Here is a 57,671-nt window from a genome sequence, read left to right as displayed (position 1 = left end):
GTCTGGACTCCAAACGCAAGCGCCCCCAATACTCTTGGGATGAGCGCCTTAACGCCCGTCTCCCCTGGGATCACATCAACACAGGCATTGATAAAGACTGGCTCAAAGCTGACCTACAACGGGCACTAGAAGCCGCTACGGTCCCTGATTGTGCCTTTGAAGGCTGTTCTCAATGTGGCATCTGTGGGGCGGATTTTGGTCAAAATATCGTCATTGAACCCCCACCCATTCCCGCTTTCCAAGGGCATTTTAAGCCCAATCAAGACCGGGTTCAGCGCCTGCGGGTGCGTTTTGGCAAATTAGGGGAAATGCGCCTCCTCAGCCACCTCGACCTAGTGCGACTGTGGGAACGGGTGATCCGCCGCGCTGGGATTCCCATCTCCTTTAATGGGGGATATCATCCCATGCCGCGCATTTCTATCACCTCAGCCCTACCCTTGGGAATGACCAGTTGCGGCGAGTTAGTAGATTTTGAACTGACTCAACGCTATGAGGTGGCGGAGTTTGAACGATTGCTGAAGGAGAAACTTCCCCCGGATATTCCGGTGTATGAAGTCCAAGAGATTGATCTACAAAGTAAGTCGGCCAATCGTTTGTTACAACAAGCGGAATATACCCTAGAGGTGGCCGGAGAGGAGGCCAACTGGGAGGGCTGGATTAACGAGGTGTTGGGGCGTTCTGAGATTTTGTTTGAGAAAACCACCAAGTCCGGGAAACGGCAAATGATTAACCTGCGCGATCGCCTTTTCTCCCTCTCTCTCCTCTCTTCTACCCCCAGTGGGGCGAAACTCCACTATCTGGGCAGTTACACCAACGAGGGCGTGGTTCTCCACCCTGAACATATTCTGTTCATGTTGGAGCAGGTTTCTGGGCAACCCCTTGAGTTATTACACGCCCACCGAGAGCAGTTAGGCCTTGCTGAATAAGTCCGGGAGCAGGGGAGCAGGGGGGCAGGGGAGAGGGGAATTGATAATTGATAATTGACAATTGATAATTATTACCTATTACCTATTCCCTTGTTAAGTCTAGCGTTGGGCTTTTTCAGCAGACCCCATCTAAAAATCGCGCTCAAACCTTAAAACGATTTGAGCGCGATTCAAGAATATTCAGTAAAAAGTTTTAACAAAAAAAATTGAAAAATTTTTGATTTTATCCTCAGACCATCACAACTTGTTAATTAAGAGATTAGGGTTTCTTCTCTGTGGGGGTGAGAGTCAGGGAAAAACTCATCCCGAATCGGCTCCAACGGCTTCAATTCACCCGGTTTTCCATAATGATTGGGCAACGCCAAAGACTGTTCCAACAAGGCAATATCTTCACCCAAAGGAGTCCAGTTAGTATGGGCAAAGGGTTGAACCGCCAGACTACAGGCTTTCCAGCATCCTTTGACCGGAACACCTAGTTGTGCGCAAAGACCACCCCGCCGCCCTTCTGGCTGATAATAGCTACAGAGGCGACAGGTAGACGTGCAAAAACGCTGATTATTCATGGCAACTCTTGGGGGGGGAGAAGGGCTAGAGGGACTGGTTCGGGAAGGCTCACAGGAATGCTATTCGCACTTCATTCTTCCATTTTGAATTCAATTTTTAAAGTCTGTGGGCTTGTGCAATAAATAGATACAAATTTGTTAGACTTTGTTGTTTTATCGGACACTATTGGGAGGATAACCCTCTGAGATCACGGGGATCAACTTGGGGATCAATCTCAATGCCGGACTTTAATCAATGATCAACACGAAAAAAACGCCCCCTACATTTTCAGCGTAACTCAGGCTAAGAAGGGTTAATTTATTTCTTTATGTTTTCTTCATAGTAGAAACGTTATAATCATGCGTTTTTCTCCATAACACCCTGTTGAGTCTAGGAAAACCCTTGATCCCCGTCCTTTAGGTCTTCACCAGTCCCCTAGTCGTTTCCGCAAGATTTGCTCAAAAGACCTGCCAACAGTTCCCATGAGTCCCACTGGGAGAAAAAAGTTCCGCCTCGGCAAACTGGGCGGGGTCTGTGCCAAAATAGACACGGCGACTAGATTCAGGAGTGAAGTTATGGCAAAAAACGGTTCAGGACAATATTCCACCCCATCGGGCATGAGTCCGGTATTAGAAAGCGCCCTCAGTTGCTTAGATGTGCAACTCGAAGAAGAGTTAGCCCGCTACCGTCGCCAACGGACAGCCACCCCTGAACCTACTCCCACTATGCCCCCCCTCACGGAACGAGTGGCGGCTGAGGTGGCTTTTGCTCCCCTCCGTCCAGATACTGAGGCCGCCCCAACTCATGCACTCCCTAGCCCAGAAGCCCCAAAACCGCCCCTTGAACTGGAAAGCCATGTTGCTAACCTCACCCAAAAGGGCAACCCCCCCGTCCCAGACTCCGACCTCCCTCAAGATGATTTAGCGTCCTCAGCCCAACTGCGCCGCAATCTTGCTGAAGGGGAAAAAGAACCCCCGCTCACTCCCCCCCGTAATCGTCTTTTAACGCCCATTGGACTGGGGTCTATGGTGCTGTTAGGCAGTGCCTTAACCCTCACGGCGGTTGCGATTTTAGAGCCGGAACGCCTCAGCGCTCTCTATGACCGCTTGTTCCCTGCCCCGGATGCCCCGGTTGCCACGACTCCCGCGCCGAATCTTCCCCCCCTGACGATTCAAGGCCCTAACCTCGCTCAGGATGAATTTGGGGAGTTAAATTTAGACACCTTAAGCACTATTACGGCGAATCCTAGCCCGACGTTAGAACTGCCTAATATAGAACTCCTCAACCCTTCTCCTAGTCGTCCTTCGGCTCCTCCACCGCCGCCCCCGGAAGAAACCACGGACTTAACTACGGCTCTGTTACAGCCGATTCAACCCTCCCCCAGTCCGGAAGCGTCTCCGAGTCCCTCCCCTGCTCCGAGTCCGGAAGTGTCTCCGAGTCCCTCTCCTGCCTCAGATTTGGCCAATGATCCTGTCGTTGTCAACGCGGCACCGGGTCCAACGACGAGCGATTTCTACTATGTGTTGGTTCCTTATACGGGGCCGTCTTCTTTACAACAGGCTCGTTCTGCGATTCCGGATGCCTATGCGCGGCGCTTTTCTCAAGGGGTACAGTTACAAATGGGGGCGTTTATTCGGGAGTCTGATGCCAAGCAGTTGGTAGAGCGTTTAGAGGATCAGGGGATTACGGCTCAGGTTTATCGACCGTAAACTAATGTATAGGTTTCAAGGGTTCCCATCTGACTGAACCAGCCTTGGATTTGCACTGTTTTGGGGGTGGGTTGGTTGTCGGTTTCTAATTGGTCTAAAAACTGTTGGAGGGCTTGGGTTTGAGCAAAAACAAGGACGGTATCCTGTTCTCCTTCATAATAGGCTTGTAATTGGGGCAGGGGATTGTTTTCTAAGCCAATAAACTCCCGTTGTTGTTGGGCGACGTAAAAGGGCAGACTCGGTAGGTCGAAGTAGTCAGCAAAGATCACTAGGGTTTCGGGGGAGGTGGTTTGGGCGATTTGTTGGGCGACTCGTTGGGTGGCGGAATGGTTGAGGTTGACTAGGGGCATGATGAATCCCCAAATCAGGAAGGTGAGGATTAACCCGTTGCAGGTGGTGAGGGTGATGGCGTTTTCTAGGTTTCCTCGTTGGAGTTGGTGAACGGTTGCGATCGCCCACCCCAACCAAAAGACTCCCACCAACAGGCTCAAAACCCCGCCCCTGATACCCAGTAGCCAAAAGCCAGCCCCTCCTAAACCTACTGTGACGAGGAAGGACAGCAGGAGGAAAAGGCGCACGCCCCAAGGAAAGCTAGGACGGGGAGGGTGAATAATAGTATGGGCGATTAATAGGGCGATCGCACCATAGGCCCCCAAGGCGTAGGAGGGGAGTTTACTGGGAATGAATTCGTAGGCCAACCAGCCCCAAAGTAACCAAGCGGTAATCCCACTATAAAAGGGCTGCTCCCGTTTGCGCCACAGATTACGCCCTAAGTCTCCTAAAGCGGCCGGGAAGAAAATCACCCAGGGCAAAAAGCCGAGACAAAATACAACCAAAAAGTACCCCGGTGGCCCCCACTGTCCAAAGGTAATCCCCCCGCTGGCCCGTTTGAGAATATACCAATCAATCATCCATTGAATATATTCCCCCCCATCGGCCACCCAAGCCATACGCCCCCACAGGAATAGGGGAATCAGGGATAGGGGCAACCCCAGCCAAGGATGGAGGGCGATCAGATGACGGCGCTGGGGGGAAAACAGGGCGAGGGTGACGAGGGAGCCGAGAACTAAAATCAAGATGGGGGGGCCTTTGGTTAAGACTCCCAAACTCACGGCCCCCCATAATAACACTGTCCAAAGCCCTCGCGGTCGCACTAGGGTATTACAGAGGGCTAACAGGGCGATGGTTTGCCAGAGGACTAAGAGGGCATCGGTGAGGGAGACTTTGCCGAAGTTGGGTAGGAAGAGGGAGGAAAAAACAATGATGGTCGCCAGTCGGGCGGTTTTCTCCCCAAAAGCCGACCGCCCCATAGCATAAATAGTGCATCCTGTCAAGAGGACGGCTAAGGCACTGGGGAAACGCAGGGCAAATTCTTGTTCGCCGAAGACTTGAAAGGAAAGTGCGATCGCCCAAAAATGTAGGGGCGGTTTACGGTGGGGGTCAGACCAGAGAAAATCCGGTGTAACCCAGTTGCCTGTACTCAAGATATTATGGGCAAATCCGGCGTAGGCGGCCTCATCTTGGTCCCAGAGTGCGATCGCCCCATTTTGCCAAAACAGATTAAACCCGCCCCACAACAGGGCTACGATGAACAGAAGTTTTAGGGGCGATCGCATTTTAAGCTTCTAGCGATTGGGGGGTACAGGTTGACCCGGCACCGGGAACCCTTGCTGCTGTAACATTTGCTGAGACTCTTGACCCGGGGTGTAAGTGTAACCCGTTCCCCCAAAGCGTTCCGAATCATCCAACACCTGGGGAGTCACCATCACAATCACCTCATTCCGTTGATTCGTGCGATTCGTCCGACGGAACAAGGAGCCAATCAGGGGAATATCGGCCAAAATCGGCACCTTCTGCACCTGTACCCGGTCTTGGTCTTGGATAATCCCCGAGAGAATCAACGTCTGACCATCCCGCATCCGCACCACTCCAGTGGACAAATTCCGACGACTGAGCAAACTAATATTATTGGAAGATCCCCCAATATTAATCGTTTGAACTTCCCCAATGGTACTCACTTGAGGACTCACCTGCATGGTAATAAAACCATTATCATCAATCCGTTCCACATTGACCGCCAAGACTAGACCCACCCCAGCATCACCGCGACTCACCTCCACCGTCACCGTCGAGGTAATAACACCCGCCGCCGCTTGAACATCGGTTTCAATATTCGTCACCACATCCTGGGTTAAATTCACCGCCGCCGTTTGGCCTTCCTGCACAATCAGCGTCGGATCCGTGAGAATTTTAGCGTTATTATTTTGAATCGAGGCTTGAAGCTGCAATAAAAACGCATTGACCATGTTAAAGGAGGGATTGCCTGCTGTCGCCACCGCAGACTGACCGACGGTTTCACTGGTTAGACCAATACTGGGTTGAGTCGGACCAATATTTCCCCGTCCCACTTGGAAAGGTTCGGCTCCAATAAACGTATTGGGGTCCGCAGATCGAGGTTCAATAGAACCCGTAGTGGTTCTCAGGGGAACATTGCGATCGCTAGTTCCAAAATTAATAATCCCAATCCCCGACTGATTAATCACCCCCGTGTCATTAATCCCAAAAGAGAAACTGGTCCCAAACCGTCCAATATTACTCAAGTTGACATCAATAATTTTCACATTGACCGCCACTTGACGACGGCGCGCATCCAACTGTTTTAAAAAATTCGTCGCCATCTGAACCTTGCGCGGTTCTCCGACAATTGTCACCGTATTTAACCGAGAATCCGCCGCCACCGAAGTCCCCACCAACAACAGGGGGCCCAGGGAATTATCCACCTCGGGAGTAATCCGTTCTAAACGGGGAGGCAACTGTCGAGTACCAATTCTTTCCTGAGTTTGAGGGTTAATAATATCCTCCTCCAACTCCACCAACAACTGCACCTCAGCCCCTTGAGTAGCCAAGAAGTTCGCCGCACTTGATGCCGTCACTTGGTTTAAGCGAAACGTGCGCGTCACAATATTTTTAGCCGCTTGGGGCAATTCCGTCCCCACAAACACCGTCCGCCCCCGCCGAGCCGCTTGTAAACCCGCCGCTTGGATCACATAATTAAACACATCCTGCACCGGCTCATCCTGCAAATCCAAGGAAATAGTCGGGCCGCCATCTGCTCCCCCTTCCCCAGTTTCAGCAAAAATCAAGTTCAAATCGGCCGAACGCGCCAACAGACCTAACACCTCACGCACCGGAGCATCCTGTAACACAATATTCGGCACTCGGGCGCTCGTGCCTAAATCGATAATTTCTGGAGAAGAGTCCAGATTCGCCACCGCAATATCACCCACCGGGGGAGCCACCGCCCGAGGTAGAAACGGGGGAGCCGGAGCAATGGGTTGGGCTGGGGCCGCTGGAGTGGCCGGACTGCCCTCAATGGTAATGGCCGGATTCGGCACCAACACCTCAGAGCGGGGGGTTTGGGAAAATAACGAAGGGTCAAACTGGGGTAAATTCCCTTCGGGTTGAGGAATCTGGGGATTGACCGTATTTTCAGGCACCGTAAGCTGAGGGGGAGGGTCTTGGAGAGGAATAGTAGAAGGGAGGGGAGCATTCCCTTGAGGAGGAGGGAGAGGTCGCACCTCATCGGTTTGTCGTTGTGCCGCCACCCGAGGAGTCTCACCGCTAGCCGTTGCTCCCCCCGGTGCAAAACCGAACACTAACTGACCCGACTGTTGGCGCAAAATTTGACCTACGGGGGGGCGGTTTTCTCCCGAGACAATCACCCGCACGGTTTCTGAGTTGACCTGAATCATCTCCACTCGCGCAATACCGGGGACGGGGTTATTTTGTCGGAAGGTGCTGCCCCCTTCCGGTAACGCTAGCTCACTGGCCAAAATCTCAGCCACCAGACTATTCCCTTGCACCACCGTTAACACTTGGGGGATGGTGTCGCTGTCTGCTAGACCGAGAACCAACTGAAAGCCATTATTGTTGGATTGGACTTGAACTTGGGTAATTTGGACTTGAGCCGCCCCCACAGGCTGGGACACCATTAAAACGGCTGCTGCTCCGGTTAAAATCCCGACTTGCCTAAAATTAATACTCACCATTCACTCCTCAACCCATCAAACGAATTGTTATTAAATTAATTTAATTGACCTAGCAACACAATATTAGGACTTTCTTTCCCCCAGACGGGGGGTTTTTCTGCCACGATCTGGGCTTTTAAGATATATGGATAATACCCCATATTCTCTAGGATTGGGAGAAATTCCCTCGCCCAGAAAAAATTCCTAGGGGGTGACAACTCCCTTGAGAACAAGTTAAATCCCGGGTGTTACTCAACCGGAGCTTCCCCTTCAGCCCCTTGTTGACCGCCCATCGTCTCCAGTAATTCTTCCTCCGTGAGTGGCACGAGTAAATCTACATCAAACGTACTGGTGAGGATCGGTTGCCCCTGAATTCCGATATTTCCTTGAGCGTCAATGATCCGGGATTCCTGAGTCGTGACTTCTGTGCGCAGATTGTGGATCACTAACACCGATTGCAACCGTTCTAAACTGCGTAGAATGTCTTGGGTCGCTTGGAAAGTGGCCTCAATTTGTAAACTTAGGGTTTGCCGCTTGAGGAGTCCTTTCACCGTTTCTTCATAGCGTAAATCTTCGGGGGGAATGGCTTCTAAACCCGTGCTAGGGGGAGTATAACGGACAAATTGCCCCCGAGTTCTAATCTGCTGGTTGATCACAAACAGCAAGGTGTCCATAGTATCTTGACCGGAAAAGAGTCCTAGGACTTCCCGTTGATTGTTTTGGGTTTGTTGGAGTTGACTTTGCAGCTGGCTAATCTGCTCCCGTTTCAGTTCAAGTTCCTGTTTGCGGGTTTCGGCGGCATCCACATCAAAGTTCAAACTGTTCAGGGTGTCCCAGTTGGGTTTGACCACGTACCAGCCCAAGGCGATCGCACCAGCCAACCCCAACACCCCCAATAACGCACCCCCAATTGTGGGAGTCATGACAACCCCCATCACATTAGGATAGGGTGATTGTTCCTCTAGTTCACTGCCCTCCATTGGGGCAAAATCATCGGCAAATGTCATGGTTGAAAAACCCCCTTATTCTTCAAGAATCCCCTTATTCTTTAAGGCTTGTAACCGGATTACCGATCCGGCCGCACCTCGGTTGCCATAATAGGCAATTAATTCAGCCGTTGGAATCTCGCTCACATCCTGCATCGCAATTTCTAAGCTATAACGCACCACTTTGATATCATCCAAAGCATCTCCCACTTCAATGGTGACTCCTTCGGCCGGTTCCGGTTTGTGGGGATCATCGACTAATTCCGCTTCGGTGATGCGCGCCGATTCACCATTAAACAAGGGCGATTCTTTGAGATTTAGCAAGAAGATATTCACATTATCATAAGAATCTGCGACCCCAGATATCCGCAGGATAGGCATAGGTCGCCCGCCCCCCTCGACCTCTTGCCCGGTATCTTGAGGGGTAATGGTTTCAATGGCAGAGATTTTTAAACTGCTCGGGGTGACATCGCGAACGGACTGTAAGATGGCCGATGGGGGGATAATATGGGCGAAAACCCCGGCTAATCCTCGGGTTTGCTCTTGGGCAACCGTTAATTGAGCTTCTAACTGGGCAATTTGGGTTTCAATTTGTTCCAACTGGCTAATATCCGCCTGTAAACCACTTAAGGTGTTCTGGGTGCGGGTGGTTTCATAATCAATCCAAAAATAAGCCGCTCCCACTAACCCTAAACACAATACAGCAATACCTCCTCCAATCCCCAGGGGGATTAATTCCTCTTTGGCAATTTGCCGTTTGGGGGTTTTGGCCTGGACAAATCCTGACCCCCCGCCTGTGGGAATGGCGGCTCTATCTTTAAGAAAATTAATGTCTAAACTATACATTTTATGTTAAATCTCCCTTAAACCTAACCCTAAAGCAATGCCCAGACTCGGCCGCACCACTGAGGGAATTTCTTCATCCATTTCTAGGGAAAGTGCGGCCACGGGGTCAATTTGAGCGGTGGGTAAACTGAGACGATTGGTAAAAAATTCATCTAGTTGACCAATTCCCCCCCCCGGTCCGGCGAGCAACAGTTGAGCCACTTCTAATTCCCCACTTTGATTCAAGTAAAAGTCAATGGAACGACGTAACTCATCGGCTAATTCCCCTAGCACCCGTAACAAGGCGGCCATCCCGGGGTTAATTCCCGTTGCTCCTGTGCGTAACCCATCTACGGGGGTGTTGGGAATAGTCATCCCCTGCAACATCTCGGTATCCCGTTTGGTGGGTAAGTTCATGGCACGGGATAGGGCGCTTTGCAGTTGAAAGGTACCAATGGGAACCGTGCGAGAAAATTGAGGGACTCCATCCACTACGATAGCAATTTCTGTACTTTCAAATTCTATATCGACTAAGACGGCGGCTTCTTGGGGACCAAATTGGCGCAGTTGTTCGCGAATGGTACGAATCAGAGCAAAACTATTAATTTCTAGCACATCTACTTCTAGGCCGGCTTGTTGGAAGGTGTCGAGATAGGTGTCTGTGACTTCCCGACGGGTGGCCACGAGCAGGACTTGCACTTTTTCAATGCCGTCCTCGTCTTCAAAAAAGCCCAACTTTTGATAGTCTAAATCCACTTCTTCCCGAGGGTAGGGCAAATAAAGCCCGGCCTCATGATTCAAGACCATATCCCGTAATTCTTGGTCGTCTAGTTCTGCCGGAATGGGAATAATGCGAATGATCGCCTCTCGCATGGGGACGGAGGTGGCCACTTTTTTCACTTTAATGTTATTTTCAGTGAGGAGTTCTTGGATTAGTTCGGCTAGGGCAGGGGAATCTACAATCTGACCTTCTTCAAAGATGCCCTCGGGAACTTCTCGGGTGAGGTAGGTTTCTAGTTTGTAGTTTTGTCCCTGTTTACGCAGTTGAACGATGTTAATGCGTTCTGGCGCTACTTCAATGCCAATCCCTTTGGTTTTTTTGCCAAATAGGTTCTTAACAAACATAGGTGTTTTGGTCGTTGAGCTTGAAGCTGGATGAATGCCTAGAGGGGCTTTTCTCTAATGCTACTCAAATCTAGCCTAGAATGGCTGGACTGGGAAGATTTTTCTCTGGACGGAAGTCAATTGGAAGGCGATTTTATGAATAAATGGTCGAAATGGTTTCGTTTGGGGCTGTTTGCCCTGTTGGGGATTGGGGTCAGTTGGTTAGTGAGTTGTTCCCGTCCGGCGGCTACGTCGGGAACGGAGATTGAGTTCTGGACGATGCAACTCCAACCCCAATTTACGGCCTATTTTGAGGGGTTGATTGAGGAGTTTGAGGCGGAAAATCCGGGGGTTAAGGTGCGCTGGGTGGATGTGCCTTGGGAGGCGATGGAGAGTAAAATTCTCACCTCGGTGGCGGCCAATACGGCTCCGGATGTGGTGAACTTGAATCCCAAGTTTGCCTCTCAGTTGGCGAGTCGTGAGGCTTGGCTGAATTTGGATGAACAATTGTCTGAGGATGACCAACGGCTGTATTTACCGAAGATTTGGCAGGCTAGCACGCTGAATGGGAAGACGTTTGGTCTGCCTTGGTATTTAACGACTCAGGTGACGATTTATAATCGGGCGCTGTTGGAGGCGGCGGGGATTGAGAATCCGCCCCAAACCTATGAGGACTTGGCTAGGGTGGCGCGTCAGGTGAAGGATAGGACGGGTAAGTTTACGCTGTTTGTGACTCTGATTCCTGAAGATTCGGGGGCGGTTTTGGAGTCTTTGGTCAAAATGGGGGTGATGTTGGTGGATGAGTCGGGGAAGGCGGCGTTTAATAGTCCTGAAGGGGTGGCGGCGTTTGAATACTGGGTTAATCTCTATCGGGAGGGATTATTACCGCCGGAAATCTTGACAAGGGGGCATCGTTATGGTATAGACCTGTATCAAACGGGGGAGGCGGCGCTGGTGGCGACGGGACCACAGTTTTTAAATGCGATCGCCACCAATGCGCCGGATATTGCTCAAGTCTCGGGAGTTGCACCGGAAATCACGGGGGAGACGGGCAAGAAGAATGTGGCGGTGATGAATTTAACCATTCCCCGCACCACCCGACACCCGGAAGAAGCGGTTAAGTTTGCTCTGTTTGTCACCAATAGTCAAAACCAGTTAGCGTTTGCCCAAGAGGCGAAGGTGTTGCCCTCGACTCAGGAAGCGGTGGCGGAATTTATTGAGGTATTGGAAAGCTCTAGTGAGTTGTCACCCCAAGAGGAGGCGGTTTTAGTGGGGGCGAAACAGTTACAGGATGCTGAGGTGTTAATCCCCGTCATGGACAATTTGAATGTGTTGCAAAGGGCAATTTATGAAAACTTACAGGCGGCGATGTTAGGGCAAAAAACTGTAGAACAAGCGCTGGCTGATGCTGCTCAACAGTGGGACCAAGCCCAAAGTTAAGGACATATTGGGGGCAAGCGATCTTCACTCGTTTGCTTGTCCCCGGGTCTTTTTCTTAGGGCTTGGTCGTTAATCAGGTTTTGATAAAATTAAGTTCAAAACATTTAACGTCGGAGAGTTTAGTAAGTATTGTTCTGAGAAAGCCTGTTGACGGATTTCTTTCAAACTACAACTGTGAAACACGACAAAAGGAAATTCTTCATACTGATAGCCAATCGGTAAAATATTAGAATCAACGGGATAGATTGACCGGACATATTGAGCTAAAATTTCCCGAAATGAATCTTCTTTTGCTTGTTCTTGCTTTTGCTCAAAAAATTCTCGCAAAATATCACCCACAATAAAGACGAAAAGGGGAATAGCATAATATCGTTCTAAACGTTGACTGAATTGTTGAAATTGTTGGGAGCGTTCCGAGTCTCTCACCGCTTCAATTAACTGGATAGCATTGACTATCTGCTCTTTTAACTCATCTGGATATTGGGGACGGAAACTGACTTTTTTCATCAATTCTAGTAAGTGACCATCTTGATATTTTAGAATGTTATTTAGGCGCAATAAATACGTCTCTTCAAGCCTTTTTTCTGCTAACGGAACAATTAATAAACTACCCGTTAAATAGCTTAATTCGAGATGATTAAACTGGAGTAAATGATCTAAAGTTTTACCCTGCAACGGTTTAAGAAACTGCTGGGTAAAATCTTGATTTAACTGGAGGTACGACAGGGAGTTTTGAGCAATATCATGGGATAAGCTAGGGATCTCATTGTTCTGATGCAGCCTAAAATCAGTTGCCGCCAATAATGGTTCTAACTGCTCTAAAATCTCTTTAAGAACAGTATCCTTGGGATTTTTAGCGGTTTCTTTTTGCAATCTCTGAACTAAACTAGCCAATTGATTAGAAAAGGTTTGTCCGGCTGCACTCATGGATTTTCCCCCAATGGGAATGATTAAAAATTGATCACTACCAATCGGACTCACTCCCTGAATTCGGGTTAAAATCGCAGCTTTGAGTAAGAGTAGAATATTAAACAGGTTTAAAATACTTTTCTGCAAGGAACTTTTTACATCTTCTTTATAATAAACGGCTCGTTCTGTCAGGTAAAATGTTAAAAACTTATCCTGTTGATCAATCTCTCGATCTCCCCGACCTCGATAAATGACTTGGATAATTTCCATCAGGTTTTTTTCAATGGCAAAGCGAGGGATTTCAACTAGAATATGTCTCGCTTTAGGGAAGGATAGACCTCGACTCCCAGAGGATGTCATGAAAATCACGCGGACTTGATTTTTATATTGCTCAAGTTGCTGTTTTTCCCATTCTGAAATGTCGCCATGAACTTCTAAATAGTCTTCTCCTTTGCTAAATTTAGGTAAGCTTTGGGTTAATTGGTCAATCAGGATGGTCAGTTTACTTTTATTTTGGATATAAACAATAATCTGTTCAACTTGGGGATTGGCTAACAAGGTTTGCACATCGGAAAAAATTCGGTCGGTTTCTTGTTTTTCGAGTTGCTTTTCATATTGTCTACGCAAGCTGTCAGACTCCTGAGACGCATAGGATTGAACAAAAACTTTATAGGTGATGGTTAAACGTTTGGCTGGGTAAGCATTGGTATTGATCAGAGTAGCGGGATGATGTTTGAATTGGAAACTTTTTAGGGAAATGGCTTCAGGGGGAGTTTGGCAATGTCTGAAGTAAATTTTATCCGGTTCTGGTTCAATTTTTTCTAAGTGTTTATTAATTACCGAGGCATCGACTAAAGACGCATCGGCAATGATCACTTTGCAGTTAAAGCCATACTGGGGATCGGTTAATTTATATTTACGGATAAATTCTTCAATGCGTTGTAAAAAAGCAACTCCCGTATCATCTCCCGTAATTTCATCAATCATAATAATTAGATGTTTGAGTTTGCGGGAGATATTCTGCATTTTATCGGGCAAAATTTTTCGGTCGCGTTCCTGGTAAGCATTTTTAAAGATTTCCTGCAAATGGTCTAATGTATCCCCTTGACGAGTTTGTTTAAGAGATTGGATGGAAACGGTAGCCACAATTTGATGAGAAATGTTTTCATTGATTAATACAGTTATAGCTTTAGCAACACTCTGCAAGACTCCTGCTGAAGATTTTTCGGCTGGAGTAATGGTCTTTTGATCAAGACGTTCTAGGGGAATTTGACGGTTTCTGCTACTCTCTGGAATCCGACTATCCTTAAAATCAATACCGGATTGTTGAAAATGTTCTTGGTGTGTATTAGACTGATATTGAATGGTAGGGCGGCCAGAGTTGTTTTTAATCAGGTTGGCGTGGGAGTTAAGGGTAAACACCCCATCCTGAAAGAGTTGCTGAGTGTGGCGCTTTTTGAACTTCTCTAGGATATCGAGATTGACCTGTTTCCGAGGACTGGCATAGAGGAATAAAAACCCCTCGTCGGCATGATTTTGTAGGAATTTGGCGATCGCGGTGGTTTTCCCAATTCCCGGATTCCCCGTCAGGAAGAGGAAAGGACGGGAATTGTCGGGAGAAAGCGATCGCATCACTAACTCCTGATGGGCATCTTGTAGATTTATCCCCTCCCCCAATCCCAGTTTCTCCCGCAACTCAGGAGACACCTCCCCCACAGAATTAGCAAATCCTGTAATGATTTCTTGATGTTCTATACAAGTCCTCTGATTCGGAGTAATACTCAGGAGTTGATTAACAAAATCCCTCCCCCCCTCAAAACTGCGCGACACACTCCGTTTAATCTTATTTAACACACGCTCCCGAGTCTCATCAATCCCCTGATCTCTTTCGTATTCTTGATAAATCTTCTGGCAAGTGGCTAAAAATTCCTGACTTTCCTGTTGTTGGGGATTCACGCAAACAGAAGAGAGTCCACGATTGGTATATCCAATAATATTAAAGAGAATTGAGGTTTTCCCATCCTCTGGATTAATAATTTCCCTCTCGCAGAGAAATTGATAAAAACTGTAAGCATATCCCCCAGCTTGAATTAACTTCACCATCTCCTTATCAGAAGAGTAAAACGCATTGAAATAACTGCGCAAAGCCTGTGATAATGAGTAGTCTAAGCAACTGGTATCCAGTCGTAACTGAGCAAACACACTCTTAGAGCGAAAATGATTAATCTCTCGCCACAATAAATTCTTGATAATCCGAATAAAACCTAAATCTTCCCCTTCAGGAGCAAACTGAGCAACAAAAGCAGATAAATCAACACACACCAGTCTATACTTAACCTGTCTCCTATTTAAGCGCAACAATAACAGAGTATCTGCCTTGAGAAACTGTCCTCCTTGTTTGTAGCGTGCAATAATAGAATCCACCGAAGAAAGATTAGGAAACTGTTGCAAAACATCTCGTTCCCAACTGTCCCCCTCCTTGCGATTTTGTCCTAAACTATTGTCTCCCCTAAAACAACATTGCAAATAAACCACCTCCACCCTTGAACTTTCCCCCGGAAAAACAAATTCCAGATACTCTCGCCAAAAATTTAACCCCGCTAAAAAACCTCGTAACAAAAAGAACTGACTCCACTTTTCTAAAACCCTTTTTTCTTGAGGACTGGTGACTTGACTTAATAAGGTTTTCGCCATCTCAGAAAATCGGATATTTTGCAAGTCTTTTTGATACAAATTTCCATAGGAATGTTGTACCTTAGACTGCTTGATGCCCGTTAACAACCCTAAATTAAAGCCAACTTCAAATAAACGGCCTAAATCCGCAGAAATTTCTGATTTCATCATGATTACTGTTTGGTGTGTAAAATTTCTTGAACGCGAGTTAAAAAAGCCAAAACATTGAACTCAACCTTTTCGTTAGCATGGGGAATTAACGCTAACTTACTCACCGACTTATCTCCGATTAAATTCTCATAGGGGTCAAGTTTTAACTGGAGCTTTTTACCCCCTTTCTCATATTTGGCAAAGTGAAACAGTGTTAGATACTGTAAGATATCTTGCTTAAGTTGTCCTGCATCAATTAATCCTTGCCGAATTTTTTGATCTCCTAGAATTCCCTCATAAAAATTCAACAAGGTGCTGTAGGAAATCACTCCTCGATAGGTTCGATTGACTTCTCTTACGGCTTGACCATTAAATAGGTTGAAGAAAACAGCAAACATTTTATTGTCATCTTCAGCTAAACGAGTCAGTTCTGCTGTATCTTCAATATAAAGGGATTGGGCTAGTTTTTCCAAGGGGACTACATAGTATTTGTCGAAAAACATGGGGTAGATATTTAAATCCTGATACTGTCCCTTGAGTAACCGCATGATATCCTTAGACATAAAGAATAAGTCCTCATCATCTTGATTTTGGGTTAAATGTAAGGTGCTGGTGTAGGGTGCTTTGGCAATATAAATAATATGTCGATATCCTTGACGATATAACTTTTGAATAACATCAGCCATGACAATAGGTTGTGTGAATAATGTCTCCCGATCATAATTGGCAGAAAAGGTCTGAATGAGACGATACTTGATTGTATTATTAGGTTCCCGCAGGATGCCTACCACTTCCCCCATAAGGGTAGAATATTTCTGCTTAATCTCCGGTTTCCAACTCCGATCATGTTCACGACTAGAGACAATAATAATTGCCAGTTTATCTAGTTGTGTTAGCTGAGGAAGGGTAAAGGTTTTGGGTAGCACAGAATATAGGGAACTCATGGCATTGAGAACCTTATAAGAGTTGGGAGAACGAACATCAATCCCCTGTGCATTAGAACGATGTTGTTCATTTAATAAATGTGCTAAAACTTTAGAGAAGTTATACATAAACTTCTCGCGCAATCCCGCACTATCACCTTTTTCAATATCTAGACGTAAAAGGGGTAAAAATAAGCGTTCTTTTTTGAGCAAAATACTTAAAGTAGTGAAAGTCAGGAGCGAAAAAGTGAAGTTATAGAAAAAGTTCTCTGTCTCACTGGGTTTTGCTTGTTGATGGGGGAAAACTAAGCAATTCCGTTTGTTGAATTGATTTTCATAGTATTGAGCAGATGCTGGATGATTCTTCACATAGAAAATGATAGGTAACGCTTTAACAGGTTCAATGTCATACTGCATCTTGAAAGATTGCTTGTCTTGAGTTAAAAAATAGTGCAAATCACCAATAATCAGGGTGACAGGAATACTCAAAAAGGTATTTTCTTGAGATCGTGCTTCAGTAACATCTATATATTTCAACGCTAACTTAGGATTACCTGTCACCGATTTATCAAATACTGTTTGTTCGTCAATGATTTCTCGGAGGTTGTCTTTCAGTAGACGGTTTTTTAAGGTCAGATAGGCTGGCTTTTCTTGGGGTTTTGCTAGAGTTTTATAGTCAATTACCTTTTTAAGAAAACCAACAAGTTTATTGATTTTTTCTTCGACTTTATAACCAATCAAACCTTTACGAATTTTCACTAACATAGCGAACATATCCGTTTCAGATATTCGGAAAGCGGGTAAAATATTTGACTCGAATTTTTCAATGGGATTATAGTTTAGATCCTTAATTGGGTGATAATCTGGTTCATTAGGATTGTCACAAGCAAAGACAAAGAAATAAAGCAAAGCAACTTTGAGGATTCTTTGCAAACCAAATCGTTTTTTGAGGGTTTCTTGATGAAGTGAACTATCAGGATTGAACAAATCAAGGTAATACTGAAAAGAAGATTCACCTTCAGATGTGTTAACATCTCCATTGAGCTTAAGTTTTAGACCCAGTGTAAATTCAATGGCTCCATCTAGACGAGATTCCCCTAGATTTCCGACAATCAGGGGGATAACAGGCAATTCCTTAAAGGCATCTTCACGAGCAAATATATCTCGGTAATTAATGCTGCCCTTGGAGTGCGTAATTTCATAATCACCGTCAGCGTAATGCTCTAAATTTATAAATTCATCAATATACTGGAGTCGTCGAATTAAAGTTTGTAAATAAATTGCTCCTTCTTCCTCGGTTTCTTCTTTTCTGTTCTGATAATATTGGTCTAACAAAAACTGGAGATAAAAAATCTGAGTTTTGCGTTTTAATTTACCTAATGTCTCTTGATTAATGATTTTCTTCAGTTTAGAAAAATCATTGTTCGGTTCTTGCCGTTTATTATATAAGTCGTCAACAATCTCCTCTAATTCCTCTTGCTCCTGTGCAGAGTAGTTGTTAAAATTTTGGTCTAAATAGTTGAAAATTCCCTCTTTAACTTGCTCGTCAAAGTTTGTCCCATGATTGACGCGAATGGTTAACTTGTGAAAGCGCAAACATTTTTCTCGGGTGGATTGATTATCAAGAGTTAATCGCTGCTTGTACAGTTGGTTAGGGGTGCTGAAAGGATAGTTAAAATTAGCTGTAGCTTTGCTCTGGTCAAAACTTGACAAATTGACAATTAACTGCTTGATAAATTCTGGAAGAGGAAGGGGTGATTTTCTCTGTTTTTGTAAATATTGTTTGACAGCGTTTTGTAGTAGGTTTTGAAGAAGTTGCTGGATTTGCCTAATCTGGCTGGGAAATTGTTCTTGGCATTCTGCGACTAGGTTAAGGGTTGTTATTTTATGATAACCAATACGACTTAATGGATTGGGGATTGGTTTTTGAGAGACAGTTGTAGCAATTTGATCAATATCTAAAATAAAACGTTGATAGGATTTTTTTTCGGATTGATCGGATGTTCCAGTTTTGTTAGATTTGTTTTCAACTGTTTTTTCAATAATGCTAAAATAGGGTCCTGATGAGGTTTGCAGTGTGTCAATAATCTGTGTCAGTAAGTCCTTATAATCTACGGTAGGCAGATCATTGTTATTTTCTCTGAGTTGATTGACCATGACGCTTAAAGTCTAGTGGGATGGATGAATTTTTCTACTTATCCCTAAGATTGCGTTGGGTTGTCAAGTCAAACTTTATTTTTTGTAATATTTGTGTAATATAGCGAACCTATCTGAGTCGTGCAAAAAAGGCTCGCCTGGAATCGACATAGGACAATAGCCCAGAGTTCACGTCTCATTAGGAATAGCTATATTATAGTTAGGGTTGCGTAGTTTTACTGAAAAGCAAGGGCTTATACAGCTTGGAGATGTTGCTTTATATCTTGGGAGAAAAACCCGATTTCTCACCGATTATTAGTAATCGGTCAGGTGAACGGATGACGAATAACGGTCAAGAAATCGGGTTTCTGGTGCAAGGATTTTTGAACCAGATTAGCGGTTAAAAGTTAAGCGCCTACGGCTTCTTTAGCGGCATAGAACACTTCTAGGCTGATCTCACTTAAACCTCGTTCACGGGCGAATTTTTCTGTATTGCGCTTGACTTTACCGCGTACAAAACCGGGGACTTGATTTAAGGTCGCTTGGGCTTCTTTGGTCCAATTCAAATCAGAATCGGCGGACATTCCTTTAGTGATCACTTCTTTAGTATCATGACCCCCAAAGATTTCTAAGAGATGATCTTCCATGCCCAAGGTAAAGGAATTGTAGACTAAATCGGCGACTTGATTTGTGCCTTCGTAGCCGAGGAAAGGACGGTAGCCAATGGGGAAGTTTTGGATGTGAATGGGGGCGGCAATGACTCCGCAGGGGATGTTTAAACGTTTGCCGATATGACGTTCCATTTGGGTGCCGAAGATGGCGGCAGGCTCCAAACGGGCGATCGCATCCCCAATCGCTCCGTTATCATCACTAATCAGTACCTCGTCACAATATTCGCTCACCTGGGCTTTAAACCAGTCAGCATCATACTTGCAATAAGTCCCCGCTAGGACTACATGAATCCCCATCTCCCGCGCTAAAATCTTGGTCATCGCGGCGGCGTGGGTGTTATCCCCAAACACGACGGCCTTTTTCCCGGTGAGGTTTTGGCAGTCGATGGAACGGGAAAACCAAGCGGCCTGGGAGACATGGCGCGTTTGATGGTCAATATACTCTTCATAGTCTACCCCCGCCCCTTGTGCATTGAGTAGCTGTTGAATTTTGCGAATACACCGGGCTGTTTCTACTACTCCCATCGGGGTAATATCTACACAGGGCATCCCGAACTCTTGTTCTAAGTATTGGGCGGTCATTAAGCCTAATTCCCGATAGGGGACGAGGTTAAACCACGCTTGGGGAAGGTTTTTGAGGTTGTGAACGCTGGCACCTTCGGGGATAACTTCGTTGACTTCAATGCCTAAGTCGGACATGAGGCGTTTTAATTCGGTGCAGTCGTGTTGATTGTGGAATCCGAGGGTGGAAATCCCGATAATATTAACGCTGGGTTTGGCGGTTTTCTCGGTGGGTAAGTCCCCTTTTTTGCGGGCTTTTTCGAGGTAAAACTGGACAATTTGTTGTAGGGTGCGATCGCCTGCTTGCAATTCGTTCACCCGATAATGGTTTACATCCGCTAACAGTACATCCCCCCGCGCATCGAGTTGAGCGCGATCTACAAAGTTTTGTAAATCTTCTTGTAAGATGCTGGAGGTACAAGTGGGGGTGAGAACAATTAAATCTGGTGATTCTTCGCGATCTTTCCGGGTGATGTTATCAACGACCTTTTCTTGAGATCCCCGCGCTAAGACATTCCGATCTACCACACTGGCCGTTACTGGAGTAAAATCGCGCTCTCGTTCCAACATCGAACGCATAACATTAAAATAATCATCCCCTAAAGGGGCGTGCATAATGGCATGAACATTTTTAAAAGAACTTGCAATCCGCAGGGTGCCGATATGGGCTGGTCCCGCATACATCCAATAAGCCAATTTCATAGAATCTCTGCCTCCAGTAGGTTGAATGCGACCCGATTTTTTGGCCTGCATTGCTAAAGCATTTTCTCAGATAGGGGAATTTCCTGTTTCATCCTTCAATGGGCAGAACGAAGGGCTACAAGTGCCTATAATCCCTAGTTTGGCGCGCTTTTAGGGGATAATTTTAACAACATGACAGTTGTTTAAGTGCAATAATTCTTAAATTTTTGCCATAATTATTTGCAGAGTTGAGGAACAGGTCTTGGGCAATCTTGACCAGTTAAGCCTTTTCTCCTCTGGTCAAGGTTAGGGAATAGGGGAGCAGGGGGGCAGGGGAGCAGGGGAGCAGGGGAGGTCAGGAGTCGGGTGTAATGTCATTGACTAACTTTGACTAACTTTAGCCAGAAACCGGGTTGCATTCATTGTCTAGTTTTCTCGATACACCCTAGCAAAAACCCGGTTTCTCATGTCAATTATCAATTATCAATTGCCTATTCCCTGTTCCCTAGCTCCACGAGTAGAGTTATTCAGTAAACCCTAAATAGCGTTGTCAAATTTATTAAACGCTATATCTGGGACTTGACAAAAGGCACACAAGCTTAAGTTGTCAGCCTTGGTTCAAGGGGAAACTCAGCCCTCAGAAGTCAAAAGCCATCTTAAGGCCTCGGTCCCCTCTGCCAAGGGAAGTATCATTAGCTATAAGTCCTTGCTCAAGAATCCCAAGTAAGGTACTTTGCAAATAGGTTCTTACTCACACAGATTCGCTCTTTAGCCTAATGATTTCATCTGCTCAAACTAGCCCGTCGCTTGTTGGTGATATTGAGATTCAATATCTGCATCACAATCAACCCATTTATAACCCTAACTTTGACCCAGAAATTATTGAAGGGTTTAAAAAAATTCCTAAAACCTTGCCTGCTCGTTACTTTTATGATGCCAAAGGTTCTCAACTGTTTGAGCAAATTTGTCAACTCCCGGAATATTATCCCACCCGCACTGAGGCGAGTATTCTACAAAAGTGTGCCAATGAAATTGCTGCTATGACTGGACTTTGTGAAATTGTCGAGTTGGGCAGTGGCAGTTCTACAAAAACCCGTTTGTTGTTAAATGCCTATCAAACGTTGGGGGATTCTGTGCATTATGTTCCCATTGATGTGAGTGCAGAGATTCTAGTGGAAAGTGCCAAACAATTGGTTACAGATTACCCTAATTTAAAAGTTACTGGGTTAGTTGGCACTTATGATGAGGCATTAGAACAATTGATCGAAAATACTCCTCCGGGGCGCTTGGTCATCTTTTTAGGGAGTAGTATTGGTAACTTTACTTCCCAAGATTGCGATCGCTTTTTACAAGAAGTCGCCCAAGGATTACAACCGGGAGACTATTTTTTACTGGGAGTGGATTTACAAAAGTCCCCTGATGTGCTGGAAGCGGCTTACAATGACAGTCAAGGAGTCACGGCCGCTTTTAATCTAAATATGCTCGAACATTTGAACTGGCGCTTTGATGGTAACTTTAACTTGAGTTTGTTTAAACATCGGGCAATTTATAACAGCAAAGACCATCAAATTGAGATGTACTTAGACGCGCAAGCGGACCATAAAGTAAGTTTAAACAGCCTCAATTTAACCCTAGATTTTAAAGCTGGAGAAACTATCCACACGGAAATTTCTCGTAAGTTTAACTGGCAAACGTTACCCGACTATTTAAGTCAACAGGGTTTAAAATCTATTGGGGGATGGGTTGATGAAAAAGAGTGGTTTGGCTTAATGCTTTGTCAAGTCCAAAAGGTTCAATTTTAGTGGCATCCCTAGCTAGGGCTTACTGAATAACTCGGGGAGCGGGGGAGCGGGGGAGAGGGGGAGTCGATAATAATTCTCACTTCTCACTTCTCCCTTCTCACTTCTCACTTCTCAGAGGAGTTTTTGTCTTCCCTGAATCCTCTTCACAGGCCCCAATACTCACCCATTGACTGGAACCGTCTACCCAGTGTTCTTTTTTCCAGATGGGTGCATTGTGCTTTAAGGTATCAATGGCATACTGACAAGCAGCAAAGGCTTCTCCGCGATGGGGACATCCTACGGCGACGAGGACGCTAATTTCCCCAATCTGTAGCCGTCCGATGCGATGGTGAATAATGACCTGATTGGTTGCAGGCCACTCTCGACGGATATTCTGGGCGATGTTTTGGAAAATTGCGATCGCCATAGGTTCATAGGCCTGATACTCTAGAAACCTCACCCCCTTACCGTCCGTATTGTTGCGCACAGTGCCACTCATCAGGACAATGGCCCCATTGCCGGGGTTATCTGCTAGGCGGTAGACTTCCTCTAGTTCTAGGGGAGCCAAGGTAATTTTAAATTGATCCGCGTTCGCTAAGGACATCTCCAGTTAGTCGTTCGGTTCGTAGTAGCGCTTCAGCGCACAAGATTATAAGTCAACACTCACTTGCTCAAAAGTAGCACTTAATAGTCCCGTAATGCGATCGCTCGTTTCCGCAAGATGGGCGCGAGTATAGGCATCCAACTGCCCCCCAAAACGCCCTAGAACGTGGTTAATTGCCCCTTGAAGCTGCCTCAACTCATACCAAGCGAGTGTTCTAGCATCCTCCGGCACGGACGAGCGTCCTAGCACCATAGCCCCCAAAATCTGGAGATGTTCCCGTTGTAAAGAACGACGCAGACTAGAAATATTAATCCCAGATCGTTCCGCCTGCAAGACTTCCGACCAGATACCCCCTTGAAGGGTATCGTACAACTCCGGCAAACTTAAGGCCTCTTGGGGGGTTTTCAACTCCTGATCTCGTAGACGACTCAATCGTTGGGGGGAAAGCAGCGATCGCAAAATTCGCCCTTGCAGTGCCAAAACATTGTCATGAATGGGATAGTCCAGATTTAACAACGGAACCGGTCGTCCCACACCCGGCCAACGAGAAGGAGCCAATTGATTCAATAACTGCGAAGAAAAACTAAACCCTTCCGTCGAAAAAACATATTTTTGCAACAAATTCAGAGCCTCCCGTTGTTGCTGTAACGACACCTGTTGAAAGGGTAAACGACTATTAGGGCGGCCTGGGCGATCGCGATTAAACGAACGTCCGCCGATAAAATTCGAGATAAAAGACACTTGGCGGGAATAGTAACTAAAAATCTGATTAAACTTCGCCCGCATATCACTATAGCGATCGCCCGCCACCGGATAGCGCCGTTCCAACTGTTGCCACATCCGACGGGAATTCTCCAATTGCCACTCAGTAAACGTCAACACATCCCCACTCAAATCAAACGCATTCACATTCGGATCCTGAAACCCGAATAAATCCTCATCCGTCGCATAGGCTAACTCCGGACGGCTAGACTGACTCGCAATCTCATCTAAAAACCGCCGTTCAGCCGCCGAAACTAACGCCCCACTGTGCTTATAGCCATACTCAATCGCCCAACAATCATAGGGCCCCACCACCACCGGGAAAAAATCCCCTTGAGGAGTACCAGCCGGAGCCAAATTCACCCCCACATAGTCCATCATCGAACTCACTAAGCCCTTATCATGAGTCACATCCAGATTATTCAACTCCTCCGGTTTTAACAACGTACTGCCGTGGAAATTGTGTCGCAAACCCAAAGCGTGGCCAATTTCGTGCGCCACCAAAAAACGCAAAAACTGATTAATATACTGCTCACGGGCCGCCTGTCGGGGAATCACATCCCCCAACAACGTCATCCCCACCATACCCATATTGGCCTGTTCCAACGCCCCAAAACCATAACAGAGGTCATAATCCGTCATCAGGTGTTCCAACGCCGAAACCTTCTCCTGTTCCCTTTCTTCAGACCATCCCTCCGTACTTTGTCCCCAATACTGTTGAAACCCTAACCCTTGGCGACACCAATCCTCCGTAAACAGAGAATCCTCTAACCCATGATGCAACCCCGAGAGGTTCTGATATTGATCTTGCAGATAGCGCACCACATTGCCATTAATCACAATATCCGCCGCCAGAATTTCCCCCGTGAGCGGATTCATCTGAGACGGGCCAATCCCCAAAATCCCAGAACTCGACGTACTCGACCAGCGCACCGTATTGTAGCGCACATCCGCCGGATCCCAAGTCGCATCATCGGGCATTTGTTTCACCACAATAGCATCCTGAAACCCCGCCTTTGCAAACGCCTTATTCCAAGCTAAAACCCCCTCCCGTACCGCTTCCCGATACTCCACCGGAATCGTATTTTCCAACCAGAACACAATCGGCTTCACCGGAGGAGAAGACACCGCGAGGGGATCTTGCGGTTCCAGTCGCCAGCGCTTAATATACCGCACCACCGGATCCCGGCTGCGGGTATCTCCCAAATCTTGATAAGTATTAATAAAATAACCCACCCGATCATCCGCGAGGCGGGGAACATAGCGATTATCTTGGGGCAGTTGAGAGATACTATAGTGAACCCCTAAATTAAACGAACGAGCATCGGGAATCGAAGGAATAGGCAGCGTTCCTCGACTACCCGACGAAAAGCCATAAACTACATTTAATTCGATATTTTCCGGGAAAGCCTTAATTTGGTTGAGATAGGACTTGTCCGCGTCAATAGTATAGTGGGGACTCAAATAATTTCCCAACCCCGACACATCATCCTGAGACATTAACAAGCGGGTAAAATCCACTAACAAACTATTGCGCGTGGGATGAGTGGCCGCAATGGGTAAAACTTGTAACACCGAATCACTAAAAGACTGTTGCAAAGAACGTTCCACAGCCGGATCTTGACTTACCCGAAAATTTAGATTCGGTAAAACAAACTGAATCTGATTATTGACCCGACGCAAGCGAAAGAGAAAACTACGAATGGGAAACCCAGCGACTAATCGATCTTCCCCAATACCACTGGCTAGGGAGGTGATTAAGAGATAATCTCGATTCAGTTGTTCTGGTTGGATTTCCAGATAGAGTTTCCCCGCACCTTCATAAAGTCGAAAAAGTCCCTCTTTTTCCCGCTTCCCTTGCACCAAGTCCTCAAAGGATTGGCTCTGAGTGCGGGAGATTTGCCAAGGGGGGGTTAATTGAGCTTGTAGGGTTAGGGGAAACAGGAACAGCACCATCAATAACCCGACAAGAAACCAGAGCGTTAAAGCGAACCAGAAGCGAATTCTTTTCATGGTACAAATCGGTACAGATCGAGTGCGGCGCACCAGCAACGGACAACTACTCCACTCTTTTCTTAAGTATACCCTCTGATTTTTGCTAATATCGGGACGACAGATCCTCAAATCAGGGGCATTCTCTAGACGGGTAAAAGCTCGTCGGATTCCTGCTTATCGAAAAAGTTTTCTCCGTTCAAGATTCAGAGCAATTCACCCAAAATGATGCACAGATTTTCCTATATCGCTACAGCTTGTTTAACCCTGTTCCTCACCCCCTATCGAGAACAGCCTACCTTCGCAGAAATCGCCCCCCCGGTCATTCTCCATCCGTTACAGTCTACGGCTCCCCTCCCCCTGACGGAAGGTTTACGTGCTATTGTGCAACTGCAAGATTTAGATTTGCCCCACCCCCAAACCACGGGAGAGGAGACAATTCCCTTGAGGGCGCTGACGGGAACCCGGGTTTTTGTCTTGGATTTGCACATTGGCGATTCTCATTCTGAGACGCTAGGCGATCGCACCGCAACCTTTTTATTTGACATCGGAGCCTCTACCTCCATGTTATCCACCCCCACCGTCAAGGATTTAGGACTCCAAGGGAAAGCCTTACCCCAAGAACTCCTCACCTCTGCCGTAGCTGGAGACGAGTGTGAAACCATGAACGCCAATTTGCACACCTTCCCCCCCTTAACGCGGGATTCCCTGAGAATTGAAGGCCTCCAAGGTCTAGAATTTACCGATGTCATCATTCCGGGGAGACTCGACGGAGTGTTAGGAATGGATGTCCTAGGTCATTATGATTTAGAAGTAGACCCCCGCCAACGAATGTTAACCCTGCTCCCTCCCGGTAGTAACCCTGAACTAAATTTAGAGGCAGAGGTGCCATTAGTAGAACGCTTGGGGGTGTTATTAGTGCAGGTGGAGATTAATGGCGAAGGCCCCTTTACCTTTTTAATTGATAATGGGGCTGATCGGATGTTTATTTCCCAAGGATTAGCAGAATTATTAAACTTAGGAGAGGAAGACCGTTCTCCCATTCAAATTCAGGGATTTTGTGGCTTAGAACCCGCTCAAGCAACGGTCTTACGTCAGGTGAAGTTAGAGCAGCACGAGCAACAGGATTTAGATGCCATTATTCTGGCCTCTCCCGTATTGAAACTCTTAGAAGTTGATGGCATTCTAGGGCAGAACTTCTTGAACGAGTATCAACAATATTGGCGTTTTGACCGAGAGGAGAGGGCAGGGAAGTTACAGGGAGGGCGTTTACTGCTCATTCCCTATCCCTCTCGTTAAGTAGGGCTTGCTGAATAACTCTACTCGTGGGGCTAGGGAATAGGGAATTGATAATTGATAATTGATATTAGAAACCGGGTTTTTGCTAGGGTGTATCGAGAAAACTAGACAATGAACGCAACCCGGTTTCTGGCTAAAGTTAGTCAATGACATTACACCCGACTCCTGACCCCCCACTCCCCTGCTCCCCTGCTCCCCGACTCCCGACTCCCGAAGTCAGCAAGCCCTAAGTAGGGTCTGCGGGAGCCTAATAGCCCAAATCCACGGCCACCCGATGGGCGCAGGCAAACCCCGAAAAAGCCACCGCATTTAAACCTTGTCCGGGGAACGTACTATCCCCCACACAATATAAGCCCGGAATAGCGGTTCGATTGAAGGGCATCCCTAACAATCCCGCCAACTTGCGGCGCGGAATGGGGCCATAGGTACCATCATCCCGCCCTAAAAAGCGGCGATGGGTGCGTGCTGTTCCTACTTCTTGATAATCAATGGCTTGGGTTAAATGGGGGAAAATCTGCTCTAAACGGTCAATAATACGGTCGGCGGCGGCTTCTTTTTTCTCTTCATATTCCTTGGTCGATAAGTTTTGCCAATCCTTAATCCAACTGGGTGTAAAACTGTGAATAATGTGATGGCCAGCCGGGGCTAAACTGGGGTCAAGGAGGGTGGGAATCGAGACAAAAATAGTTCCCTCGGCTTCTTCCATCTTCTCCCACTCTTCTAACAGGATATGATGGCATTCGGTTCCTTCGGCTAACACGGAGGCATCGACTCCTAAATGTAAACTGAGGAAACTGGGGGACTTTTGATAACGCTCTTTCCAACGTTTTTCGGAGGGAGGCATGAGTTCTGAGGGGAGGAGTTTCTCGAAGGTATCCCAACGGGTGGCATTAGAAACAATCCGTGTGGCATAGTAATGTTCTCCGGTTGCCAGTTGCACCCCTACGGCCCGACCATTTTCTAGAATAATCTGACTCACTCGGGCTTTATATTGAATTTGTCCCCCGGCTTTTTCTAAACCTTCCACCAGTTTCTGGGCAATTTGTCCGACTCCCCCTTTGGGGTAATTAATTCCCCCATAATGTCGGTCAGAAAAGACCATTCCAGCGTTAATCATGGGAGTTTTGGCGGCCGGCACTACAGACCAGCAGTAACATTCCATGTCAATGAATTTGAGTAATTCGGGGTCTTTAATGTAGCGTCGGGCAATATCGCCTACATTTTGGGGCAGATATTTCACTAAACCTAAACAGGCGAGGGGGTGTTGAAAAAAGACGCGGAATAAATAGCCCAATTCTTCGAGGGAGAGTAATTCCATAACATTGAGGCAGTTAAACACCTGCCAACACTCGTCATAGAAGCGACGGATGCCTTGACGTTCTTGGGGAAAGCGATCGCCTAATTCCCCTAAAAACTGCTCATAATCCCGATGCACCTTGAGTTCCAGACCTTGGGGCAAGTGATAATGAATCTGGCAACTATCGGGAATCGTCTCAATTTTCATCCCCACTGCATCCAAAGCGCGAGTGAGTAAATTGGTCGTGCCTTCGGTTCCAAACCCAAAAATCATCGAGGCACCCACATCAAAACAATAGCCCTCTCGCTCGAAATACCCCGCACTCCCCCCCGGAATCAAATACCGTTCTAAAACCAAAACCTTTGCCCCCTTCGCCGCCAGTTGGGTGGCCGTCACCAGTCCACCAATGCCTGAACCAATGACAATTACATCATAATCGGGGCGAGTCGATGCAGGATGGGAAGGAGTCGGGGCTATTTTCGTCATTGGTCTTCAACAATCAAGTTGCACAACTAGGAGAGCAACCCTTATTTTAGGCGGTTTTGTTGACTCTATCCTCTGTCTTACGAGCAAAAAGTTCTCAGAGGCACCATAGACCATCAACCACTCGATTAGCCCATTTTGCACTATGCCCTAACAACGAGAAACCCGGCGCTCGGAATAACTAGCGCCGGGTTTCCTCTTCCTACAACCTTAACGGAAATTATCCGGGTTTAAAGTCCGACCAGACCCCGGATTCCCGGGATTACGGACGGGGCGAGGAGTATTCCGAATCGGGCTACTTTGCCGTAAGTGGGTTCCGGTGCCTCCATCAGACGGAGCGAGGAAGGGGCGTAAATTAATCCCACCGGGCGAAGAAAGAGGCGCTCCCCCACCTGTGGCTCCACTGCCGCCCAAAATGCCCCCTAAGCTAGAGGGATCAATCCCTAACATATTGCCCAGTTCGCCGATAATACCCCCCATATTACCGCCGTTAATAAAAGTGTTTACCCCTTGAGTCGCCTGGCCACTATCTGCCAGTGTTAGATTTTGGAACACCTGGTCCCTTGTAGCGATGGGATCTTGTCCGGGAGGCACCGTTAAGACAATACGACAACTGGGATCTGTTTGAGTGGTTACGCAAATAACATTATAGTTATTTTCTACCCCGGTTCGTAGTTCTAACAAACCATCGGGACGATATTGTTCTAAACGTTGGCTGATTGTATTACAGCGTTTATCGGCCGTCCAGCCCCCCCCTAAGTCTTGGGGAGATGCCCAAGGATAAGCATATTCTGGTTGTTCTTTGGGGGTATACATAACGGTATAAGACCCGTTGTTAGATTGGCAGGTAAAACGGGGGTCATCTTCCGTTTGTATAATGACATCTTCGGCTTCCGGGGTGGCTTGACTTAGCAGGAGTGGGGTGTGTTCTGTAGCTTGGGCGCTTCCACCACTCAGCAGCAGCGCAAGACCAACCAGAGGCAAAGAGAGAGTTGAGTAGCTGGTTCGATATTCCATGATATCTGATGGTATTGAGGACTATATTTAGGTGTACAAGAAGGATGAGAGTTGAAATCCTGTTAATTGCAATGGGTGCAATAGGTGATGGTAGAGCAGACCTTATTTCTGTCTTCTAGACGTAGGTCAATCAGGATTGTTCCCAATAGTTGACCTCCCCACTCTTTGAATGCAACAAGGGAATAGGGAATTATTATTCCCTAGAGCAGAATTATCCGTAACTGACCCCACTCGATTTGTAGCCCTATCTTGCGTGCAGGGGAAAGTCTCCCAATCCGTGAAAAGAACAAGCTCATGCACCTGACCAAAATCCGGTATTTCCCCGAATTTTCCCCGAAGACTTTCTCAGATTACCTCATCCTTATTCAACGTTCACAACGCTAAAATGAATAAAAACAGCCTTGTCTTGTCTCTAGCGGCTATCGTCTTACTGGGTTCTCAACTTCCCTCCTCAGCCGCTCTATCCCATCTCTCCAGTAGGGTAGGGGAATCCTCGGAAAATACGGGGTTAATGGCACAAACCACCCGCACGAGAACCAGAACCGTCACGAATACAGGGGGAGGTAGCACCACCCGCACCCGAACTACCACTACCACCACCAGCGGGGGAAGCAGCACCACCCGCACCACCACTACCACCGGGGGACGTGGGAGCAGTACCACCACTTGTCAGTATACAGGCAACCGAACAATCACTTGTCGCTAGTTTGGGATTGGCCTCCGGTTTTCTCGATCACCTGAATCCCTTCAATGGTCATGGTTTTATCTAAAGCCTTTGCCATGTCGTACAGCGTCAGTGCGGCGAGGGAAACGGCGGTTAGGGCTTCCATTTCTACTCCCGTTTCGGCCTTAGTGCCGACGGTGGCGCGGATTTGATAACCGGGGAGATGGCGATCGCACTCAATCTCAACTTGAATCTTGTGCAAGGGCAGGGGATGACACAACGGGATTAGCTGGGCTGTCTGTTTCGCGGCCATAATCCCCGCCAGTTTCGCCGTGGTGATCACATCCCCTTTCGGCGCATTGCCTTGTTCAATCGCTTCTAGGGTACTTAGAGCCATGCGGATTTGTCCTTGAGCAATGGCTCGCCGTTGGGTGATGGGTTTCCCCGAAACGTCCACCATTTGGGCTTCCCCGCGATTGTTTAAATGAGTTAACCCTTTTTTTTCTAAAAACTCTTGCGCCATTCTAGATTCCTGTGTTATATTTATTAATCGTTGCATACAGCAGCGCTAAAGAAAAGGGCTTGTAGCTCAGTGGACTAGAGCACGTGGCTACGGACCACGGTGTCGGGGGTTCGAATCCCTCCTAGCCCGTAGAACAAGAACAAGGAGATAGAATAGCACTATCTCCTGTTTTTTATGGGCATATTTGATCCTAATCCCGTGTTAAGAAAACTGCAAGAAGCAGGACTTCTGCAACAATAACCCACCGTCAACAACCCCACTCCACTTGTAGGATGGGGTTTCTCGGAAGAAGATCATGAAAATGTTATTAATTGGGCTAATCCGAGCCTACCGCGCCTTAATTTCCCCTCTCTTTCCCCCCATGTGTCGTTTCCAGCCGACTTGTTCTCAATATGGGATGGAGGCGATCGCCCGTTTCGGAGCGATCAAGGGCGGATGGTTGACCCTGTGCCGTATTGCGCGCTGTCATCCCTTCCACCCCGGAGGCTATGATCCCGTACCCCCCAAACCCGAAGAGTGAACTTGAAACCCTATCAACAGATTCCCATTGTGGAATGTCACGAACCTTTAGCCCCCATTCCCCGCGAGGTGTTTGTTATCCCCCCCACCCACCCCTACGCGGCCTTGGGGGCAGATTATCAAGGGCGATCGCCTTATTTTCTGCGCCAAGGGGTGATTCAAGCCCTCCAGCAAGCCCAGCAAGCCCTACAAGAAGAACATCCCCACTGGAAAATCCTAATTTTTGATGCCTTTCGACCCATTAGCGTCCAGCAATTCATGGTGGACTATAGTTTTCAGACTCTCCTGCAACAACGAGGATTGAACGAAGCCAACCTATCCGAAGCCGAAAAACAAGACCTTTGGCAAGTGGTTTATGAACTCTGGGCGCTGCCGAGTTCCGATCCCGCCACACCGCCCCCCCACAGCACCGGGGCCGCCTTAGATATTACGTTAGTAGACGCACAGGGGAACGTGGTAGATATGGGTTCCGAGATTGATGAGTTATCAGCGCGATCGCACCCCGACTATTACGCCACCGCCCAAACGCCCCCCGAACAAACCTATCACCAACATCGCCAACTCCTCCATCGAATCATGACTCAGGCTGGATTTCGTCGTCATCCTCGGGAATGGTGGCACTTTTCCCTCGGGGATCAACTGTGGGCATGGTTAGGGCAACAGGAGAATTCTAGTGATGATGCGATCGCCCGTTATGGTCGAATATAGGATAGCAACCTTGACAAGTTAAGCTTGTGTGCATTTTGTCAAGTCCCATAAATGTGGCAACTTTGGGTTGACTCTTCAGACTTTTAACCATTTCACTGGCAATGGACTGAATAACCGGAATAGTCACACTATTTCCGACTTGCTTTCTAAGTTGGGAATAGGGAACAACAACCTTAAAACTATCAGGAAAGCCCTGTAATCTCAGCAATTCCCGCGCTGTAGGTCTTCTCACCCCATTGACCACCAAATAATTATAAGAAGCCCCCGCACGTAAAGCACAAGAGTATTCTAACGCCGAAATATTACCGCTTTTGTTTTCATGCCAAATGGAAGGAATCGGGTAATTGGGTTTAACCTTTGCCAGTCGTTTTTGTTTAATCTCTTCCGACAAAAAATATTGAGGATCAACTTGGCTCTCTGGTTCTAAAATATCCTGAAGTTGGGGACGAATACCTAGAGGTTTGGGAAAAGAAAATCGCAAATTTTCTTTAAACCCCACAATAAAAGTCCGTTCTCGCTTTTGGGGAACACCAAAATCTAGAGAATTTAAAACCCTATGATGGATAAAATAGCCCAAATTTTTTAAATGATCGAGAATCGTTTTAAACGTTCTACCCTGATCATGAGACTTTAAATTTTTGACGTTTTCTAACAAAAAGGCAGCAGGTTGCTTGACCTTTAAGATTTCTTCAATGTTAAAAAACAACGTCCCTCGCGTATCAAAAAAACCCTTCTGATCCCCACAAATACTAAAAGCTTGACAAGGGAAACCCGCCAACAAAATATCATGATTCGGGATATCTTCCGGTCTGATTTGGGTGATATCCCCTTGAGGAATTTCGCCGAAGTTCGCTTGATAAGTTTGTTGAGCAAAAGCATCCCATTCCGAGGAAAAAACACATTGGGCGCTATGATACTCAAACCCTAGACGCATCCCGCCAATTCCTGCGAAAAGGTCAATAAAAGTCAAGGGAACGAGTGAGGTCATAGCAGATTAGAATAGGAAACCAGTAAGTTGTCATTTATTCAGCGATTGAACCCATATAGCGTTTCCATTTGAGTTTTATAATCCACAAAGGGAACAGGGAATAGGTAGTAGGCAAGCTTGACAAGTTAAGCCTTTTCTCCTCTTGTCAAGGTCAGGTAATAGGTAATAGAGAACAGTATTAGCACAAAGGCGATCAATCTAGAGTACATTAGTTAATGTAACGAAACGTAAAAGGAAAGAGGAATGCGGGTTGCAATTGTTGGTGCAGGACTAGCAGGCATGGCGACGGCAGTGGATCTCGTGGATGCAGGCTGTGAGGTCGAAATTTTTGAGTCTCGCCCCTTTGTGGGGGGGAAAGTAGGCAGTTGGGTAGATGCCGATGGCAACCATATCGAGATGGGATTGCACGTCTTTTTCGGTTGCTACTATAACCTGTTTGGGTTAATGGAAAAAGTGGGCGCCCTTGATAACTTACGACTTAAAGAACATACCCACACCTTCATCAACACCGGAGGACGGATTGGAGAATTAGACTTTCGCTTCATCACCGGGGCCCCTTTTAATGGCCTGAAAGCCTTTTTCACCACCTCACAACTCAATACCCTTGATAAACTCTCCAACTCCCTCGCCCTCGGCACTAGCCCCATTGTGCGCGGTTTAATTGACTTTGAGGGAGCCATGAGACAAATTCGGGATCTCGACTCCATTAGTTTCGCCGATTGGTTTCGCCAACATGGGGGCAACAATAGCAGCTTAAAGCGGATGTGGAACCCCATCGCCTATGCTTTGGGTTTCATCGATACAGAAAACATTTCCGCCCGTTGTATGTTGACCATTTTCCAGTTTTTCGCCGCCAAAACCGAGGCCTCGGTGTTGCGAATGTTGGAAGGATCTCCGGCCGAATATCTCCATAAGCCCATTGTGGACTATTTGGAAGCACGGGGGACGAAAATCTACACCCGTCGCCGCGTGCGTGAGGTGTTGTATGAAAATGAGCAGGTGACGGGCTTAGTGGTGGCTGATGGGGAGAGTGAAACCACCATCACAGCAGATGCTTATGTGGCCGCTTGTGATGTGCCGGGGATTCAGCGCCTCTTGCCGGAAGGTTGGCGCAAGTGGTCGGAGTTTGACAATATTTATAAACTAGAAGCGGTTCCGGTGGCGACGGTACAGTTGCGCTTTGATGGCTGGGTGACGGAAATGCAGGATGAGGCAAAACGCAAACAGTTAGAAAAAGCGGTAGGCCTTGATAATTTACTCTATACGGCGGATGCAGATTTTTCTTGTTTTGCGGATTTAGCATTAACCAGTCCGGCGGATTATTATAAGCCCGGTGAGGGGTCTTTATTGCAGTTGGTCTTAACGCCCGGTGATCCTTTTATTAAAAAGCCTAATGATGAAATTGCCCAGCAGGTTTTAGCCCAAGTGCGGGAGTTATTCCCTTCGGCACGGGATTTGAATATGACTTGGTATAGTGTGGTGAAGTTGGCTCAATCTCTTTATCGAGAAGCGCCGGGGATGGATCCTTTCCGCCCAAACCAAAAAACCCCGATTTCTAATTTCTTTTTGGCGGGCAGTTATACCCAACAGGATTATATCGACAGTATGGAAGGGGCGACGATTTCCGGGCGACAGGCGGCGAAGGCTATTCTCTCGTCGGTGAAGGCGGAACCTGTGGCTGTTTGAGGGATTATCCCCCCTAGCCCCCCTTGGGAAGGGGGGAATGGCAAGGTAAGCCGGAAGTCTCTTTGAGGGATTATCCCCTCTAGCCCCCCTTGGGAAGAGGGGGGAATGGCAAGGCAAGCCGGAAGTCTCTATTCCCTAGCGTCTGGTTCTATTCAGCAAGCCCTACCCTAGGGCAGTGAGGGCGAAAAATTTTTCGCCCTCTTGCTCCTGTCTACTGTGGGCTAAAGCTTAAGTTGCACTTATTAATCATAGATAAAAATTATATTATTTTCCTGTTTACATCAGCCTGTTTTATTTATAAGCTAAAAACAAGCCACTCAAAGGAAATAAGTTCTATGACTTTCATCCACAACCTCAAAACGACTCAATCCTCCCCATCGGTGAATCAACCTCGTGAGTTATCGGTGGATGTCCTCTCCCCCCTGCGCCACTGGCTCAATCGGTTTGAAATTCGCAATGCGGCGATCGCCCAATCAATCTGTCGCTGGATTCCCGATCAATGTCCCTTTGCCCGGAAGATTGTTTGGCAAGGACGGACGCTGTTGGTGATTCCTCCCTTGTGTAAGCTCAATCCCCTTTACGATGAGTTGATCGCTTTGCGCTTCCGCGCCCTGTGCTATCTTGCTGACCAGCCCGCTACAGGTGTTTGCGTGGAGGGTTAAATGCAGAAACTCCAATATCCTGTTAGTTCTGAAGGCTGGTCGATCCAAATCTACGGCAGCGATCGCCGCCTACTTCTTTCCCTTGATGCTACCCATGCTTGGCTATTGGGGATTGGGATTGTCCTGGGCTTTGCGATCGCCCTAGTAGGTCTACGGGATCAATGTCAGGCATCCCAGACCCCTGTGGAGTCTCCCCACCTTGTCGCCCCCTTGGAATTAGAATGACGGTGCTTGGTACAATAGGGATAGCTCAATCTGTTCTATCACCGGGGAACCCCGATGGGTTTTCTCGGATTTTAATCCTCTCCCATGTCTAAAACTGCTTCTAAACCAAAACTCCGCATCCTGATTGTTGAAGATGATCCCATGATGCAATTGGGTTTAGAGCAAACCCTGAGTACAGTGTCCGATTTCGAGATAGTAGGGCAAGCAGAAGATGGTTATTTAGCTATAGAAGCGGCAGCAACCTTGAAACCGGATGTAGTGGTGATGGATATTGGTTTACCCCGTTTGGATGGGATTTCGGCCACCAAACAAATTAAGGAAAAGTTTCCCAACATGGGGGTGGTCATGTTAACCTCCCATCGACTACAAACGGAGGTGGTGGCGGCGTTATCGAGTGGAGCCGATGGATATTGTATTAAGGGGGCGAATATTGAGCGCTTGGTGACGGCGATTCAGGCAGCCAAGGAGGGGGGATCTTATTTGGATCCACAAGTGGCTCGTTTGGTGATGAATAATCTCCATCCCGTGGTACCTGCGGAAAAACGGGAGGCACTCCATACCTTATCGGAACGGGAGATGGAGGTGTTGAAGTGGATTGTGGAGGGCAAGAGTAATAATGAGATTGCCGAGATTCTTTATTTAAGCCCCAATACAATAAAAACTCATGTTCGAGGGTTGATGAATAAGCTTTCAGTGGATGATCGGGTACAGGCGGCGGTGATTGCGTTACGCTCTGGGTTGGTTTGAGGGGGTTTCGAGGGAATTAACCTTGCTCCGCTCCGAGCAGAAATCCCTAACACACTGCATCTCTTTCAATCTCCCCAACTTTTTCGCCCATCATAATCCCATCTCGCCGGAAAAAATTCTCACCTGTGCTTAATAAAACTCAACATTTGATTACAATGAACTAAAGAGTTGGCAATGTTTCTTAAAGTTCATGCAGTTGAAATCCGTAACTTCTCAATCCCCCTGGCTCCCTTTGGTTCTCATTGCGCCGTTTTTCCTCTGGGGAACGGCAATGGTAGCCATGAAAGGGGTGATTGCTGACACAACGCCCTTGTTTGTAGCCGGAGTGCGTTTAGTTCCGGCCGGGGTGTTGATTTTGGGGGCGAGTTGGTACTGGAAACTCCCGCAACCTAAGGGCTGGAAAGCATGGCTTTGGATTGGGTTATTTGCCCTGTTAGATGGGTTTTTGTTTCAAGGATTTTTAGCCGAAGGATTGGCACGCACAGGGGCTGGACTGGGATCGGTGATGATTGATTCTCAACCCATTGCGATCGCCCTACTCTCCAGTTGGCTTTTCGGGGAAGTGATTGGCCTGTGGGGGGGAATTGGCCTACTCATTGGGGTCTTAGGGATTAGTTTAATCGGTTTACCCGATGGATGGCTCTTGAGTTGGTTTAGCGAAGAAGCGGTTACTTGGTCTTGGAGTTGGCAAAATCTGTTTAACAATGGTCAATGGTTAATGTTATTAGCCGCCCTCTCAATGGCCACAGGCACCGTTAGCATTCGTTTTGTCAGTCGTCATGTTAATCCCGTCGTCGCCACAGGATGGCACATGATTTTAGGCGGAGTTCCCCTGTTTGCGCTGTCGGGATGGTGGGAAACCGAGCAATGGGTAAACATTAGTGCTAGTGGTTGGTTCGCGTTGGGATACTCAGCCATTTTTGGCAGTGCGATCGCCTACGGACTCTTTTTCTACATCGCCTCTCAAGGCAACCTAACCAGTTTTACCTCCCTTACCTTCCTCACCCCCGTTTTTGCCCTCATTTTTAGTAACCTCCTCCTCGGAGAAATCCTCACCCCCCTGCAATGGTTAGGAGTCATGTTAACCTTAGTCAGTATTTATCTAGTCAATCAACGGGAACAACTCGCCCAAAAGTGGAAAAAAAACACCATACCCCCAGTGTTTAAGCAATTAGAACCCGTGCCTGAGCGAATCCCAGAAAATCCCCTCACCCACCCCAAACACTAGATCCCGCTTGCTGAAAAAGTCTGCTCCTAGGGGGAGGCAAAAGGTCAGAATTGAATACTCCCCGCTCTAAAGAGACGGGGCTACCAAGCTCCCGAGTTTTTTTCGTGTCAATTTCCAAGCTCTAACTCGACTCTCCCTCTGGAGACTGAGGGCGAATCTGTTCCGCCTCGGGACAATCCTCCGCCACCAGCAACTCCGTATCCCCCCGAGGCACAGACGCTAACTTACGCTGAATTGCCCCGATACTCTCTAAACGAACCAACTCCTCCCAAGAACTAATTTCATCATCATCCTCAATTTCATAACGCATGGTAATTAAATCCCCTTCCACATCAACAATATGAGCCGCTTCTATCCAGCGTTGTTGATCCCGCAAGAAAATACATACCTCACGACCCTCTTCATAAAGCTGATAGATCTTGCGGTGTAACATTGTTTACTTTCTCCTAGGCAGATCATGAATAGTTGAAACGTGCAGAACCCAGAAAACCGTTGAATTGGCACTCAGCACAAAGAAGGTAGAGAACATCCTTAGCTGGTTAACCCTTAATTCAGTGATGATTCAAGTGATCCAATCTGGACTTGCCTCATCAGAAGCCCATCGGAGGGCAACAGTCGGGGTGGAAGATGAAAACACCGAAAGGCTTATGAAATGGGAAAAATTCATGAGAAATAATAACGAAGCCATCCAAAGGGGCTGGTTAACAATGAGCCTTGAATGTATCAACATGAGAGGATTGACACTTTCACTACATGAGCTTAATTAGATATATTTTAGTCTAACCTGCGTAGAACTGAACCTTTTACCACCCCCTCTTTTCTGTGTTAGAAGGCAGGGAAACCGACGATAAGATTGTATACTTATCCAAAATCCCCCGAATCTGATCATAAACCGCCTCCGTTTGTTCCACCATTGATAAATGACCACAATTAGCAATTTGCATTACATTAGCCCCGGTCATTTCAAACAAAGGATGGAAACTAGCAAGATGATTAACATACTTTAGTTCCATGACCATATCTTCCTCTCCAGCCAAAAAATATACAGGCTGGGATAAACGGGCAACCACTTGGGGCAATAAATGCACCTCGGACTCAGTAGTAGACTCCAAAAGAGAACCTAAAGCCGCTTGATAGGACGCATTGACAAAATCTAATAAACGTTGTCTTCCCCAAATCCGGGGCAGAGTTTGAGCCACCATCGCTCGACAAAAGACCAAATCTAAAAAGGGAATACAACAAAGCCATTTCGGGCGACGTTTGACAATTTGCTGTCCCGCCGCCCGAAATCGTTCAAATTCTTCTTTAAGATAAATCCCACCCCCAGCATTTAGACAAATCACCCCCTCAATAAAGTCGGGATAACTTTGAGCCGCCCAGAGGGCAATACTGCCGCCGAGGGAGTGACCCATTAGCCAAGCCCGTTTTATCTTAAGAGTTTCTAGGAGAGTGCCGAGGTCTTCCCCGTAGGCTTGGAGGCTGTAATTTCGAGGATTGGGTGATTCCCCTTGAGATTCCCCAAAACCTCGTAAATCGTAGAGTAAACATTGATAATCAGGGGAAAGCTTTTCCACCAGAGGCCGCCAATAGTGACGACTTAACAGCCAGCCGTGAATAAAGACTAGCACTGGACGATCCATCTGGGAAACGGGGGGAGTTAACTCATAGGTATGAGGCACTCCTAGTATATTTACGGTTGCCATAATCCCATCGCGCTAAACCATGAATTCCAACTTGAGATCCCTATTATCAATTTACCCGAAATGTGCAAATTGATCCCCCACTATCATTGGAGTAGGTCACTCCCCGAGGAGTCTTTGCCGGACACTTTCGGCGATTTTTTGACCGAGATATTCAGGAATTAAACTTTCATTGGGGCCGAGTAAGTACAGAATTAACCGAGTCCGTCCGCGCCAGACTAATAGATTGGCATTGACCACCAGCAAATCTTCTTGCCAAATGGCGTACATGACCTTATAGAATAAACCGGGCTGGTTATCGGCCTCGATTAACAGGGCAGGTAAATGGAACACGGGATCTACATAAAATTCTGTTTCGACTTGTTCGAGTCCTGCATCTAGATTGAATTCGACCGCTAGCATTTCCTCGACCTCGAAGCGTCCTGCTAAGGCTTCCCGGATGGCGCGACAGACATTTTCTGAGGTTTTCTCCGTTAAGGCTTTATTGCCCCTTGAGACAACCAGTTTGATGAAAACCAACATAGGGGGCTTGATTTGACCATAGAGGCTCAAACTGTGGATAGTCAAACCGTAGGCGGCTAATACGCCAAAAATGTCACTCAGTAAAAAGGACTGATTGCGATAGGCGAAATGTAAGGCGCTTTTGTTGCTTTCGGGTTGGATCTCAATGACTGCTAATTTAGTTTTGTACAGCCGATAGGCTAATCGAAGATTTTGCAGTTGGATCTCACTGCTGACAAATTGCTCATAGAATTGAGGAAACGCCTGATTAAAGCGTTTTAAGAGTCCCAACGTTGATGGTTTTAAACCCGCAGCCATAGGTAGAAGAGGATATCGTACTCAATAAAGGGGTGTTGATGAAGCAACTGCTGCTTTAAGCTTACTCGTAACCAGTCTTTACCATTGACATCTTAGCCGCCAAGCTTACCCAGAGGTTGGTCTTTTTGAGCAGACAAGGGACAAGACTTGGGCTGCAAAACTTGGGCAGGAACCGTTTACAGGGGGGAGACAACCTTTTTGGTGCGGGTGGATCCGTTAGGCTTGATGCTGGAATATCTACATTCTAGTATCTCTTGGGTAGTTCTCTGTACCAAAAAACTGGGTCTAAAGCCCCGTCCTTCTAGGATGGCTTTTTATCTCCCTGGGTCAAATAAGACAATGATTGTACTTGAGTTCAAAGCCCACAGCCCACTCCAGCAATACCCGACCATCGACTGACGAGACCACACTGAGCCTAACTCTGTTTACGTTGCTTTTTCAAGGGTTTGATGGCGGTGCTTTCCTTGGTGCTGAGGTGATTAAAACGGCTGCGGCTGGTGGCTTGTCCCTTAGAGTGGCGACCTCTGGGAATGCGTTTTTTGGGGATAAAACCTAGATCGTGGGCTTCCTGTAATAATAAATTATTCCCCCGTCGCAGGATGTGCAAGTCCCAAAAATGACCGACGGCTCGTTCAGCTAGTAACAGTCCTTGGAGATGAATTTTAAAAAATTTGCGCTTTTCGGTCGGTTTGCGGGGGATTTGTTGAATGCGGACTATAATTTTTTCGTCGTCGTGGGAGTAAAATACGACTTCTCCTCGCACGGAAAAATAACCGTCTTGCATCATGATCCCAGGAACTCCAGCAGAAGGGGTTTCTTGGCTCCATTCTTCTGATTCTAAGAGTTCGGGGTGAAGGAGTTGGGGATTCCATAGTCCTGAGAGTTGAACGTGCAAGGTTTGCTCTTTCTCACGAGTGCGGGGATAAACAACCCAGAGATGACTTTGGTGTAAATCAATGTGTTTTTTAACTAGGCTAATCATTCTGCCGAGGAGAACCGCATCAATTTCTGTTCCTTCTTCGGTTAACAAAACGCCTCGGGTGAGTAAATCATCTACGGGTTGATAAATTCCTCTGACTAAACCAATGGCTCGGTATTGTCTGGGTTCACTGGGGGAGGGAATGGGGTGTTTGTGGGAGGTTTGAGAGATGAGGTCGGTTGAAGTTAAGCGGGAATAAGTGGTGTTCATGGAGATGGATTCCACACTGAATGGCTGGTTAAGGAGCAAATCAATGAACCGAGTTTGGAAAAAGTCCTCGGTAGATTATTGTGGGGGCTTTACCCCTCTTATTGTACTCAATGCAGTGCCTGAGACGGTTGATCCGTATAATTTGGGGAAAAATCTCTTGGAATCTACTTCTGGGGTAAAGGGTGAAAGGAATTCAGGCTAAGGTTTAAGCGGAAGATGAGATGGGTGGGCGAATTGCTGTACACTAGGCTTCCGAATCGTTGGATAATAAGGGGTTGTTCTGGTTTAGAAAAACTTAGGAGGGAATATTTTGCAACAACTCAACGGACAGGTGGCGATTGTCACAGGTGCATCGCGGGGAATTGGACGGTCTATTGCTTTGGAATTAGGGGCAGTGGGGGCCAAGGTGGTGGTTAATTATGCTCGATCGAGTGGGGCGGCGGATCAGGTGGTGGCTGAGATTCAAGGGACTGGGGGAGAGGCGATCGCACTACAAGCCGATATCTCCCAAGAGGACCAAGCCGAAAGTCTGATCAAGCAAACTAAGGAACAATGGGGTCAGGTGGATATTTTGGTTAATAATGCGGGCATTACCCGAGATACTCTGTTACTGCGCATGAAAACCAGTGAATGGCAAGAGGTGATTAATCTCAACTTAACGGGGGTGTTTTTCTGTACCCGTGCGGTGAGTAAGTTGATGTTGAAGCAACGGCGAGGTCGTATTATTAACATTGCCTCGGTGGCGGGACAAATGGGGAATCCGGGTCAAGGGAATTACAGCGCGGCTAAAGCGGGGGTGATTGGTTTTACCAAAACGATCGCGAAGGAGTTAGCCAGTCGTGGGATTACGGTGAATGCTGTGGCTCCGGGATTTATTGAGACTGATATGACCCACGGGTTACAAGCGGAGGAGATTTTGAAGTTTATCCCCCTTGGTCGTTATGGGAAACCGGAAGAGGTGGCGGGTTTAGTGCGCTTCTTGGCGGCTGATCCGGCGGCTGCCTACATTACCGGACAGGTGTTTAATGTTGATGGTGGGATGGTTATGGCCTAATTCGCGTTAATCAAGGTGCGGGGATTCTTGGCTCTACGAGGTGACTGGCTCAAGTCGGTTTTCATCAGCAGAGGTTTCCCGCGCCATGTTTTGATAAAATCGAATCCGCAACCCAAACCTATTTTATTTTTCAGAAATTTAGACAATGAATCAACGTGGTGTTACTTTATGGTTTACAGGTCTGAGTGGTGCAGGCAAAACTACTATTAGTTCTGCTGTGGCCGCGGAATTGCGATCGCGCCAATGTAAACTAGAAGTCCTTGACGGCGATATTGTACGCCAAAATTTAACCAAAGGCTTGGGTTTTAGCAAAGAAGACCGGGACGAAAATATTCGTCGGATTGGTTTTGTCTCCCATCTCCTCACCCGCAATGGGGTGATTGTCATTGTCTCTGCCATTTCTCCCTACCGCGAGATTCGGGAGGAAGTGCGGGGCCGCATTGGGGATTTTGTTGAAGTTTATGTAAACGCTCCCCTAGAAGTCTGTGAAGCGCGAGACGTGAAAGGACTCTACAAAAAAGCGCGGGCTGGGGAAATTAAACAATTTACCGGAATTGATGACCCCTATGAACCCCCCCTTACCCCGGAAATTGAATGTCGCACGGATCGGGAAACTTTGGAGGACAGTAAGGCTAAAGTCTTGAAATATTTAGAAACCTCTGGCTATCTTACGGTGTAATGCTCCATCTTCCCCATCTGATTCAGGTGGTTAAGGAGGAAGAAGAAACTTCTCCTGTCCTCTACCACCACGTTGAGTTTCATCTCACCCCCCGTTCCCTCAGTCAGCTTGAACAGGTTCAACAAGGGGGATATCCCCTGCACTTTCCCCCCGACTGTCAGCAGGACTTACGGGCCTATTTACGGTCGGGTCGAGGCTGTGGGGGGGGATTGACTTTTGTCACCTATTACGGGGGTGAGGGAAGCTCGGAAGCCCTGCTCAGAAGCTATTTGGGGGAGGATGGGGATATTATTCATCAAGTGTGCGATCGCTGCCTACTAGATCCTACCCTTGCTCTGTCTCTCAACCGTGCGCACCACTGGTTAATTCAGCAAGTCCTACAACACCAGCAACCATCACCACTGCCCTCCACCCATAGACTAGAAGCCATTGCTTGGGGGGGGGCGGTCCTCGTTGTCATGGTCTACAGTGTCATCCACCTTGCCACCGGACATCCGTTTTCAGTGATTACCCTCCTCTCCTTGGCGATTATGCTCTGGGGGGTGCAACGGTTGCTCATTTGGGGGTTGAAACGCTTTCCGGTTTTAGCCAAAAACCACACCAACCCGATCGGGCATGGTGTGGGTAGTTCACGCCATTAAAACTACAACGGAACGGGGGGTGGCCTCATAGTGATCTTCTAGGACTGGAGTGGCTAGAGCGCGATCGCAATAATCCAGTGGAGACGGGAGCGCCGTGTCAATAATCCGATGCCACCTTTGACCCTTCGCTAACCCAGGTAACTCAAACCTCAGCGGCTCCCAATAGGCATTGAAAATCAAAAATAGATTCTCCTTCGCCTCCGGATGAGTCAAGGTAAAAGCTAAACTATGGGCATCATAGAACCATTCCGGTTGATTCACCTTCACCCCATGCCAATACAAATGAGGCTTAGAACTATCCTGAGCCACCACTAATAAATCCTCCAATTGGAAGACCTTCAAGCGTTGAGTTAAATCAATAATACCCTTGACAAAATTCAGCATATCGGCATTCTTTTCCACCAAACTCCAATCAAACCAACTGAGTTCATTATCTTGGCAGTAAGCGTTATTATTTCCCTTTTGAGTGCGCCGAACCTCATCCCCCATCAACAACATAGGAGTTCCCTGAGAGAAAAATAAAATCGTGAACAGATTCTTAATCTGACGAGTGCGTAACTCTAAAATTTTCGGATCATCTGTTTCCCCTTCCTCCCCACAATTCCAACTGAAATTATAATTACATCCATCCTCACTATTTTCCCCATTAGCCTCATTATGCTTCTCGTTATAAGCCACCACATCATTAATCGTAAACCCATCATGACAAGTCACAAAATTAATACTGCGATAGGTCTTAAAATCAGGACGATAATAAATATCAGGACTGCCTAAAATCCGAGCCGCAATACACCCCACCGCACCTGAATCACTTTTCACAAAACGCCGCACATCATCCCGAAACGGCCCATTCCATTCCGCAAAACGTTCACTACTGCGGATAAATTCACCCACTTGATATAAACCCGCCGCATCCCAAGCCTCAGCAATCACCTTAGATTCTACCAACATGGGATCTGTTTCAATATCCCACAACACCGGAGCTTGTTCTACAGGCAAACCTTGAGGATTTCTTGACATAATAGAAGCCAAATCAAAGCGGAATCCATCAACGTGCATTTCATCCACCCAGTAGCGCAAACTATCGAGAATCAAACGGCAAACAATAGCATGATTAGTATTAACCGTATTGCCACATCCCGTATAGTTACTGTAATACCTTGGGTCATCCTCCAATAAATAATAAGTTGGGTTATCCAAACCTCGGAAAGAAAGCGTCGGTCCCTCTTCATTTCCCTCAGCTGTGTGATTAAACACCACATCTAAAATTACCTCAATCCCCGCTTTATGCAGTGCCTTCACCATATCCCGAAACTCATTCACTGGACCGAGGGGATCTTTTCGCGAGCTATATTGCCAGTGAGGGGCAAAAAATCCCAAGGTACTATAACCCCAATAATTAACCAAACCGGGTTTAACATCCTGTTCATCAAACTGATGAATCGGCAACACTTCAACCGCCGTAATCCCCAACTCTTTTAAGTAAGGAATTTTTTCAATTAACCCCGCAAAAGTTCCCCGCTTTTCTGGAGAAACCCCCGAATTGGGATGTCGAGTAAACCCCCCAACGTGCAACTCATAGATCACACTATTGGCATAGGGAATTCCCAGAGGAACATCTTCTTCCCAATCGTAAAGACTTGGATCTACAACCACACTTTTTAAGGCTTGACCACAATTATCTCCCGGATAAATAGCCGCTTCCCGGTCGTAGGTTTCCCAGCCGACAATCGCTTTAGCATAAGGATCAAGCAGTACCTTATCCCCATCAAACAATAAGCCTTTTTCCGGTGCATAGGGACCATAGACGCGATAGCCATAAATCTGTCCCGCCTTTAACCCTCGGATAAAAATATGCCAGTAAAAGATTTTACAGTTAATCTTGGGGTCTAAGGGAATAATGCGAGCAGGAACTGCATCCTCGGGGGAGTTAAACAGCAACAGTTCTATCGCTGTGCAGTTTGCCGAAAAAATACAGAAGTTCACTCCATCTGGGTAGACTGTCGCACCTAGGGGGAAACTCCGACCGGGTAAAATATCCGATTTCATCATCAAGTGTATAGCGTGTGGGTAGGAGAAAGAGATCATTCAGGGGGGCAAAACTGAGGTGACAGGTTCTTTTCTGCTCATTGAAGATAAGTCCCGGCGACAGTAGCTTGTTACTATCTACGGTATGCCGTTCTCGTAAGCTGCTTATCCCAATGGTTGTCCAGACCCAATCCGTTCCGTTAAAGACCTTGATTTCGATGGGGTCATAGCCCTGGAGTTTATAGCATTGACCTTTATACAGGGTCAGGTAACAGCCACTGTTAGGATTGAGGACGGTCGGTTTAGCATCCCGACGTTGACGAGTTCCCGATTGCCATTCCCGATATCGGGTCATGTAGCTACTGACTTGGCCAGCGGCAAAGACAATGGCAGCCCGTCGGTAGTAGCTGGGGAACTTGTAAAAGGTTTGGTCACATTGCCGGTATTTAGGGTTGGGGTTCTTGGCGGTTTGGTGAATGAGTTTCTCGACGGCTAGAACCCGTTTTTGACTGGATAATGCTCCTAGAGATGGCCAATGGGTTAAGAGGATTCCCATCAAATGCCGACAGACACGACGGTAGACCTCAACCGTTTGGCTCGACAGCACTTGCTGGCTAGCTGTCGGGTTAAGAGTCCATTGGTCTGTACGGACGATTGATGTGGGTTTCTGGTTTGCCATAACGGTATGATACCCCAAGGCTTGTCAGGTCGGCGGCTCTTTGACCCCCACCTGCGAGGGCGCGAGGTGGGGTTCGGGCGTCGCTATTTTGTTCAACAGTTTGGTTAGGCGTAGATTTCCGTTCTTCCAAAAAGATACAGCTCAGTCATTCTAGGGCAAATCCCGACCCCCTTCCTGCAAAATCAGGAAAACTTTAGTTTTCCGGGAAGCATGAATAATCAATTATTACATTGAATTCTCAAAGGGCGGCTGGCAGAATGAATCATTAATTCTCAATGGATTAGAGGGTTGCAAGGGTAAGGCTTTCGCTATAATTGAAACATTACTTAATATAACTTGGCGTTTTATGACATCAAAGGTTGAAATTTACACTTGGAGTGCTTGTCCTTTCTGTCTGCGTGCTAAAGCACTCCTCAATCGCAAGCAGGTTGAATATACTGAGTATTGTATTGATGGAGACAACGAAGCACGGGATAAAATGGCGCAACGGGCAAATGGAAAGCGTTCTGTGCCGCAAATCTTCATCAATGATCAACATATTGGCGGATGTGATGATATTTATTCATTAGAACGCTCTGGGAAATTAGATTCCCTGTTGAGTGCATGAAGGACAGGAGAAAAGGCCTTTTTTGAGTCTTTCCGAGGAAAGACAATAGACAATACAGAGATTGACATGATCTCCACGCACTTTGATTGTGCGTGGAGATCCCCTAGAGCGCTCCGCAGAAATTTTGGTTGGCCGTCCGAACCTTGTTGGTTGCCATTAATCCGACCCCATTCCCCTTCCTCGCTGGCAGGGAGGGGATGAATAGCAACCAATAAACCAACTGAGCGATAGCGAATACTCGGATGATCAGGTACAATATTATCGGCGGTTTATGGCAAGACTGCCCGTTGCCGTGAGGACTTTCTACAAAAACTATCCCGCAAGATAGTCAACGAAAACCAAGTTATTGCTGTAGAGAATCTGAAGGTAAAAGGGATGGTAAGAAACCACAAGCTAGTCAAGCACAAAATATCAGAAATGAAGCCTTGCGGATCTTGTCGTTGGGAACCAGCGATACTGCCTTTGGAGGGAGTGTAAGACAACCTGGCAAAACATCGGTTTTGTTAGATGCAGTTCCCGTTGAATCAGGAAGCCCCATCCTCGCCAACGGCAGGGTGGGGTAGTTCACGATAGAATATTCAGGGGACGTTGGCCTTGTGGTCTATCCCCGTTTTCGTGAAAATTGCCCTAGGTCAGCCCCCGGCGTTAAGGCGTTATATCAATTAATCGGACTGTTATTTTTTAGATTTAAGTGGACTTAACACAGATTTTCCAAACCCGAAACCCAGTCATTGGCGTGGTTCATCTCTTGCCCCTTCCGAGTTCTGCTCGTTGGGGTGGAAATTTGCGGGAGGTGATTGACCGTGCAGAACAAGAGGCTACTGCTTTAGCGGCGGGCGGGGTTGATGGCATTATTATAGAAAACTTCTTTGATGCTCCCTTTACTAAGGATAATGTGAATCCGGCGGTGGTGAGTGCTATGACGTTGATTACCCAACGGATTCAAAATTTAGTGATGCTTCCGGTGGGGATTAATGTGTTGCGGAATGATGCCCTGAGTGCAATGGCGATCGCATCGGTATGTCAGTGCCAATTCATTCGGGTTAATGTGTTAACAGGCGTGATGGCCACAGATCAAGGTCTAATTGAGGGTCGCGCCCATGAATTACTACGCTATCGCCGAGAGTTAGGGAGTGAGGTCTGTATTTTGGCCGATGTGTTAGTGAAACACGCTCGACCTTTAGGCACCCCCAACTTAACCACGGCGGTACAAGATACCATTGAACGAGGCTTGGCCGATGGAGTGATTCTGTCAGGCTGGGCAACAGGGAGCCCCCCCAATTTAGAGGATTTGGAGTTAGCCTGTAGTGCAGCGAAAGGAACTCCAGTCTTTATTGGCAGTGGGGCCGATTGGGATAATGTCGGAACCTTGCTACAAGCCGCCGATGGGGTCATTGTAGCCAGTTCCCTCAAGCGTCAGGGTAAGATTACCGAACCCATTGATCCCATTCGAGTCCAGAATTTTATTGAGGCAGCCCGTCAAGGGTTTGCCAATCCTCCTGATTTGAAAACTCTTTCGTCCATGAAGTTGAGGTAAACTCCCCAACGCCAACCTAAAGTCAGCAGGGGTAGCCCGTTATACCCGAAGGGTTAGCGGGGGAGAACTTCACGGAATGGCGCTCATGGGCTTTGATATTGAGTGGGGTAGTTCACAGTCCTAGCAACATTCGGGACATGGGGAAGTAGGTCGCCCAACGTTGGGGATCTGGTTCTCGTTGCCACAGTTGGCGAGTGACTTGTAAGCGGAGAATAGGGACGCTGGCACCGCCATTTTTCCCCACAATCGTGACGGCAACTTCTGTCACGACAATATCCTCATCAAAGGCACGCTGGACAGCAGAGCGGGCTACTCCTTCGGCGCGTCGTAACAAAACATCGTAACTTTCATCTTGCCGACGGGATAATTCGATTTCCCGGCGCGGCATTCGAGCTTGAACAGGAGCAGTAGGGGCTAAAACAAGGGGTAGAGTGACTCCGATTACACTCCAGAGGAAGATTCCCCCCCATAAAGCACGAGATCGCATAGTGAAGTAACTCATGATAACTAGGGGATTGACACTCCCATCGCTGAAAGCGAGGGATTCTTGGTTCAACGAGTTTCCTTAACTTGGCAGGACGTATCCAACCAAGCCAGAGGGAATCTCTCCCCAAGCGTGAGTTCCGGTATGCCCTACCGTACTTAGTCCCTTTTTCAAAATGTTAATAGCGGCGTTGATATCTCTATCTTCTACATAGCCACAATGGGGACAAACATGAGTTCTTGTCGATAGAGATTTAAATACCTTTTCTCCACAATTAGAACAATTCTGACTGGTATTATGGGGCGGTACTGCTACCGTAGCCTTACCATATTTAAAGCCAAAATACTCTAGCCATTGTCGAAAAGTTGAGCCGAAAAGTTGACCAAGCCGCATCATTGATAGATTTAGCTAGTTTCGAGTTTTTTACCAGTCCTTTAACATTTAAGTCTTCGTAGGCGATAAAATCGTTAGATTTAATGACGCGCAATGCCTCTCTCTGGACAAAGCCTTTACGTTGTCTACTTACTCTTAAATGTTTTAAGGCCTATCTCTTCCTAGCTTTTTTGGATAGGATAGCCTTTTTTGCCCTTCACACCTTGTTTATCGACCTCAAACAACTAGATGTATACTAACATATACAGCAGAAATTGTCATGAGCTAGTGATTCCTGAGCCTTAGCTAAAGAGTCGTGCTTCGCTGTTTCTATACGGGTCGGGTTTCATCCCGTCGGTAAAACCGAGGGTCTTCACCCGACATTGCAGATAAGGTCTTACCAAAAGGATGGCGCGGGAATGCTCCGTCCATAGCCGATAGGCTTGGGGGGAGATATGCTGTGCGCCTTAAGAATCCATGATAGGCGATGGGATATCAAATCCGGTTAAACTCAATCCCCCTATTCCCGATTTCCCCCACTCCACCCCCAGCAGATCACCTTCAAGAAAACATCCTTAAAGAAACAGAAGATCGATCATTCTGGGCTTATTCTTAAGCCGTAAGGTTAAGGGAGTATAACGATGCTCAACAAAACAGAAGCCACCATTGAAGCTATTATCGCCCGAGAAATCCTAGATTCTCGCGGTAGACCGACCATTGAAGCGGAAGTCCTGCTCGAAAGTGGCGCCCATGGACTGGCTCAGGTTCCTAGTGGAGCTTCCACCGGAACCTTTGAAGCACACGAATTGCGCGACGATGAAAGCCGCTACGATGGGAAAGGGGTTCTCAAAGCAGTCCGCAATGTCAAAGAGAAAATAGCCCCTGAACTCGAAGGTCTCGACGCTTTAGACCAGGTGCTGATTGATAAAACCATGATTGCTCGGGATGGGTCGGCCAATAAGTCCAACTTAGGCGCTAATGCTATTCTCGCCGTCTCCCTCGCCAATGCTAAAGCGGCTGCCGATGAATTAGCCATTCCTCTCTACCGCTATTTGGGGGGACCCTTAGCTAATGTTCTCCCTGTCCCTTTTATGAATGTGATTAACGGGGGCGCTCATGCTGCCAATAACGTAGACTTCCAAGAGTTTATGATTGCTCCCGTCGGTGCGCCGACCTTTGCGGAAGCACTGCGCTGGGGGGCGGAAGTGTTTGCTTGTTTAAGTAAAGTATTAGCTGCCGATGGATTACTGTCCGGTGTAGGGGATGAAGGGGGATATGCTCCCAATTTGAAGTCGAATAAAGAGGCTTTAGATTTGTTGATGGCGGCCATTGAAAAAGCGGGTTATAAACCGGGGGAACAAGTGGCTCTCGCCATGGACGTAGCGGCTAGTGAGTTTTATAAAGAGGGGCAATATGTCTATGATGGCAGTCCCCATAGTGCTAGTGATTTCATTGATTATTTAGGGCAATTAGTGGATCAATACCCGATTATTTCCATTGAAGACCCTCTCCATGAGGAGGACTGGGGGAATTGGAAACTTTTGACGGAAAAATTAGGCTCTAAAGTGCAATTAGTGGGTGATGATTTATTTGTCACGAACCGCACTCGTTTAGAAAAGGGGATTCAAGAGGGTTGTGGAAATGCCATTCTGATTAAGTTGAATCAAATTGGTTCGTTAACGGAAACCCTGGAAACCATTGATTTGGCTTTAACTCACCAGTTTAACTGTATGATTTCCCATCGTTCTGGTGAAACGGAAGATACGACGATTGCAGATTTAGCGGTGGCGACTCGGGCGGGTCAAATTAAAACGGGTTCTCTCTGTCGGAGTGAACGGGTGGCGAAGTATAACCGTTTGTTGCGTATTGAGGAGGAATTAGGCAGTCGGGCGGTTTATGCGGGTGCGATCGGCATGGCACCGGGTTCAAAGGCCTAGGATGGTGATTGAGGCTGATTTGACCTGAAAAACTGGGTTTCTGGAGACTTTGAGTCGGGTTGACAGAAACCCTTGAATCTGTGGGGCAGGAACTATTTAAGTGTGAAGTTAAGAGTATCAGAACATGGCGCGATCGCTCTTGGCCAGAGATTTTCTAGTCATCCCATGCCACAGGCACAAAGGGAGGTTTTGAAGGTAGTACCTTGAACTAGAATAGTCGGTGAAGATCCCTGAGTTGGAATTGCATGGAATTAGCCCCCCTTGCCCCTATCCCCAAAACTGCCAGAACTCTGATTAAAGTTGAAAATCTGCAAGTTCATTTTCCCCTCTATCAAGGGGGAATCTTTAGCCGACAGATGGGGGTTCTTAAAGCAGTCGATAACGTTAACTTCACCATTTACCAAGGGGAAACCTTGGGCTTAGTGGGAGAGTCGGGTTGTGGGAAAAGTACCACCGGGCGCGCTATCCTACAACTTCAGGCTCCGACTGGCGGTCAGGTGTACTTTGAGGAACGGGAATTAACCCAACTGTCGGGGGAAAATCTGCGACAGATGCGCCGTCAGATGCAGATGATTTTCCAGGATCCCTATGCGTCTTTAAATCCTCGGATGACGGTTGGGGATATTGTTGCTGAACCTTTGGCGATCTATGATCTGGCACAGGGTCAGGGGAAAATGGCGAGGGTGCGGGAATTACTGGACATTGTGGGGTTAAATCCTAGCTTTATCCACCGCTATCCCCATGAGTTTTCGGGGGGGCAACGGCAAAGAATTGCGATCGCCCGTGCCTTGGCCTTAAACCCCGCTTTTATCGTTTGTGATGAACCGATTGCCGCCCTTGATGTGTCTATTCAAGCGCAAATCATCAACCTCATGCAGGCACTCCAACGGGAATTTAACCTCACTTACTTATTTATCGCCCATGATCTCAGTGTAGTTCGCCATATTTCAGACCGTGTGGCTGTGATGTATCTGGGCAAAATCGTAGAATTAGCTGACCACCGCACCCTCTACGAAACGCCCCAACATCCCTACACTCAAGCGTTACTGTCTGCTGTTCCCATTCCAGACCCTGATCTTGAAGCCCAACGGCAACGGATTATTCTGACCGGAGATGTTCCTAGCCCCCTCAATCCGCCCCCCGGTTGCAATTTTCAAACCCGTTGCCCCTATGCGACAGAACGCTGTGGTCAAGCCCCTGAGCCGGAATTTCGGGAGATTGCACCGGGGCATTTTGTGGCTTGTCATTTGGTGTAATGGGGCTGAAGCCCAACCACGAACCGAATGGGGCTGAAGCCCAACTACGAACCGAATGGGGCTAAAGCCCAACTACGAACCGAATGGGGCTGAAGCCCAACTACGAACGGCGGGGCTGAAGCCCAACTACGAACCGAATGGGGCTGAAGCCCAACTACGAACGGAACCGAATGGGGCGGAGTGATTAGAAGCGATGACCTACGCCGAAGTGAAAACGGCTTTCGCCTTGGTCATTGAGGCCGAAATCTGCCCGCAAGATGCCGACGGGAGAGTTGACACGGAGGCCAGCCCCGTAGCCAAAACCAACGCCTCGGTTAGTGGTGGCACCATTTGCGCCGACGGTGGGGCTAGTTGAACCTAAATCACTGCCAAAGTCCGCAAATACTACACCTGTGGCGGGTAAAGTCCCCAAGGGAATGCGGTATTCTGCTGAAGCTAGGACGAAACTCCGACCGCCCCCTAATTCCCCGGTATTATATCCGCGCACGGAGTTGGTGCCGCCTAAACGGAAGGCTTCGTAGGGGGGGAGATCGCCGATGGTGGTGCCAGCTTGGACGTTAAAGGCGAGAACTTCGGGGTTTTCTCCTCCAAATAGGGAAACGGGGGTGTAGTTGGAGAAGTTGGCTTGCAGACGGTTCATTAAAATGCTGCCGTTGCCGACGGGGAGGGATTGCTCGCTACTGAATCCTAAGATGGTGCCGGAGGTGGGGTTTATGGGGTTATCTCGTCGATCTTGGGAGAGTCCCGCCCGTAGGGTGACTAAATCATCCATGCCTCGGTCACTGACGGATAAGGCGTTACCAAATTGGTCGGTGGGGGCAAGGTTGCCGCTACTATCGCGGATGGTGACTTGGTTGAAGTTAATGCCGACGTTGGCGTTCCAGTCGTCGATGGGTTTGGTGAAGGTGACACCTCCCCCTAGGCGACCTTCTCGGGGGCGATCGCCATTGGGCAGGGCAACGTTTTCCCCAAAGCTGTTGGAAATGGTGCGGTTGCGGAAGGCGTTAATACTATAACCGGGGACGTTGGGATCACTCAGTCGGTAGGGACTGCCAAAGGTGGCATCAAATTGTAGGTCACGTTGTCCGAGTTGCACCATGAGATCCAAGTTTTGACCGATGCCGCCAATATTACGGTCGTTGTAGCTGACCGTACCGAATAGACCACTGGATTCGCTATAACCGCCCCCAGCATTGACTCCTCGGGTGGATTGTTCGCTGAGTTCATAGATTACATCTAATTGGCGCGCATCCCCAGCTAGGTCAATGTTGGCGGTTTTGAATAGACCCAGACGATAGAGTTGGGTGAGGTCTTGGCGTGCTTGTTCGGTGGTGAAGACTCTACCGGGCTGGAGGGCTAGTTGTTGTTTGACAAATTGATCGTTAGTGCGACCTGTGGTGACTTGTCCCATGTCGTCAATAAAGCGCACTTGGACGGAACGAATGACCCCCTCAGCAACGTCTACGTTGAGGACTCCATCCCCGACGGAACGAACATCGGCGACTTGGGCGATCGCATACCCGTTTTCTTCATACCATTTTTGCAGGTTGGCAATCCCTTGATCAATTAAGGCGGGGCTGATGGGTTGACCTAATTGAGTGGAGAAGGCTTCATTGACCACAGACTGGGGCAATACTTGAGCATTATTTAAAACGAGCGATCGCACAATCACGGGTTGCACTTCAAACACCACATCAATCCCATTAGAACTCTCTCGCGTTCCATAGCGCGCACTACTAAATAATCCTGTACTTAAAAGGGCTTGGATATCTCCTTGGAGTTGGGTGGCTGAGGTATTACCACCCATACGAGTTCTAACAGTTTGTAGTGCAATATTAGTGAGTTGTGCATCAACTCCGACCACTTTTACATCTGTTGTTAAAACGGCTAGATCATTACTAGCCATTAAGCTGGGAGCAGAGGCTGGAGTTGTTTGAGCCGAAACTGAGCCAACTATCCCGATATTAAAAAGAGTCAGCGTAGAAAGAGCAATGAGTGAGTAGCGCATAACCATAAATCTCTCAGTTTAGGGAAAAGTCAATCGTTTGATCTCCTGACCGCAATTTCCCTCAATAAGTTTCCGGCAAGGAGTCAGTTTACAAATTGTCCTCGTCTTAGTTAATCTGCCCTTTCTTTCGACTTTGGGAACAATTTTAGGTCATACTTCGTCTCTGAATACATTTCTCTAAAATCTATAGCGGGTTCCAATCATTGATCAACTCCCAGAGAAGTTTCTCATCATACTTCAAGCTCCTTGTAACCCTTGTATACTGTTCCCTATTCCCTGTTCCCCATTACCCAACTTTGATAAGTGAGCCTTGCCCAGTATCTTCTAGGTCGGGGAGTGTCAAGTCGCGTACAATGAAGACTGTCCCAAAAATATAAAGAAAATCTTAAAAGCAATGGAAACCCTAATTCGTCCGTACCTTGAACCAATTGCCGACTGGTTTAGCAACTTTGGCACCCCCGAACCGATTGTTCACTGGGGACACCCCTTAATGATGGGGATTGTCGTGTTTGTCATGGGCAGTTTTGCCGCTTGGGCGGGCTGGCAAGGACGACTGGCGACGGATTCTGGTGTGGCAGTGGAAAACCGCAAGAATCACCGTAAAATAGCCCCCTGGTTATTCCTATTTATTAGTTTGGGCTATACGGGAGGGGTGTTGTCTTTGGTCATGCAAGGACAGCCTATTTTCGCCAGTGCCCACTTTTGGACAGGAACCCTAGCGGTGGGTTTATTGGGCTTTAATGGTTTCATTTCGGCCACGAAGTTCGGGGGCAATAAAGCCGCTTTACGCACCACTCACGCCTATTTAGGCAGTTTTGCCTTACTGATTTTGTTAGTTCATGCCTTTTTGGGGTTAAAGTTGGGGTTGTCGATTTAAGCGGGTCATGAATCAACAGGGTTGGGCTACTATCTGTTTGGTCTATGGGCTGGGGCTAGTTTCTACAGGCCTTTTGCGCCCTCTGTTGCCCACCAGTTCTCAGCCTAGTGTACTCTGGGGAAGCCTAGCCCTGATTTGGTTAATCTTGGGGGCAGTTGGAGCGTTCCTCTTGCCCCGTGTTTGGCGTTCTGGACCCCGTTGGGGGGCTTGGTTGCTGGCGGGGCTGATGGGTGCGATCGCCGTTTTTTATCTCCAACTGCGCACCCCCCACCCTTCCCCCCAAGATATCAGCACCCTGCTAGTCAATCCCCCCAACCAGATTGAACTCACGGGCCAGATTCTCACCCCACCCCAACCCAATCGCAACAACCGCATTCGCTTTAATCTCCAAGTCCAACAGGTGGCGCAATATCCCGATTTACAGGGAAAAGTCTATGTCACCCTGCCCCTATTACAGGGAACGGGCTTAGTCCCCCAACAAACTGTCACCCTCACCGGACGCATCTATGCACCGCCCCCCGCTCAAAATCCGGGGGGTTTTGATTTTCAAGCCTATTTAGCCCGTCAAGGCATTTTTACCGGGTTTACGGGTCGTCTGGCGGCTGCACAGGGGGAAACGCCTTGGGGCTGGTGGCAACTGCGCCAAAGGATCATCCGCTCCCAAGTCCGTTGGTTGGGCAGTGAGTCGGGGTCTTTACTCAGTTCAATGGTACTAGGTCGCCGGGCGGTGGATTTGTCCCCAGCCCTGCGAGATAGTTTTTTAGGGGTAGGATTAGCCCATACCTTAGCCGCCTCGGGGTTTCATGTCTCTCTTTTATTGGGTTTAGTCTTGGTGTTTACCCGGGCTTGGGGGGCAAAAACGCGGTTTTATGTGGGGGGCGGGGTGTTGTTATTTTATCTCGGTTTAACGGGGCTGCAACCCTCGGCAATGCGGGCGGTAGTGATGGGTTTGGGGGTATTATTGGGGTTAGTGAGCGATCGCCAAGTCAAACCCTTGGGCTTATTACTCGTCACCGCCACCGGACTGTTAATCTTCAATCCCCTTTGGATTTGGGACTTAGGCTTTCAACTCAGTTTTTTAGCCACCTTCGGCCTACTGGTCACAACACCCGCCATTACCCGCCGTTTAGACATTCTCCCCCTCAAAGTCGCCACCATCCTCGCCGTTCCCATTGCCGCCTCCCTCTGGACATTTCCCCTGTTAATCTATCAGTTTAAAACCCTCCCCCTATACAGTTTATTAGTCAATCTCACCACCACCCCCCTGATTTCCTTCATCAGTTTGGGCGGCATGATTAGCGGGGCTTTAGGCTTAATTTTCCCCCTCTTGGGCAGCACCACCGCTTGCCTCTTAACTCCCGCCCTTAGTTTCCTAATTCAGCTAGTCCAAGGGGTGCTAAGTTTACCCCTCAGCACTTGGAATATCGGGAAAATCGCCCTCTGGCAACTGCTCCTCTGTTACGGGGCCTGGGTGTTCATCTGGTGTTCCCCAATCGGGCGGCGCAGGTGGGGGATAGTAGGGGGGAGTGCCTTGGCTATCCTCATCTTGCCCCTCTGGTATAATCACGCTACCCTCCTACAAGTGACTGTTCTGGCCACTTCCCCTCAACCTGTAGTTATCATTCAAGAACAGGATAAAGTCACCCTCCTCCACGGCGGCAATGACAACACCGCCAACTATGCCATCCTGCCCTTTTTCCGCGAACAAGGCCTCAATCACATTAACCTTGCCCTTGCCCTCCCCTTTAATAATCCCCTAGAATCGGGCTGGACAGAAATCTCTGACAGTTTAAAGGTGCGCAACCTCTTTCATAGCTCACAGAACCAAGAAACCCTATTAGAGCAGCTTAAATTAGGTCGCTTTACCCCCCTCCAAATCGGACAACGCTTACAATTAGACTCCCTCACCTTGCAGGTGTTATCCCTTGAACCCACTGGGTTACAGTTTAAAGTCGGTTCCCTACGCTGGTTACTGATGATGGGGGCAACCGATAACCTCGGGCAACTCCCAGAAAGTGATGTGTTAATTTGGGGCGATTCCTACGGAAGGCTGCGTCAGCGCAATCTTCTCCCAAAGGTTTTAGCTCAAGTCCAACCCAAAGCGGTCATTTTATCCCAGACTTTCCTAGACTCCGAAACTCACGCCCAACTCAAACAACTCCAGATTCCCTTTTACCTCACCGGGGAAGTGGGCGCGGTACAGTGGACTCCCCGAAGGGGTTTAGAGTCTTTTGTGCAGGAGGTTGGGTTACGCTAGGGGCTGCTGAATCAGGCTCTAATCCCGGGAGCAGGGGAGCGGGGGAGCGGGGGAGCAGGGGAGAGGGGGAGCAGGGGAGCAGGGGAGCAGGGGAGAG

General features: G+C 47.6%; 46 protein-coding genes, 1 tRNA gene and 3 pseudogenes (1 of these 50 running past the window's edge). 25 read left to right on the top strand and 25 right to left on the bottom strand.

Going from position 1 to position 57,671, the window contains the following annotated elements:
- Nucleotides 1–926, top strand: partial view of a TIGR03960 family B12-binding radical SAM protein gene (locus K4A83_RS01075; RefSeq protein WP_265262522.1) — the final stretch only. 1,696 nt of this gene lie to the left of the window's left edge; the window shows 926 of its 2,622 coding nt (coding positions 1,697–2,622); its start codon lies off the left edge, out of view; the stop codon is at nt 924–926.
- Nucleotides 927–1,177: 251 nt separating this feature from the next.
- On the opposite strand, the gene K4A83_RS01070 is transcribed toward K4A83_RS01075, so the two are convergent.
- A complete protein-coding gene (locus K4A83_RS01070; RefSeq protein WP_265262521.1) occupies nt 1,178–1,489 on the bottom strand; it encodes a hypothetical protein in 312 nt (103 codons plus the stop codon).
- Between the two features lie 555 nt (nt 1,490–2,044).
- Between K4A83_RS01070 and K4A83_RS01065 the strand changes: the two genes are divergently transcribed.
- Nucleotides 2,045–3,178 (top strand): hypothetical protein, encoded by a 1,134-nt coding sequence (locus K4A83_RS01065; protein WP_265262520.1) that lies wholly within the window; start codon nt 2,045–2,047, stop codon nt 3,176–3,178.
- Here K4A83_RS01065 and K4A83_RS01060 read toward each other — a convergent pair.
- The 5 genes from K4A83_RS01060 to pilM all read right to left on the bottom strand — a co-directional run bounded on the left by K4A83_RS01060 (nt 3,166) and on the right by pilM (nt 10,142).
- Nucleotides 3,166–4,794, bottom strand: a complete 1,629-nt coding sequence (locus tag K4A83_RS01060; protein ID WP_265262519.1) for an ArnT family glycosyltransferase — start codon at nt 4,792–4,794, stop codon at nt 3,166–3,168. The genes K4A83_RS01065 and K4A83_RS01060 overlap by 13 nt on opposite strands.
- Before the next feature lie 9 nt (nt 4,795–4,803).
- Entirely contained in the window at nt 4,804–7,227 is a 2,424-nt protein-coding gene (locus K4A83_RS01055; RefSeq protein ID WP_265262518.1) for a secretin N-terminal domain-containing protein, read from the bottom strand.
- A 227-nt stretch (nt 7,228–7,454) separates the two neighbouring features.
- Nucleotides 7,455–8,213, bottom strand: a complete 759-nt coding sequence (locus K4A83_RS01050; RefSeq protein ID WP_265262517.1) for a hypothetical protein — start codon at nt 8,211–8,213, stop codon at nt 7,455–7,457.
- Between the two features lie 15 nt (nt 8,214–8,228).
- Complete coding sequence (locus K4A83_RS01045; protein ID WP_265262516.1) at nt 8,229–9,038, bottom strand: PilN domain-containing protein; 810 nt, start codon at nt 9,036–9,038, stop codon at nt 8,229–8,231.
- Between the two features lie 6 nt (nt 9,039–9,044).
- A complete protein-coding gene (pilM, locus tag K4A83_RS01040) occupies nt 9,045–10,142 on the bottom strand; it encodes a type IV pilus assembly protein PilM (protein ID WP_265262515.1) in 1,098 nt (365 codons plus the stop codon).
- Nucleotides 10,143–10,277: 135 nt separating this feature from the next.
- On the opposite strand from pilM, the gene K4A83_RS01035 reads away from it, so the two are divergent.
- Nucleotides 10,278–11,561, top strand: a complete 1,284-nt coding sequence (locus K4A83_RS01035; protein ID WP_407809772.1) for an ABC transporter substrate-binding protein — start codon at nt 10,278–10,280, stop codon at nt 11,559–11,561.
- A 69-nt stretch (nt 11,562–11,630) separates the two neighbouring features.
- On the opposite strand, the gene K4A83_RS01030 is transcribed toward K4A83_RS01035, so the two are convergent.
- From K4A83_RS01030 to bchB, 3 genes are all read right to left on the bottom strand, one after another.
- Nucleotides 11,631–15,314, bottom strand: coding sequence for an ATP-binding protein (locus tag K4A83_RS01030; RefSeq protein WP_265262513.1), 3,684 nt, complete (start codon nt 15,312–15,314; stop codon nt 11,631–11,633).
- Between the two features lie 2 nt (nt 15,315–15,316).
- On the bottom strand, nt 15,317–18,373 hold the full coding sequence (locus K4A83_RS01025) for a hypothetical protein (RefSeq protein ID WP_265262512.1): 3,057 nt from the start codon (nt 18,371–18,373) through the stop codon (nt 15,317–15,319).
- 386 nt (nt 18,374–18,759) lie between these two features.
- Nucleotides 18,760–20,286, bottom strand: coding sequence for a ferredoxin:protochlorophyllide reductase (ATP-dependent) subunit B (gene bchB, locus K4A83_RS01020; protein WP_265262511.1), 1,527 nt, complete (start codon nt 20,284–20,286; stop codon nt 18,760–18,762).
- Nucleotides 20,287–21,041: 755 nt separating this feature from the next.
- Between bchB and egtD the strand changes: the two genes are divergently transcribed.
- Complete coding sequence (gene egtD / locus K4A83_RS01015) at nt 21,042–22,067, top strand: L-histidine N(alpha)-methyltransferase (RefSeq protein WP_265262510.1); 1,026 nt, start codon at nt 21,042–21,044, stop codon at nt 22,065–22,067.
- 97 nt (nt 22,068–22,164) lie between these two features.
- Here the strand turns inward: egtD and K4A83_RS01010 are convergent, their stop codons facing one another.
- On the bottom strand, nt 22,165–22,650 hold the full coding sequence (locus K4A83_RS01010; protein ID WP_265262509.1) for a molybdenum cofactor biosynthesis protein MoaE: 486 nt from the start codon (nt 22,648–22,650) through the stop codon (nt 22,165–22,167).
- Nucleotides 22,651–22,695: 45 nt separating this feature from the next.
- On the bottom strand, nt 22,696–25,425 hold the full coding sequence (locus tag K4A83_RS01005; protein ID WP_265262508.1) for a zinc-dependent metalloprotease: 2,730 nt from the start codon (nt 25,423–25,425) through the stop codon (nt 22,696–22,698).
- Between the two features lie 204 nt (nt 25,426–25,629).
- Between K4A83_RS01005 and K4A83_RS01000 the strand changes: the two genes are divergently transcribed.
- Nucleotides 25,630–26,703, top strand: coding sequence for an aspartyl protease family protein (locus tag K4A83_RS01000; RefSeq protein ID WP_265262507.1), 1,074 nt, complete (start codon nt 25,630–25,632; stop codon nt 26,701–26,703).
- 247 nt (nt 26,704–26,950) lie between these two features.
- On the opposite strand, the gene crtH is transcribed toward K4A83_RS01000, so the two are convergent.
- The 4 genes from crtH to moaC all read right to left on the bottom strand — a co-directional run bounded on the left by crtH (nt 26,951) and on the right by moaC (nt 30,687).
- Nucleotides 26,951–28,486, bottom strand: a complete 1,536-nt coding sequence (gene crtH / locus K4A83_RS00995) for a carotenoid isomerase (protein ID WP_265262506.1) — start codon at nt 28,484–28,486, stop codon at nt 26,951–26,953.
- A 207-nt stretch (nt 28,487–28,693) separates the two neighbouring features.
- On the bottom strand, nt 28,694–29,500 hold the full coding sequence (locus K4A83_RS00990; RefSeq protein ID WP_265262505.1) for a COP23 domain-containing protein: 807 nt from the start codon (nt 29,498–29,500) through the stop codon (nt 28,694–28,696).
- Nucleotides 29,501–29,938: 438 nt separating this feature from the next.
- A complete protein-coding gene (locus K4A83_RS00985; RefSeq protein ID WP_265262504.1) occupies nt 29,939–30,163 on the bottom strand; it encodes a hypothetical protein in 225 nt (74 codons plus the stop codon).
- Between the two features lie 29 nt (nt 30,164–30,192).
- On the bottom strand, nt 30,193–30,687 hold the full coding sequence (gene moaC / locus K4A83_RS00980) for a cyclic pyranopterin monophosphate synthase MoaC (protein ID WP_265262503.1): 495 nt from the start codon (nt 30,685–30,687) through the stop codon (nt 30,193–30,195).
- A 55-nt stretch (nt 30,688–30,742) separates the two neighbouring features.
- Between moaC and K4A83_RS00975 the strand changes: the two genes are divergently transcribed.
- The 3 genes from K4A83_RS00975 (at nt 30,743) to K4A83_RS00965 (ending at nt 31,914) form a co-directional block, all read left to right on the top strand.
- Nucleotides 30,743–30,816 (top strand) — tRNA-Arg (locus K4A83_RS00975).
- Between the two features lie 166 nt (nt 30,817–30,982).
- The gene (yidD, locus tag K4A83_RS00970) at nt 30,983–31,207 is read left to right on the top strand and encodes a membrane protein insertion efficiency factor YidD (RefSeq protein WP_265262502.1); all 225 of its coding nucleotides are present in this window, start codon (nt 30,983–30,985) and stop codon (nt 31,205–31,207) included.
- A gap of 2 nt (nt 31,208–31,209) precedes the next feature.
- The gene (locus tag K4A83_RS00965) at nt 31,210–31,914 is read left to right on the top strand and encodes a M15 family metallopeptidase (RefSeq protein WP_407809770.1); all 705 of its coding nucleotides are present in this window, start codon (nt 31,210–31,212) and stop codon (nt 31,912–31,914) included.
- Here K4A83_RS00965 and dcm read toward each other — a convergent pair.
- A complete protein-coding gene (dcm, locus tag K4A83_RS00960) occupies nt 31,877–32,902 on the bottom strand; it encodes a DNA cytosine methyltransferase (RefSeq protein WP_265262500.1) in 1,026 nt (341 codons plus the stop codon). The two genes, K4A83_RS00965 and dcm, sit on opposite strands and share 38 nt — an antisense overlap.
- A gap of 243 nt (nt 32,903–33,145) precedes the next feature.
- Here dcm and zds point away from each other — a divergent pair, with 243 nt between their 5' ends.
- The 5 genes from zds (at nt 33,146) to K4A83_RS00935 (ending at nt 37,450) form a co-directional block, all read left to right on the top strand.
- Entirely contained in the window at nt 33,146–34,588 is a 1,443-nt protein-coding gene (gene zds / locus K4A83_RS00955; protein WP_265262499.1) for a 9,9'-di-cis-zeta-carotene desaturase, read from the top strand.
- 335 nt (nt 34,589–34,923) lie between these two features.
- A complete protein-coding gene (locus K4A83_RS00950; RefSeq protein WP_265262498.1) occupies nt 34,924–35,250 on the top strand; it encodes a Mo-dependent nitrogenase C-terminal domain-containing protein in 327 nt (108 codons plus the stop codon).
- Nucleotides 35,251–35,475 (top strand): hypothetical protein, encoded by a 225-nt coding sequence (locus K4A83_RS00945; protein WP_265262497.1) that lies wholly within the window; start codon nt 35,251–35,253, stop codon nt 35,473–35,475.
- A gap of 84 nt (nt 35,476–35,559) precedes the next feature.
- Nucleotides 35,560–36,222 (top strand): response regulator, encoded by a 663-nt coding sequence (locus tag K4A83_RS00940; protein ID WP_265262496.1) that lies wholly within the window; start codon nt 35,560–35,562, stop codon nt 36,220–36,222.
- A 190-nt stretch (nt 36,223–36,412) separates the two neighbouring features.
- Nucleotides 36,413–37,450: a DMT family transporter gene (locus K4A83_RS00935; protein ID WP_265262495.1), complete on the top strand. Its 1,038-nt coding sequence runs from the start codon at nt 36,413–36,415 to the stop codon at nt 37,448–37,450.
- 121 nt (nt 37,451–37,571) lie between these two features.
- Here K4A83_RS00935 and K4A83_RS00930 read toward each other — a convergent pair whose 3' ends face one another.
- Nucleotides 37,572–37,883, bottom strand: coding sequence for a DUF6679 family protein (locus K4A83_RS00930; protein ID WP_265262494.1), 312 nt, complete (start codon nt 37,881–37,883; stop codon nt 37,572–37,574).
- A 124-nt stretch (nt 37,884–38,007) separates the two neighbouring features.
- On the opposite strand from K4A83_RS00930, the gene K4A83_RS00925 reads away from it, so the two are divergent.
- Nucleotides 38,008–38,217 carry a hypothetical protein gene (locus K4A83_RS00925; RefSeq protein WP_265262493.1) on the top strand — a complete coding sequence of 70 codons (210 nt, stop codon included), beginning with the start codon at nt 38,008–38,010 and terminating at the stop codon, nt 38,215–38,217.
- Nucleotides 38,218–38,253: 36 nt separating this feature from the next.
- Here K4A83_RS00925 and K4A83_RS00920 read toward each other — a convergent pair whose 3' ends face one another.
- The 3 genes from K4A83_RS00920 to K4A83_RS00910 all read right to left on the bottom strand — a co-directional run bounded on the left by K4A83_RS00920 (nt 38,254) and on the right by K4A83_RS00910 (nt 41,158).
- Nucleotides 38,254–39,153: an alpha/beta fold hydrolase gene (locus tag K4A83_RS00920; protein WP_265262492.1), complete on the bottom strand. Its 900-nt coding sequence runs from the start codon at nt 39,151–39,153 to the stop codon at nt 38,254–38,256.
- Nucleotides 39,154–39,249: 96 nt separating this feature from the next.
- Nucleotides 39,250–39,969, bottom strand: coding sequence for a hypothetical protein (locus K4A83_RS00915; protein WP_017304703.1), 720 nt, complete (start codon nt 39,967–39,969; stop codon nt 39,250–39,252).
- Between the two features lie 415 nt (nt 39,970–40,384).
- Nucleotides 40,385–41,158 (bottom strand): hypothetical protein, encoded by a 774-nt coding sequence (locus tag K4A83_RS00910; protein ID WP_265262491.1) that lies wholly within the window; start codon nt 41,156–41,158, stop codon nt 40,385–40,387.
- A gap of 310 nt (nt 41,159–41,468) precedes the next feature.
- Here K4A83_RS00910 and fabG point away from each other — a divergent pair, with 310 nt between their 5' ends.
- The 3 genes from fabG to K4A83_RS00895 all read left to right on the top strand — a co-directional run bounded on the left by fabG (nt 41,469) and on the right by K4A83_RS00895 (nt 43,532).
- On the top strand, nt 41,469–42,212 hold the full coding sequence (gene fabG, locus K4A83_RS00905) for a 3-oxoacyl-[acyl-carrier-protein] reductase (protein ID WP_265262490.1): 744 nt from the start codon (nt 41,469–41,471) through the stop codon (nt 42,210–42,212).
- 145 nt (nt 42,213–42,357) lie between these two features.
- Nucleotides 42,358–42,891, top strand: a complete 534-nt coding sequence (gene cysC / locus K4A83_RS00900) for an adenylyl-sulfate kinase (RefSeq protein ID WP_265262488.1) — start codon at nt 42,358–42,360, stop codon at nt 42,889–42,891.
- Entirely contained in the window at nt 42,891–43,532 is a 642-nt protein-coding gene (locus tag K4A83_RS00895; RefSeq protein WP_265262487.1) for a hypothetical protein, read from the top strand. The genes cysC and K4A83_RS00895 overlap by 1 nt, the downstream gene beginning before the upstream one ends.
- Here K4A83_RS00895 and glgX read toward each other — a convergent pair.
- Both glgX and K4A83_RS00885 read right to left on the bottom strand, forming a co-directional pair.
- The gene (gene glgX, locus K4A83_RS00890) at nt 43,521–45,581 is read right to left on the bottom strand and encodes a glycogen debranching protein GlgX (protein ID WP_265262542.1); all 2,061 of its coding nucleotides are present in this window, start codon (nt 45,579–45,581) and stop codon (nt 43,521–43,523) included. The genes K4A83_RS00895 and glgX overlap by 12 nt on opposite strands.
- A gap of 52 nt (nt 45,582–45,633) precedes the next feature.
- Nucleotides 45,634–46,239 (bottom strand): annotated as a pseudogene (locus K4A83_RS00885) (IS200/IS605 family accessory protein TnpB-related protein); the annotation flags it as partial.
- A gap of 346 nt (nt 46,240–46,585) precedes the next feature.
- On the opposite strand from K4A83_RS00885, the gene grxC reads away from it, so the two are divergent.
- The 3 genes and pseudogenes from grxC to btpA all read left to right on the top strand — a co-directional run bounded on the left by grxC (nt 46,586) and on the right by btpA (nt 48,383).
- Nucleotides 46,586–46,846, top strand: coding sequence for a glutaredoxin 3 (gene grxC / locus K4A83_RS00880; RefSeq protein ID WP_265262485.1), 261 nt, complete (start codon nt 46,586–46,588; stop codon nt 46,844–46,846).
- 258 nt (nt 46,847–47,104) lie between these two features.
- Nucleotides 47,105–47,409: pseudogene (locus K4A83_RS22920) on the top strand (transposase); the annotation flags it as partial.
- Between the two features lie 128 nt (nt 47,410–47,537).
- Entirely contained in the window at nt 47,538–48,383 is an 846-nt protein-coding gene (gene btpA / locus K4A83_RS00875) for a photosystem I biogenesis protein BtpA (RefSeq protein WP_265262484.1), read from the top strand.
- A 112-nt stretch (nt 48,384–48,495) separates the two neighbouring features.
- Here the strand turns inward: btpA and K4A83_RS00870 are convergent, their stop codons facing one another.
- The gene (locus tag K4A83_RS00870) at nt 48,496–48,870 is read right to left on the bottom strand and encodes a hypothetical protein (protein ID WP_265262483.1); all 375 of its coding nucleotides are present in this window, start codon (nt 48,868–48,870) and stop codon (nt 48,496–48,498) included.
- 78 nt (nt 48,871–48,948) lie between these two features.
- Nucleotides 48,949–49,411, bottom strand: a pseudogene (locus tag K4A83_RS00865) (RNA-guided endonuclease InsQ/TnpB family protein); the annotation flags it as partial.
- Nucleotides 49,412–49,880: 469 nt separating this feature from the next.
- Between K4A83_RS00865 and eno the strand changes: the two are divergent.
- The 3 genes from eno to K4A83_RS00850 all read left to right on the top strand — a co-directional run bounded on the left by eno (nt 49,881) and on the right by K4A83_RS00850 (nt 52,616).
- Nucleotides 49,881–51,176 (top strand): phosphopyruvate hydratase, encoded by a 1,296-nt coding sequence (gene eno / locus K4A83_RS00860; RefSeq protein ID WP_265262481.1) that lies wholly within the window; start codon nt 49,881–49,883, stop codon nt 51,174–51,176.
- A 245-nt stretch (nt 51,177–51,421) separates the two neighbouring features.
- Entirely contained in the window at nt 51,422–52,432 is a 1,011-nt protein-coding gene (locus K4A83_RS00855) for an ABC transporter ATP-binding protein (protein WP_321160984.1), read from the top strand.
- 55 nt (nt 52,433–52,487) lie between these two features.
- Entirely contained in the window at nt 52,488–52,616 is a 129-nt protein-coding gene (locus tag K4A83_RS00850) for a hypothetical protein (protein WP_265262480.1), read from the top strand.
- Here K4A83_RS00850 and K4A83_RS00845 read toward each other — a convergent pair whose 3' ends face one another.
- Nucleotides 52,617–54,440: a BamA/TamA family outer membrane protein gene (locus K4A83_RS00845; RefSeq protein ID WP_265262479.1), complete on the bottom strand. Its 1,824-nt coding sequence runs from the start codon at nt 54,438–54,440 to the stop codon at nt 52,617–52,619. It abuts the gene before it with no gap.
- A 394-nt stretch (nt 54,441–54,834) separates the two neighbouring features.
- On the opposite strand from K4A83_RS00845, the gene K4A83_RS00840 reads away from it, so the two are divergent.
- Together K4A83_RS00840 and K4A83_RS00835 are read left to right on the top strand one after the other, a co-directional pair.
- Nucleotides 54,835–55,317 (top strand): DUF4079 domain-containing protein, encoded by a 483-nt coding sequence (locus K4A83_RS00840; RefSeq protein ID WP_265262478.1) that lies wholly within the window; start codon nt 54,835–54,837, stop codon nt 55,315–55,317.
- Nucleotides 55,318–55,324: 7 nt separating this feature from the next.
- The gene (locus K4A83_RS00835; protein ID WP_265262477.1) at nt 55,325–57,574 is read left to right on the top strand and encodes a ComEC/Rec2 family competence protein; all 2,250 of its coding nucleotides are present in this window, start codon (nt 55,325–55,327) and stop codon (nt 57,572–57,574) included.
- Nucleotides 57,575–57,671: the final 97 nt, after the last annotated feature.

The sequence above is a fragment of the Spirulina subsalsa FACHB-351 genome, from assembly GCF_026130165.1.
Taxonomy (GTDB): domain Bacteria; phylum Cyanobacteriota; class Cyanobacteriia; order Cyanobacteriales; family Spirulinaceae; genus Spirulina_A; species Spirulina_A subsalsa_A.
This window is presented reverse-complemented; position numbering and strand designations above follow the sequence as displayed.

What these genes read in the sequence shown, in the direction of transcription:
- K4A83_RS01070 (WP_265262521.1), bottom strand. Translation starts at nt 1,489, where the DNA reads ATGAATAATCAGCGTTTTTGCACGTCTACCTGTCGCCTCTGTAGCTAT.
- K4A83_RS01065 (WP_265262520.1), top strand. Translation starts at nt 2,045, where the DNA reads ATGGCAAAAAACGGTTCAGGACAATATTCCACCCCATCGGGCATGAGT.
- K4A83_RS01060 (WP_265262519.1), bottom strand. Translation starts at nt 4,794, where the DNA reads ATGCGATCGCCCCTAAAACTTCTGTTCATCGTAGCCCTGTTGTGGGGC.
- K4A83_RS01055 (WP_265262518.1), bottom strand. Translation starts at nt 7,227, where the DNA reads ATGGTGAGTATTAATTTTAGGCAAGTCGGGATTTTAACCGGAGCAGCA.
- K4A83_RS01050 (WP_265262517.1), bottom strand. Translation starts at nt 8,213, where the DNA reads ATGACATTTGCCGATGATTTTGCCCCAATGGAGGGCAGTGAACTAGAG.
- K4A83_RS01045 (WP_265262516.1), bottom strand. Translation starts at nt 9,038, where the DNA reads ATGTATAGTTTAGACATTAATTTTCTTAAAGATAGAGCCGCCATTCCC.
- pilM (WP_265262515.1), bottom strand. Translation starts at nt 10,142, where the DNA reads ATGTTTGTTAAGAACCTATTTGGCAAAAAAACCAAAGGGATTGGCATT.
- K4A83_RS01035 (WP_407809772.1), top strand. Translation starts at nt 10,278, where the DNA reads ATGAATAAATGGTCGAAATGGTTTCGTTTGGGGCTGTTTGCCCTGTTG.
- K4A83_RS01030 (WP_265262513.1), bottom strand. Translation starts at nt 15,314, where the DNA reads ATGATGAAATCAGAAATTTCTGCGGATTTAGGCCGTTTATTTGAAGTT.
- K4A83_RS01025 (WP_265262512.1), bottom strand. Translation starts at nt 18,373, where the DNA reads ATGGTCAATCAACTCAGAGAAAATAACAATGATCTGCCTACCGTAGAT.
- bchB (WP_265262511.1), bottom strand. Translation starts at nt 20,286, where the DNA reads ATGAAATTGGCTTATTGGATGTATGCGGGACCAGCCCATATCGGCACC.
- egtD (WP_265262510.1), top strand. Translation starts at nt 21,042, where the DNA reads ATGATTTCATCTGCTCAAACTAGCCCGTCGCTTGTTGGTGATATTGAG.
- K4A83_RS01010 (WP_265262509.1), bottom strand. Translation starts at nt 22,650, where the DNA reads ATGTCCTTAGCGAACGCGGATCAATTTAAAATTACCTTGGCTCCCCTA.
- K4A83_RS01005 (WP_265262508.1), bottom strand. Translation starts at nt 25,425, where the DNA reads ATGAAAAGAATTCGCTTCTGGTTCGCTTTAACGCTCTGGTTTCTTGTC.
- K4A83_RS01000 (WP_265262507.1), top strand. Translation starts at nt 25,630, where the DNA reads ATGATGCACAGATTTTCCTATATCGCTACAGCTTGTTTAACCCTGTTC.
- crtH (WP_265262506.1), bottom strand. Translation starts at nt 28,486, where the DNA reads ATGACGAAAATAGCCCCGACTCCTTCCCATCCTGCATCGACTCGCCCC.
- K4A83_RS00990 (WP_265262505.1), bottom strand. Translation starts at nt 29,500, where the DNA reads ATGGAATATCGAACCAGCTACTCAACTCTCTCTTTGCCTCTGGTTGGT.
- moaC (WP_265262503.1), bottom strand. Translation starts at nt 30,687, where the DNA reads ATGGCGCAAGAGTTTTTAGAAAAAAAAGGGTTAACTCATTTAAACAAT.
- yidD (WP_265262502.1), top strand. Translation starts at nt 30,983, where the DNA reads ATGAAAATGTTATTAATTGGGCTAATCCGAGCCTACCGCGCCTTAATT.
- dcm (WP_265262500.1), bottom strand. Translation starts at nt 32,902, where the DNA reads ATGACCTCACTCGTTCCCTTGACTTTTATTGACCTTTTCGCAGGAATT.
- zds (WP_265262499.1), top strand. Translation starts at nt 33,146, where the DNA reads ATGCGGGTTGCAATTGTTGGTGCAGGACTAGCAGGCATGGCGACGGCA.
- K4A83_RS00950 (WP_265262498.1), top strand. Translation starts at nt 34,924, where the DNA reads ATGACTTTCATCCACAACCTCAAAACGACTCAATCCTCCCCATCGGTG.
- K4A83_RS00945 (WP_265262497.1), top strand. Translation starts at nt 35,251, where the DNA reads ATGCAGAAACTCCAATATCCTGTTAGTTCTGAAGGCTGGTCGATCCAA.
- K4A83_RS00940 (WP_265262496.1), top strand. Translation starts at nt 35,560, where the DNA reads ATGTCTAAAACTGCTTCTAAACCAAAACTCCGCATCCTGATTGTTGAA.
- K4A83_RS00935 (WP_265262495.1), top strand. Translation starts at nt 36,413, where the DNA reads ATGCAGTTGAAATCCGTAACTTCTCAATCCCCCTGGCTCCCTTTGGTT.
- K4A83_RS00930 (WP_265262494.1), bottom strand. Translation starts at nt 37,883, where the DNA reads ATGTTACACCGCAAGATCTATCAGCTTTATGAAGAGGGTCGTGAGGTA.
- K4A83_RS00925 (WP_265262493.1), top strand. Translation starts at nt 38,008, where the DNA reads ATGATTCAAGTGATCCAATCTGGACTTGCCTCATCAGAAGCCCATCGG.
- K4A83_RS00920 (WP_265262492.1), bottom strand. Translation starts at nt 39,153, where the DNA reads ATGGCAACCGTAAATATACTAGGAGTGCCTCATACCTATGAGTTAACT.
- K4A83_RS00915 (WP_017304703.1), bottom strand. Translation starts at nt 39,969, where the DNA reads ATGGCTGCGGGTTTAAAACCATCAACGTTGGGACTCTTAAAACGCTTT.
- K4A83_RS00910 (WP_265262491.1), bottom strand. Translation starts at nt 41,158, where the DNA reads ATGAACACCACTTATTCCCGCTTAACTTCAACCGACCTCATCTCTCAA.
- cysC (WP_265262488.1), top strand. Translation starts at nt 42,358, where the DNA reads ATGAATCAACGTGGTGTTACTTTATGGTTTACAGGTCTGAGTGGTGCA.
- K4A83_RS00895 (WP_265262487.1), top strand. Translation starts at nt 42,891, where the DNA reads ATGCTCCATCTTCCCCATCTGATTCAGGTGGTTAAGGAGGAAGAAGAA.
- glgX (WP_265262542.1), bottom strand. Translation starts at nt 45,581, where the DNA reads ATGAAATCGGATATTTTACCCGGTCGGAGTTTCCCCCTAGGTGCGACA.
- grxC (WP_265262485.1), top strand. Translation starts at nt 46,586, where the DNA reads ATGACATCAAAGGTTGAAATTTACACTTGGAGTGCTTGTCCTTTCTGT.
- K4A83_RS00870 (WP_265262483.1), bottom strand. Translation starts at nt 48,870, where the DNA reads ATGCGATCTCGTGCTTTATGGGGGGGAATCTTCCTCTGGAGTGTAATC.
- eno (WP_265262481.1), top strand. Translation starts at nt 49,881, where the DNA reads ATGCTCAACAAAACAGAAGCCACCATTGAAGCTATTATCGCCCGAGAA.
- K4A83_RS00855 (WP_321160984.1), top strand. Translation starts at nt 51,422, where the DNA reads ATGGAATTAGCCCCCCTTGCCCCTATCCCCAAAACTGCCAGAACTCTG.
- K4A83_RS00850 (WP_265262480.1), top strand. Translation starts at nt 52,488, where the DNA reads ATGGGGCTAAAGCCCAACTACGAACCGAATGGGGCTGAAGCCCAACTA.
- K4A83_RS00845 (WP_265262479.1), bottom strand. Translation starts at nt 54,440, where the DNA reads ATGCGCTACTCACTCATTGCTCTTTCTACGCTGACTCTTTTTAATATC.
- K4A83_RS00840 (WP_265262478.1), top strand. Translation starts at nt 54,835, where the DNA reads ATGGAAACCCTAATTCGTCCGTACCTTGAACCAATTGCCGACTGGTTT.
- K4A83_RS00835 (WP_265262477.1), top strand. Translation starts at nt 55,325, where the DNA reads ATGAATCAACAGGGTTGGGCTACTATCTGTTTGGTCTATGGGCTGGGG.